Source organism: Lentzea albidocapillata, from assembly GCF_000719115.1.
Classification (GTDB): domain Bacteria; phylum Actinomycetota; class Actinomycetes; order Mycobacteriales; family Pseudonocardiaceae; genus Lentzea; species Lentzea albidocapillata.
The window spans coordinates 168,925-223,763 of sequence record NZ_JOEA01000003.1 but is presented as its reverse complement, the minus strand read 5'-3'; the positions used below and the strand labels follow the sequence as shown (position 1 = coordinate 223,763).

General features: G+C 69.8%; 60 protein-coding genes (2 of these 60 only partly in view). 27 read left to right on the top strand and 33 right to left on the bottom strand.

Annotated features, from left to right (window positions below):
• The 3 genes in view from IG04_RS0104675 to IG04_RS0104665 are tightly spaced (at most 10 nt apart) and all read right to left on the bottom strand, a layout consistent with a single transcriptional unit that may run on beyond the window.
• A protein-coding gene (locus IG04_RS0104675; protein WP_245816006.1) for a VOC family protein crosses the window boundary here: on the bottom strand, window positions 1–20 show its 5' end (the start). It extends 343 nt beyond the left edge of the window; 20 of the gene's 363 nt are visible here — the first part of the coding sequence; its start codon is at window positions 18–20; its stop codon lies beyond the left edge, outside the window.
• Between the two features lie 10 nt (window positions 21–30).
• Window positions 31–780, bottom strand: coding sequence for a ZIP family metal transporter (locus IG04_RS0104670; protein ID WP_030475266.1), 750 nt, complete (start codon window positions 778–780; stop codon window positions 31–33).
• Window positions 781–782: 2 nt separating this feature from the next.
• Window positions 783–1,868, bottom strand: coding sequence for an epoxide hydrolase family protein (locus tag IG04_RS0104665; protein WP_030475265.1), 1,086 nt, complete (start codon window positions 1,866–1,868; stop codon window positions 783–785).
• Window positions 1,869–1,920: 52 nt separating this feature from the next.
• Here IG04_RS0104665 and IG04_RS0104660 point away from each other — a divergent pair, with 52 nt between their 5' ends.
• The 3 genes from IG04_RS0104660 to IG04_RS0104650 all read left to right on the top strand — a co-directional run bounded on the left by IG04_RS0104660 (window position 1,921) and on the right by IG04_RS0104650 (window position 4,161).
• Window positions 1,921–2,865: a helix-turn-helix transcriptional regulator gene (locus IG04_RS0104660; RefSeq protein WP_030475264.1), complete on the top strand. Its 945-nt coding sequence runs from the start codon at window positions 1,921–1,923 to the stop codon at window positions 2,863–2,865.
• A 2-nt stretch (window positions 2,866–2,867) separates the two neighbouring features.
• Window positions 2,868–3,134, top strand: coding sequence for a hypothetical protein (locus tag IG04_RS0104655; protein ID WP_030475263.1), 267 nt, complete (start codon window positions 2,868–2,870; stop codon window positions 3,132–3,134).
• A 466-nt stretch (window positions 3,135–3,600) separates the two neighbouring features.
• The gene (locus IG04_RS0104650; RefSeq protein WP_030475262.1) at window positions 3,601–4,161 is read left to right on the top strand and encodes a TetR/AcrR family transcriptional regulator; all 561 of its coding nucleotides are present in this window, start codon (window positions 3,601–3,603) and stop codon (window positions 4,159–4,161) included.
• Here IG04_RS0104650 and IG04_RS42240 read toward each other — a convergent pair.
• Both IG04_RS42240 and IG04_RS0104640 read right to left on the bottom strand, forming a co-directional pair.
• On the bottom strand, window positions 4,150–4,944 hold the full coding sequence (locus tag IG04_RS42240; protein WP_036013681.1) for an LLM class flavin-dependent oxidoreductase: 795 nt from the start codon (window positions 4,942–4,944) through the stop codon (window positions 4,150–4,152). The two genes, IG04_RS0104650 and IG04_RS42240, sit on opposite strands and share 12 nt — an antisense overlap.
• A gap of 66 nt (window positions 4,945–5,010) precedes the next feature.
• The gene (locus tag IG04_RS0104640; protein WP_084401000.1) at window positions 5,011–5,505 is read right to left on the bottom strand and encodes a DinB family protein; all 495 of its coding nucleotides are present in this window, start codon (window positions 5,503–5,505) and stop codon (window positions 5,011–5,013) included.
• Between the two features lie 585 nt (window positions 5,506–6,090).
• Here IG04_RS0104640 and IG04_RS0104635 point away from each other — a divergent pair.
• The 5 genes from IG04_RS0104635 (at window position 6,091) to IG04_RS47975 (ending at window position 11,407) form a co-directional block, all read left to right on the top strand.
• Complete coding sequence (locus IG04_RS0104635; protein ID WP_036013796.1) at window positions 6,091–7,068, top strand: tyrosine-type recombinase/integrase; 978 nt, start codon at window positions 6,091–6,093, stop codon at window positions 7,066–7,068.
• A 141-nt stretch (window positions 7,069–7,209) separates the two neighbouring features.
• Window positions 7,210–8,031, top strand: coding sequence for a non-homologous end joining protein Ku (gene ku, locus IG04_RS0104630; RefSeq protein WP_030475258.1), 822 nt, complete (start codon window positions 7,210–7,212; stop codon window positions 8,029–8,031).
• Window positions 8,032–9,474: a non-homologous end-joining DNA ligase gene (ligD, locus tag IG04_RS0104625; RefSeq protein ID WP_030475257.1), complete on the top strand. Its 1,443-nt coding sequence runs from the start codon at window positions 8,032–8,034 to the stop codon at window positions 9,472–9,474.
• On the top strand, window positions 9,464–10,336 hold the full coding sequence (gene ligD / locus IG04_RS0104620; protein ID WP_030475256.1) for a non-homologous end-joining DNA ligase: 873 nt from the start codon (window positions 9,464–9,466) through the stop codon (window positions 10,334–10,336). Before ligD (IG04_RS0104625) ends, ligD (IG04_RS0104620) begins: the two co-directional genes overlap by 11 nt.
• Window positions 10,337–10,369: 33 nt before the next feature.
• On the top strand, window positions 10,370–11,407 hold the full coding sequence (locus IG04_RS47975) for a GrpB family protein (protein WP_245816008.1): 1,038 nt from the start codon (window positions 10,370–10,372) through the stop codon (window positions 11,405–11,407).
• On the opposite strand, the gene IG04_RS0104605 is transcribed toward IG04_RS47975, so the two are convergent.
• Complete coding sequence (locus tag IG04_RS0104605) at window positions 11,385–12,356, bottom strand: GlxA family transcriptional regulator (RefSeq protein WP_030475255.1); 972 nt, start codon at window positions 12,354–12,356, stop codon at window positions 11,385–11,387. The genes IG04_RS47975 and IG04_RS0104605 overlap by 23 nt on opposite strands.
• A 53-nt stretch (window positions 12,357–12,409) precedes the next feature.
• Here IG04_RS0104605 and IG04_RS0104600 point away from each other — a divergent pair, with 53 nt between their 5' ends.
• On the top strand, window positions 12,410–12,802 hold the full coding sequence (locus IG04_RS0104600) for a cupin domain-containing protein (protein WP_030475254.1): 393 nt from the start codon (window positions 12,410–12,412) through the stop codon (window positions 12,800–12,802).
• Between the two features lie 199 nt (window positions 12,803–13,001).
• Here the strand turns inward: IG04_RS0104600 and IG04_RS0104595 are convergent, their stop codons facing one another.
• Window positions 13,002–15,125 carry a choice-of-anchor P family protein gene (locus IG04_RS0104595; protein ID WP_030475253.1) on the bottom strand — a complete coding sequence of 708 codons (2,124 nt, stop codon included), beginning with the start codon at window positions 15,123–15,125 and terminating at the stop codon, window positions 13,002–13,004.
• Between the two features lie 160 nt (window positions 15,126–15,285).
• Between IG04_RS0104595 and IG04_RS0104590 the strand changes: the two genes are divergently transcribed.
• Together IG04_RS0104590 and IG04_RS0104585 are read left to right on the top strand one after the other, a co-directional pair.
• Window positions 15,286–18,009, top strand: coding sequence for an AfsR/SARP family transcriptional regulator (locus IG04_RS0104590; protein WP_051768893.1), 2,724 nt, complete (start codon window positions 15,286–15,288; stop codon window positions 18,007–18,009).
• Between the two features lie 34 nt (window positions 18,010–18,043).
• Window positions 18,044–18,733: a hypothetical protein gene (locus IG04_RS0104585; protein WP_030475251.1), complete on the top strand. Its 690-nt coding sequence runs from the start codon at window positions 18,044–18,046 to the stop codon at window positions 18,731–18,733.
• Here IG04_RS0104585 and nikE read toward each other — a convergent pair.
• The 4 genes from nikE to IG04_RS0104565 are packed head-to-tail and all read right to left on the bottom strand — an operon-like array spanning window position 18,694 to window position 23,665.
• The gene (gene nikE / locus IG04_RS0104580) at window positions 18,694–20,217 is read right to left on the bottom strand and encodes a nickel ABC transporter ATP-binding protein NikE (RefSeq protein ID WP_036013787.1); all 1,524 of its coding nucleotides are present in this window, start codon (window positions 20,215–20,217) and stop codon (window positions 18,694–18,696) included. The genes IG04_RS0104585 and nikE overlap by 40 nt on opposite strands.
• 5 nt (window positions 20,218–20,222) lie before the next feature.
• Window positions 20,223–21,041: an ABC transporter permease gene (locus tag IG04_RS0104575; RefSeq protein ID WP_051768891.1), complete on the bottom strand. Its 819-nt coding sequence runs from the start codon at window positions 21,039–21,041 to the stop codon at window positions 20,223–20,225.
• A complete protein-coding gene (locus IG04_RS0104570; RefSeq protein WP_036013679.1) occupies window positions 21,038–21,988 on the bottom strand; it encodes an ABC transporter permease in 951 nt (316 codons plus the stop codon). The genes IG04_RS0104575 and IG04_RS0104570 overlap by 4 nt, the downstream gene beginning before the upstream one ends.
• Window positions 21,989–23,665: an ABC transporter substrate-binding protein gene (locus IG04_RS0104565; RefSeq protein ID WP_248782515.1), complete on the bottom strand. Its 1,677-nt coding sequence runs from the start codon at window positions 23,663–23,665 to the stop codon at window positions 21,989–21,991.
• Between the two features lie 125 nt (window positions 23,666–23,790).
• Between IG04_RS0104565 and IG04_RS0104560 the strand changes: the two genes are divergently transcribed.
• On the top strand, window positions 23,791–24,618 hold the full coding sequence (locus IG04_RS0104560) for a M55 family metallopeptidase (protein ID WP_030475246.1): 828 nt from the start codon (window positions 23,791–23,793) through the stop codon (window positions 24,616–24,618).
• Window positions 24,619–24,684: 66 nt separating this feature from the next.
• On the top strand, window positions 24,685–25,971 hold the full coding sequence (locus tag IG04_RS0104555; RefSeq protein WP_030475245.1) for a M20/M25/M40 family metallo-hydrolase: 1,287 nt from the start codon (window positions 24,685–24,687) through the stop codon (window positions 25,969–25,971).
• On the opposite strand, the gene IG04_RS0104550 is transcribed toward IG04_RS0104555, so the two are convergent.
• From IG04_RS0104550 to IG04_RS44945, 5 genes are all read right to left on the bottom strand, one after another.
• Window positions 25,948–26,448, bottom strand: a complete 501-nt coding sequence (locus IG04_RS0104550) for a pyridoxamine 5'-phosphate oxidase family protein (RefSeq protein WP_030475244.1) — start codon at window positions 26,446–26,448, stop codon at window positions 25,948–25,950. The genes IG04_RS0104555 and IG04_RS0104550 overlap by 24 nt on opposite strands.
• A gap of 63 nt (window positions 26,449–26,511) precedes the next feature.
• Window positions 26,512–27,087, bottom strand: coding sequence for a pyridoxamine 5'-phosphate oxidase family protein (locus IG04_RS0104545; RefSeq protein ID WP_030475243.1), 576 nt, complete (start codon window positions 27,085–27,087; stop codon window positions 26,512–26,514).
• A gap of 76 nt (window positions 27,088–27,163) precedes the next feature.
• Window positions 27,164–27,742 carry a DinB family protein gene (locus IG04_RS0104540; protein WP_030475242.1) on the bottom strand — a complete coding sequence of 193 codons (579 nt, stop codon included), beginning with the start codon at window positions 27,740–27,742 and terminating at the stop codon, window positions 27,164–27,166.
• Between the two features lie 5 nt (window positions 27,743–27,747).
• The gene (locus IG04_RS0104535) at window positions 27,748–28,338 is read right to left on the bottom strand and encodes a DinB family protein (RefSeq protein WP_030475241.1); all 591 of its coding nucleotides are present in this window, start codon (window positions 28,336–28,338) and stop codon (window positions 27,748–27,750) included.
• Window positions 28,339–28,351: 13 nt separating this feature from the next.
• Window positions 28,352–28,564, bottom strand: a complete 213-nt coding sequence (locus tag IG04_RS44945; RefSeq protein ID WP_030475240.1) for a hypothetical protein — start codon at window positions 28,562–28,564, stop codon at window positions 28,352–28,354.
• A 104-nt stretch (window positions 28,565–28,668) separates the two neighbouring features.
• Here IG04_RS44945 and IG04_RS0104525 point away from each other — a divergent pair, with 104 nt between their 5' ends.
• Entirely contained in the window at window positions 28,669–30,330 is a 1,662-nt protein-coding gene (locus tag IG04_RS0104525; RefSeq protein ID WP_030475239.1) for a M14 family metallopeptidase, read from the top strand.
• An 11-nt stretch (window positions 30,331–30,341) separates the two neighbouring features.
• Here IG04_RS0104525 and IG04_RS0104520 read toward each other — a convergent pair whose 3' ends face one another.
• Entirely contained in the window at window positions 30,342–31,547 is a 1,206-nt protein-coding gene (locus IG04_RS0104520; protein WP_030475238.1) for an FAD-dependent monooxygenase, read from the bottom strand.
• 85 nt (window positions 31,548–31,632) lie between these two features.
• Between IG04_RS0104520 and IG04_RS0104515 the strand changes: the two genes are divergently transcribed.
• The gene (locus tag IG04_RS0104515; protein WP_030475237.1) at window positions 31,633–32,166 is read left to right on the top strand and encodes a TetR/AcrR family transcriptional regulator; all 534 of its coding nucleotides are present in this window, start codon (window positions 31,633–31,635) and stop codon (window positions 32,164–32,166) included.
• A 225-nt stretch (window positions 32,167–32,391) separates the two neighbouring features.
• Window positions 32,392–33,156, top strand: a complete 765-nt coding sequence (locus IG04_RS0104510) for an alpha/beta fold hydrolase (protein WP_030475236.1) — start codon at window positions 32,392–32,394, stop codon at window positions 33,154–33,156.
• Here the strand turns inward: IG04_RS0104510 and IG04_RS0104505 are convergent.
• The 4 genes from IG04_RS0104505 to IG04_RS0104490 all read right to left on the bottom strand — a co-directional run bounded on the left by IG04_RS0104505 (window position 33,153) and on the right by IG04_RS0104490 (window position 36,788).
• The gene (locus IG04_RS0104505) at window positions 33,153–33,698 is read right to left on the bottom strand and encodes a TetR/AcrR family transcriptional regulator (RefSeq protein ID WP_030475235.1); all 546 of its coding nucleotides are present in this window, start codon (window positions 33,696–33,698) and stop codon (window positions 33,153–33,155) included. The two genes, IG04_RS0104510 and IG04_RS0104505, sit on opposite strands and share 4 nt — an antisense overlap.
• Window positions 33,699–33,706: 8 nt before the next feature.
• Window positions 33,707–34,753 (bottom strand): agmatine deiminase family protein, encoded by a 1,047-nt coding sequence (locus IG04_RS0104500; protein ID WP_030475234.1) that lies wholly within the window; start codon window positions 34,751–34,753, stop codon window positions 33,707–33,709.
• A gap of 77 nt (window positions 34,754–34,830) precedes the next feature.
• The gene (locus IG04_RS0104495; protein ID WP_030475233.1) at window positions 34,831–35,619 is read right to left on the bottom strand and encodes a pentapeptide repeat-containing protein; all 789 of its coding nucleotides are present in this window, start codon (window positions 35,617–35,619) and stop codon (window positions 34,831–34,833) included.
• Window positions 35,620–35,645: 26 nt separating this feature from the next.
• Window positions 35,646–36,788, bottom strand: a complete 1,143-nt coding sequence (locus IG04_RS0104490) for a coiled-coil domain-containing protein (RefSeq protein ID WP_084401003.1) — start codon at window positions 36,786–36,788, stop codon at window positions 35,646–35,648.
• A gap of 133 nt (window positions 36,789–36,921) precedes the next feature.
• On the opposite strand from IG04_RS0104490, the gene pip reads away from it, so the two are divergent.
• Window positions 36,922–37,881, top strand: coding sequence for a prolyl aminopeptidase (pip, locus tag IG04_RS0104485; RefSeq protein ID WP_030475231.1), 960 nt, complete (start codon window positions 36,922–36,924; stop codon window positions 37,879–37,881).
• On the opposite strand, the gene IG04_RS0104480 is transcribed toward pip, so the two are convergent.
• Entirely contained in the window at window positions 37,866–39,137 is a 1,272-nt protein-coding gene (locus IG04_RS0104480) for an ArgE/DapE family deacylase (RefSeq protein ID WP_051768888.1), read from the bottom strand. The genes pip and IG04_RS0104480 overlap by 16 nt on opposite strands.
• 122 nt (window positions 39,138–39,259) lie before the next feature.
• Between IG04_RS0104480 and IG04_RS0104475 the strand changes: the two genes are divergently transcribed.
• The 3 genes from IG04_RS0104475 (at window position 39,260) to IG04_RS0104465 (ending at window position 42,485) form a co-directional block, all read left to right on the top strand.
• Window positions 39,260–39,724: an Lrp/AsnC family transcriptional regulator gene (locus IG04_RS0104475; protein ID WP_030475229.1), complete on the top strand. Its 465-nt coding sequence runs from the start codon at window positions 39,260–39,262 to the stop codon at window positions 39,722–39,724.
• Between the two features lie 3 nt (window positions 39,725–39,727).
• Window positions 39,728–40,525 carry an epoxide hydrolase N-terminal domain-containing protein gene (locus tag IG04_RS42235; protein ID WP_211257677.1) on the top strand — a complete coding sequence of 266 codons (798 nt, stop codon included), beginning with the start codon at window positions 39,728–39,730 and terminating at the stop codon, window positions 40,523–40,525.
• A gap of 670 nt (window positions 40,526–41,195) precedes the next feature.
• Window positions 41,196–42,485, top strand: coding sequence for a hypothetical protein (locus tag IG04_RS0104465; protein WP_144065257.1), 1,290 nt, complete (start codon window positions 41,196–41,198; stop codon window positions 42,483–42,485).
• Window positions 42,486–42,567: 82 nt separating this feature from the next.
• Here the strand turns inward: IG04_RS0104465 and IG04_RS0104460 are convergent, their stop codons facing one another.
• Window positions 42,568–43,548 carry a helix-turn-helix transcriptional regulator gene (locus tag IG04_RS0104460; RefSeq protein WP_477218348.1) on the bottom strand — a complete coding sequence of 327 codons (981 nt, stop codon included), beginning with the start codon at window positions 43,546–43,548 and terminating at the stop codon, window positions 42,568–42,570.
• 53 nt (window positions 43,549–43,601) lie between these two features.
• On the opposite strand from IG04_RS0104460, the gene IG04_RS0104455 reads away from it, so the two are divergent.
• From IG04_RS0104455 to IG04_RS0104445, 3 genes are all read left to right on the top strand, one after another.
• Window positions 43,602–43,991 (top strand): VOC family protein, encoded by a 390-nt coding sequence (locus IG04_RS0104455; protein ID WP_030475226.1) that lies wholly within the window; start codon window positions 43,602–43,604, stop codon window positions 43,989–43,991.
• A 119-nt stretch (window positions 43,992–44,110) separates the two neighbouring features.
• Window positions 44,111–45,247, top strand: coding sequence for an MBL fold metallo-hydrolase (locus tag IG04_RS0104450; protein WP_030475225.1), 1,137 nt, complete (start codon window positions 44,111–44,113; stop codon window positions 45,245–45,247).
• Window positions 45,244–46,053, top strand: coding sequence for an SDR family oxidoreductase (locus IG04_RS0104445; RefSeq protein ID WP_030475224.1), 810 nt, complete (start codon window positions 45,244–45,246; stop codon window positions 46,051–46,053). Before IG04_RS0104450 ends, IG04_RS0104445 begins: the two co-directional genes overlap by 4 nt.
• Before the next feature lie 4 nt (window positions 46,054–46,057).
• On the opposite strand, the gene IG04_RS0104440 is transcribed toward IG04_RS0104445, so the two are convergent.
• Both IG04_RS0104440 and IG04_RS0104435 read right to left on the bottom strand, forming a co-directional pair.
• Window positions 46,058–47,083, bottom strand: coding sequence for an AraC family transcriptional regulator (locus IG04_RS0104440; RefSeq protein ID WP_036013674.1), 1,026 nt, complete (start codon window positions 47,081–47,083; stop codon window positions 46,058–46,060).
• Between the two features lie 37 nt (window positions 47,084–47,120).
• On the bottom strand, window positions 47,121–47,684 hold the full coding sequence (locus tag IG04_RS0104435; RefSeq protein WP_030475222.1) for a TetR/AcrR family transcriptional regulator: 564 nt from the start codon (window positions 47,682–47,684) through the stop codon (window positions 47,121–47,123).
• A gap of 67 nt (window positions 47,685–47,751) precedes the next feature.
• On the opposite strand from IG04_RS0104435, the gene IG04_RS0104430 reads away from it, so the two are divergent.
• Window positions 47,752–48,243, top strand: coding sequence for an FBP domain-containing protein (locus IG04_RS0104430; protein WP_030475221.1), 492 nt, complete (start codon window positions 47,752–47,754; stop codon window positions 48,241–48,243).
• Between the two features lie 3 nt (window positions 48,244–48,246).
• Here IG04_RS0104430 and IG04_RS0104425 read toward each other — a convergent pair whose 3' ends face one another.
• The 7 genes from IG04_RS0104425 to IG04_RS0104395 all read right to left on the bottom strand — a co-directional run bounded on the left by IG04_RS0104425 (window position 48,247) and on the right by IG04_RS0104395 (window position 51,647).
• Window positions 48,247–48,423, bottom strand: a complete 177-nt coding sequence (locus IG04_RS0104425; protein WP_157512866.1) for a hypothetical protein — start codon at window positions 48,421–48,423, stop codon at window positions 48,247–48,249.
• Between the two features lie 96 nt (window positions 48,424–48,519).
• The gene (locus IG04_RS0104420) at window positions 48,520–49,284 is read right to left on the bottom strand and encodes an isocitrate lyase/PEP mutase family protein (protein ID WP_030475219.1); all 765 of its coding nucleotides are present in this window, start codon (window positions 49,282–49,284) and stop codon (window positions 48,520–48,522) included.
• Entirely contained in the window at window positions 49,281–49,742 is a 462-nt protein-coding gene (locus IG04_RS0104415; protein ID WP_030475218.1) for an SRPBCC family protein, read from the bottom strand. The genes IG04_RS0104420 and IG04_RS0104415 overlap by 4 nt, the downstream gene beginning before the upstream one ends.
• Window positions 49,739–50,101 (bottom strand): ArsR/SmtB family transcription factor, encoded by a 363-nt coding sequence (locus IG04_RS0104410; RefSeq protein WP_030475217.1) that lies wholly within the window; start codon window positions 50,099–50,101, stop codon window positions 49,739–49,741. The genes IG04_RS0104415 and IG04_RS0104410 overlap by 4 nt, the downstream gene beginning before the upstream one ends.
• Entirely contained in the window at window positions 50,098–50,562 is a 465-nt protein-coding gene (locus IG04_RS0104405) for an SRPBCC domain-containing protein (protein WP_030475216.1), read from the bottom strand. Before IG04_RS0104405 ends, IG04_RS0104410 begins: the two co-directional genes overlap by 4 nt.
• Before the next feature lie 73 nt (window positions 50,563–50,635).
• Complete coding sequence (locus IG04_RS44940; protein WP_084401004.1) at window positions 50,636–50,803, bottom strand: DUF397 domain-containing protein; 168 nt, start codon at window positions 50,801–50,803, stop codon at window positions 50,636–50,638.
• Window positions 50,781–51,647 carry a helix-turn-helix domain-containing protein gene (locus IG04_RS0104395; protein ID WP_084401005.1) on the bottom strand — a complete coding sequence of 289 codons (867 nt, stop codon included), beginning with the start codon at window positions 51,645–51,647 and terminating at the stop codon, window positions 50,781–50,783. Before IG04_RS0104395 ends, IG04_RS44940 begins: the two co-directional genes overlap by 23 nt.
• Before the next feature lie 112 nt (window positions 51,648–51,759).
• Here IG04_RS0104395 and IG04_RS0104390 point away from each other — a divergent pair, with 112 nt between their 5' ends.
• On the top strand, window positions 51,760–52,425 hold the full coding sequence (locus IG04_RS0104390; protein WP_030475214.1) for an HAD family hydrolase: 666 nt from the start codon (window positions 51,760–51,762) through the stop codon (window positions 52,423–52,425).
• On the opposite strand, the gene IG04_RS0104385 is transcribed toward IG04_RS0104390, so the two are convergent.
• Window positions 52,400–53,278: a pentapeptide repeat-containing protein gene (locus IG04_RS0104385; protein WP_051768880.1), complete on the bottom strand. Its 879-nt coding sequence runs from the start codon at window positions 53,276–53,278 to the stop codon at window positions 52,400–52,402. The genes IG04_RS0104390 and IG04_RS0104385 overlap by 26 nt on opposite strands.
• Window positions 53,279–53,331: 53 nt before the next feature.
• Between IG04_RS0104385 and IG04_RS0104380 the strand changes: the two genes are divergently transcribed.
• Window positions 53,332–53,898 carry a TetR/AcrR family transcriptional regulator gene (locus IG04_RS0104380; RefSeq protein ID WP_030475212.1) on the top strand — a complete coding sequence of 189 codons (567 nt, stop codon included), beginning with the start codon at window positions 53,332–53,334 and terminating at the stop codon, window positions 53,896–53,898.
• A gap of 71 nt (window positions 53,899–53,969) precedes the next feature.
• Window positions 53,970–54,839 carry the 5' portion of a carboxylesterase/lipase family protein gene (locus IG04_RS0104375; RefSeq protein WP_030475211.1) on the top strand. Its footprint extends 549 nt past the window's final position, so the window shows 870 of its 1,419 coding nt (coding positions 1–870); its start codon is at window positions 53,970–53,972; its stop codon lies off the right edge, out of view.

Genomic DNA, 54,839 nt, shown 5'->3' with positions numbered 1-54,839 from the left:
TAGAACTCACCGATCACCACACCCGGAAATCTAACCCAGCCGCTCCACCACGAACGCCGTGAGGAACCCCGCGGTGGTGCACAGCCCGGTGTAGAGGCGGGCACGTTCGAAGGCCTCGGGAATCATGGTGTCCGCGATCATCGCCAGGATCGCCCCCGCCGCCACCGCGGTGATCACGGCGACGAGCCGCGGTGACGCGCCGTCGAGCAGCAGGTTCCCCAGGGCCGCGGACAGCCCGCTCGCCACGGCGATCGCACCCCACACCCCGAACACGTAACCGGGCCCGCGCCCGGCCCGTTTCATACCGGCGACGCTGGAAAGCCCCTCCGGCACGTTCGAGATGACCACCGCCGCCAGCATCGCCACCCCGACTCCGCCGCCGCTGAGCAGGGACACACCCAGCACGACCGACTCGGGCACACCGTCGAGCAGCGCTCCCACGGCGATCGCCGTGCCGCTGCCCGCCTGGTCGGCCTCGGCCGGCTGGTTGCTGCTGCGCTTGCGATGCCGCGCCCCACGCCGCGCGAGCACCAGGTTCGCCAGCACGTAGCCGACCGCGCCACCGAGGAACCCCGCGGAGGTGGCGAGCAGACCGCCGGTCTTCTCCGCCTCGTCCATCAACTCGAACGCCGCCGCCGCGGTCAGCACCCCGGCGCCGAACGCCATCACGACGGCCACGACGTCACGGGACACGCGCAGGAACCAGGCGACGAGCGCGCCCGCCACGAGCGCGCCGCCACCGGCCAGCCCCCAGATCCCCGCCTCGATCCACTGCGGCATGGCTACATCTTGGCGAAGAACACCTTCAGGTCGCCCGCCAGCAGTCCGGGCGAGTCGTGCCCGGAGTAGTGACCGCCGGTCTCGAACTCCGACCAGTGCACGAGGTTGTGGTGGTCGCGTTCGGCGAAGCGCCGGATGGTCTGGAAGTCGTCGGGGAAGACCGCGACGCCCATCGGCACCGTCGTCGGCTGCGCGGGCTGGTCCTCGCGGTGCGCGTCCTCGTAGTACAGCCGCGCGCTGGACCCCGCGGTGCCGGTGAACCAGTAGATCGCCACGTTCGCGAGCAGGAAGTCCTTCGTCACGGCCGGTTCGCCCATCAGCTGCATCGTCCAGGCCAGCTGGCCGACGGGGGAGTCCGCGAGCGCGAACGCCACGTTCTGCGGCCGCGACTGCTGCAGCTTCGCGTAGCCGGACATGCTCTCCCAGAAGTTCTGCAGCACCCCCAGACGCCGGTAGTCCTCCTCGGTCAGGCCCTCCATCTCGGCCGGCTCACCCGAGGGGAACGAGAAGATCTGCGTGACGTGCACACCCGCGACGTGCTCCGGATCGGCCTGCCCGACCTGCGGCGCGATGATCGCCCCCGCGTCGTTGCCGTGCACCCCGTAACGCCGGTAGCCCAGCCGCGCCATGAGCTCCGCGAACGCCCCGGCGACGCGCCCGGAGTGCCAGCCCGTCTGCGTCGTCGGCCCGGAGAACCCGAAACCGGGGATCGACGGGATCACCAGGTGGTGATCGTCGCGCAGATGCTCCACGACGTCGACGAACTCCATCACCGAGCCCGGCCAGCCGTGGATCAGCAGCAGCGGCAGCGCGTCCGGCTTCGGGCTGGTCACGTGCAGGAAGTGAACGTTCGTGCCGTCGACCTCGGTGACGAACTGCGGGAACGCGTTGAGCCTCGCCTCCACCGCCCGCCAGTCGAACTCCTCGGCCCAGTACCGGGCCAGCTCCTGGACCTCCGCGACGTCGTCGCCGTAGCGCGCACCGGCCCCCACGACCTGGTCGGTCCACCGCGTCCGCGCCAGACGAGCCCGCAACTCGTCGATATCGGCGTCGTCGACCGCGATGTGGAATTCCCTGATCTCCGTCATAACCCGAGGCTAACGACACTTGCGGCCACCCCCTGTCCTAAAGTGTCCGTCCATGCTGGAAACCTCGGCCCGCCTGCTGCGCCTGCTCGCCCTGCTGCAGTCACGCCGCGACTGGCAGGGCAGCGAACTGGCCGACGAACTGCGGATCAGCCCCCGCACCGTCCGCCGCGACGTCGACCGCCTGCGCGAACTCGGCTACCCGGTCAACGCCACCACCGGCTCGTTCGGCGGCTACCGCCTCGGCGCCGGCGCCGAACTCCCACCCCTGCTGCTCGACGACAACGAGGCCGTCGCCGTCGCCGCGGCCCTGCGCACCAACGCCGTCACCGGCCTGGAAGAAGTCTCCCTGCGCGCCCTGCTGAAACTCGAACAGGTCCTCCCATCCCGCCTGCGCCACCGCGTCTCCGCCCTCGAACAGATCGAATCCGTCCCACGCGACTCCCCGGCACCCGCACTGGACCCCGAACTGCTCTCGACCCTGGCCGCCGCCTGCCGCGACAGCGACACCCTGCGCTTCGACTACCAGGCCCACGACGGCACCGCGACCCGCCGCCGCGCCGAACCCCACCGCCTCGTCAACTGGGGCCGCCGCTGGTACCTCGTCGCCTGGGACGCCGACAAACAGGACTGGCGCAGCTTCCGCGTCGACCGCATCACCCCACCCCAGCCCCCGCACGGCCCCCGCTTCACCCCACGCGACCTCGACGCCACCACCTACGTCGCCTCCCGCGTCACCCAAGCCGCCTGGCGCTTCCAGGCCCGAGTCCTCGTCCACGCCCCGGCCGACGCCGTCGCCGCCCGCATCCACGCCGCCATCGGCACCGTCGAAGCCGTCGACGACACCACCTGCGAACTGGTGACCGGCTCCGACTCCGTCGAAACACTCGCCGTGTGGATCGGCATGCTCGGCTACGACTTCGAGGTCACCTCACCACCCGACCTCGTGGCACACGTTCGCACTCTTGCGGCCCGCTACGCCCGCGCCGTACAAGACTGAGCATGGCCATCACCGGACGTGACATCGAGCGCCTGCTCTACACCGACACGCCCGACCCGATCCTGGTCGTGCACAACGGGAACACGGAGATCGTGGCCGCCGCCGAACTCGGCGGGCACACCGGCGCCGTCGTCGTGTGCTCGCGCAGCGAGATCCAGCGCCACGTGGGGGAGCGCGACCTCGGCGAGGAAGAACTGGCGGGAATGGCTGCAGTGCTGACGGCGGCCATCCAGGACCCAGGTCAGCGGCCGCCGCTCTGGCCCGCCTGACCAGCCCGAGCAGTGGTCACCGCGGGAACCGGAGACATCGGACTGGAAACCGCCCTCGGACTGGCCCAAGCCGGTACGCCGTCACCATCGTCGGCCGCAAACCCGAACGAGGCGCCCGAGCCGTCGAGAGGATCAACGCAGGGGGAGGGGAGCCGGCACGCTACCTGCAGGCGGACCTCGCCTCGCTGGACGAGGTACGCACCCTCGCCGCCCGGATCACGGCCGAAAGGGGAACTGGCGGTACATCCGGCTCCGTCACCCGCCTCCGCCGCAGCCAGGCCCTCGATCCTCGCCGTCACCGACGAGACCCTCGCCACCGGCACCGTCATCGGCCGACGCGTCACCCCGGTGACACCGAACCGCACCGCGGCCGACCCACGCGTCCAGCACGCCGTGCGCACACTCAGCGAGAGGCACGCGCCACTCGTCCCCGGTCCGGATGGCGTATCCAATTAGTCTGGAAGACATGACGCCGCAGCGAAAGGACGCCGCCCGCAACTGGGAGCACATCCTCACCGTCGCCCGAGAACTCGTCGACGAAGGCACCCCGCTGCAACTCAACGACGTCGCCCGCCGCGCAGGACTCGGCGTCGGCACGGTCTACCGGCACTTCCCGACCACCGAAGCACTCCTCGAAACCGTCGCCACCCCCTGCCTCGAAGCACTCGCCGGCTGCGGCGAACAAGGCCTCACCCACCACGACCCCTGGACCGCGTTCGCCGACTTCCTCACCAAAGTCGTCGAAAGCCAAGTCACCGACCCCGCACTCGTCAAAGTCGCCGCCAGCGCCCAAGACGTGCTCCCACGCACCACCGAACTCAAAGCACAGATCCTCGACACCGGCGCCAAACTGCTCGCCCGCGCACGCGACACCGGAGCCGTCCGCCCCGACGTCGACGACGCAGACCTCGTCCCACTCATGTGCGGCATCGCCTACGCCACCTACGTCCACAGCGCCAGCCCCGCCGACCGGCTCCCCACCGCACGCCGCTACCTCGACACACTGCTCCGAGGCCTACACGCCTGAACGCGGGGGACCGGCCGCCACGAACGCCCGCAACTCATCAAGCCCCCGAGCGCCACCATCGCTCAGCATCCACGTCACGCCCGCGGCTTCGTACGCGCCCGCCTCGGGTAACGCACTGCCACCCCACAACACGACATCACCGTCAGCCGGACCACCCGACGCCACGAAATCCGCCTTCAGGCGAGCGGCATCCGCAGGGGAGAGCACCACCAGACCCTCGGGACCGAACGTCGCCGGCACCACACCCGCCGCATGCTCCGCCGCACGAAAAGGCGTCGACCGAGGCCAGATCCCACCCACCCAGATCGGCACCTCCACCGGCGCGAACCGCACACCCGACACGTCGAACAGCGCACCGTGATGCTCCACCTCGGCACCCGACAACAACGCCCGCAACAGCTCCACGCCTTCCGACATCGCCTCCGCACGCGACCCGCGCTCGCCGAAGGGGGAGTAGTCCTGCGGCACACCCGCACCCACCCCCAGCACCAGCCGCCCACCAGACAGCCGCTGCAACGTCGACGCCTCCAACGCCACCTTCCACGGACGCCGACGCCCCAGCGACGTCACCAACGGGCCCAGCGAGATCCTCGACGTCCGCGCCGCCACCGCACCTAACGTCACCCAGACGTCAGAGACAACGGACTCACCCGGCACCACCACGTGATCCCACAGGAAGAACCCGTCCCACCCCGACGCCTCGGCCTCGACAGCGAGCGACACCAGCACGGACGGATCACCGAGCTCCGAACCGAACGACGGCACATAGATCGCAAATCGCATGACCCGAGTGTGGCAAGCACCCCCGACAAGATCATCTAGACGCGGGGGAGCAGCGGAAACAGACTCTCAGCGCCCCTCGCCGGTCGCACCGTCGAGCTGCTCCCGCAAGATGTCGGCGTGTCCCGCGTGCCGCGCAGTCTCGGTCACCAGGTGCACCAACACGTTGAACAGCATCACGTTCGGACGCGGCCACCACGGCACATGACCAGGAGCATCCACCGCGAGCGCAGAGATCGTCGCATCCGAATGCGCCCACACGCGCCGATAGCGACCCACGATCTCCTCACGCGACTCCGACTCGTCCGCCCGCATGTCCAGCCCACGCGCCGCCAAGTCGTCCCACCGAGGCAACGGCTCAGGAAACGGCCGCCCGAACACCTCGCCGAAGTACCGCGACTCCGACAACGCCAGATGCTTCATCAGGCCCAGCAGATTCGTCCCCGAAGCCGTCAGCGGACGCCGCACGTCCATATCGGACAGGCCCTCCAGCTTCCACACCATCACCTCGCGCAACTCACGCAGATCCGAGTGCAGGTACTCCTTGGCGAACTCATCGATCATGAGCGCGAACCATGCCAGAGGCAGCGATGGCGGGAGAGTGCCTCCAGACAGCCCAGATCCACGTTACTTGACATAATGTAGATTATCGGCGAAACGGCGACCTGCGAAGATCGCTTCAGAAGGGGCCGAAACGCCCGTGTTGGCGCGTCTGCAAGTCACAGCCAACGGGCAGGCCGGCTGCGCTTGCAGACGCCACAACATCAGATCCACGGCGATGCCGGAGCGCGGTCGACACCGACGTGTCGTCAGAGAGACGTACGTAGCGAGGCGTCATTACGCTCACGATCCCCGACAAGTGACGCCACCTGGTCCAGCGCCGTCCCGAGCCGAATCAGAACCCGGCAAAACGGACATTTCATGCATAATCGCCATTATCCAGCACAGAACAGGTTTTCGAACCCACGCATTCGCGCCGCCCTGCACCAACCTCGACCCGACACGTTCGAGCGCCGCCCCGCCGTCGGATCGACGGCCCACGCCACACGCTGACCTGCGGCTCCGCACTCGTCCAACAACCGCTCGCACGTGAGGCCGAGGAGCGCTCCCCTCCCCTGTGCCGCCGCCGTGTCCGGGATTGTCGGTGGTGTGCGGTACAAGATCCATATGCACGTGCTCGGCGCCCAGGACGCCTTCTTCCTCGCCCGCCGGACTCGCAAGGACTCGCCGCACACAACGGCCGCCTACCAGCGGGATCTCGCCGGTGTGAACACGCTGCTGGCCGAGACCCTCTCCTGCCCCGTCGAGGACCTGGTCATCGCTCAGCTCACCGGTGCGAACCTCCGTGAGGCTTTCGGGGTGTTCGCGGACTCCCATGCCAAGAGCTCGGTGCTGCGGGCGTGGTCGACGTGGAACCAGTTCCTGACGTTCTGCGTGGCCGAGGACCTGATCGCCGGTAATCCGATGGGTGCCGTCGCTCGTCCCAGGACACCTCCGCTGGTCCCGAAGCCGCTGCGGGGTGAGGACACCCCTGAGCAGTTGCTGACGGCCGCGGCGGAGGGGGCGCGCAAGGGGCGTGATCCGTGGCCGGAGCGGGATGTACTGGTGATCGCGTTGGGGCTGGTAGCGGGGTTGCGCAGTGCGGAGATGCGGACGCTCACGCTGGCGAGTGTCGTGGGGCGGGAGGGTGATCAGCGGTTGCATGTGAAGGGCAAGGGGAACCGGGATCGGAGTGTTCCGATCGAGCCGCCGATGGAGCGGATCGTGGAGGCGTATCTGAAGAGTTGCCGGCAGCGGTTTCCTCAGGGGCGGTTTGACCGGGAGTCGGCGTTGCTGAGGGATCGGCATGGTGAGCCGATCGGGCGGGGTGGGCTGGAGTACCTGGTGAAGTCGTGTTTTCGGTGGGCGGGGTTGAACGACAGGGTGCCGACGGGGGCGAATCTGCACGCGTTGCGGCATACGTTCGCGACGCGCCTGGCTGAGGATGGGGCGTCGGCGAGCGAGATCATGGCGTTGCTGGGGCATGCGAGTTTGGCGACGAGTCAGAACTACATCGAGGCGACGGCGCGGGAGCGGCGGGCGGCGGTGGCGAGTAACAGGACGTATCGGGCGCTGAGGGACATCTAGCGGGACATCTAGCGGTGTTCCACTGTTGTGCGGCACTCTCGGTCAGGACGCGTGGGCCGGGGGTTGCTCAGTTGCCGGATCGTTAGGCCGAGTGGGTGATCTGGTGGTGCGAAAACCGCATTTCAGGGGTACCCAATGAGAATGAGATCCGTGTGGCGTGGGGCCATCTCCTTCGGGTTGGTGACGATCGCCGTGCGCCTTTACACGGCTGTCGAGGAGCACGACTTCCGTTTCAACCAGGTGCACCGGGGGGACGGCGGGCGCATCAAGTACAAGCGTGTCTGTTCGGTGTGCGGTGAAGAGGTGGAGTACTCGGAGATCACCAAGGGCTATGAGTTGGACGATGGCCGGATGGTGATCATGGAGAACGAGGACTTCGAGAAGTTGCCGGTGAAGACGGACAAGTCGATCGACGTGCTGGAGTTCGTGCCGGCGGAGGAGATCGATCCGATCTACTTCCAGAAGACGTATTACCTGGAGCCGGACAAGGCGGCGGCTCGGCCGTACGTGTTGTTGCGGGATGCGCTGGTGAAGACGGGTCAGCTGGCGGTTGTGAAGATCACGATCCGGCAGAAGGAGACGCTGGCGACGATCCGGGCGCGGGATGACGTGCTGGTGATGCACACGATGTTGTGGCCGGATGAGATCCGCAAGGCGGAGTTCGACTTCCTGGATCAGGACGTGGAGGTGCGGCCGCAGGAGTTGAAGATGGCGACGTCGCTGGTGGAGTCGATGGCGGGTGACTTCGATCCGGACACGTTCACCGACGACTACCGGGACGCGCTGGAGAAGGTGATCGCGGCGAAGGCGGAGGGTGCGGAGTTGCCCGAGCAGCCGGAGGCCGAGGAGAAGGGCGATGTCATCGATCTGATGACGGCGCTGGAGCGCAGTGTGGAGAAGGCGAAGGCCGGGCGGAAGAGCGAGAAGAAGGCGCCGCCGAAGAAGAAGGCTTCGTCGGCGTAGATGGCCGGGCTCGATGAGTACCGGCGTAAGAGGGATCCGGCCAGGACGCCGGAGCCCGTTCCGAGCGCGGATGTGCTGCCGAGGGGCAACGACGACACGTTCGTGATCCAGGAGCATCACGCGAGCAGCCTGCATTGGGATGTGCGGTTGGAGCGTGGTGGGGTTCTGGTGTCGTGGGCGGTGCCGAAGGGTTTGCCGCCGACGACGGATGTGGTGCGGCTGGCTGTGCACACCGAGGATCATCCGCTGGAGTACGCGGAGTTCTCCGGGGAGATCCCGAAGGGTGAGTACGGCGGCGGTGAGATGTTCCTGTGGGATCGCGGCCGCTATGAGACGGTGAAGTGGTCGGATCGCGAGGTCGATGTGATCTTGCATGGTGGCCGGGTGCAGGGGCAGTTCGTGTTCTTCCGTTCGGGGAAGGACGAGAAGAACTGGATGATGAAGCGCCGGCATGCTCCGGCGCGGCCGGACTGGCAGGTGTTGCCGGATCAGCTGAAGCCGATGCTCGCTGTTCCGGGTCCTCTCCCCCACGATGATGATGATCATTGGGCTTATGAGTTCAAGTGGGATGGTGTCCGGGCGGTTCTGAGGGTCGAGGGCGGGCGTGTTCAGGCGTGGTCGCGGGTGGGCAACGACATCACGGTCGCTTATCCGGAGTTGCAGGGTGTGGGTGAGCAGCTGGGGTCGACGGAGGCTCTGCTGGACGGTGAGATCGTCGCGTTGCAGGATGGCCGGCCGAGTTTCAGCGCGTTGCAGAACCGGATGCATGTGACGAAGTCGGAGGCGGCTCGTCGGGCGGCGCGGCAGTTTCCGGTGACGTTGTTGTTGTTCGATCTGCTGCACCTGGATGGCAGTTCTACTGTGCAGCTTCCTTTCCGGCAGCGTCGTGAGTTGCTGAGGGGTCTTGAGTTGCGGGGTCCGCACTGGCTGACTCCCCCGTCTTATGACGAGGACGGGGCGTCGGTGCTGGCGGCGAGTCGTGAGCAGGGTTTGGAGGGTGTGGTCGCGAAGCGGCTGGATTCGCCTTATCAGCCGGGGTTGCGGTCGCCGGTGTGGCGCAAGATCACGGACCTGCTGGCGCAGGAGGTGGTGATCGGTGGCTGGCGGATGGGTGAAGGCAAGCGGGCCGGGGTGATCGGCGCGTTGTTGCTGGGTATTCCGCAGGATGGCGGGCTGGCGTTCGCGGGGTCGGTGGGCACGGGGTTCAACGACGCGGAGCTGGCGGTGCTGACGCCGCGGTTGAAGGCGTTGGCGCGTAAGGGTTCGCCGTTCGTGACGGAGATGCCGCGGGAGCGGTCGAAGGGCGCGAGGTGGGTGGAGCCGGAACTGGTGGCGGAGGTGGTGTTCCGGCAGTGGACGCCGGACGGGCGGATGCGGTTTCCGGCGTGGCGTGGGTTGCGGCCGGACAAGACGCCGGAGGAGGTGCGTCGGGTTGTCGAGTGACGCGACTGTGCGTGTCGAGGACCGGGTGTTGAAGCTGACGAACCTGGAGAAGGTGTTGTATCCGGGGTTCGGGTTCACCAAGGGTGAGGTGATCGATTACTACACCCGGATCGCGCCGGTGTTGCTGCCGCATCTGAAGGACCGTCCGGTGACGTTGAAGCGCTTTCCGAACGGGGTGGACGGGAAGTGGTTCTTCGAGAAGAACGCGCCGGAGCACCGTCCGGAGTGGGTGCGGACGATGCGGCTGGAGTCGCCGGGGAGCTCGAAGGGCAACGAGACCGTCAACTACGTGATGGTGGACGAGCTGGCGACGTTGGTGTGGCTGGCGAATCTGGCGGCGCTGGAGTTGCATGTGCCGCAGTGGACGGTGGGGCCGCGGGGTGGGAAGCGGGATCCTGATCTGCTGGTGTTCGATCTGGATCCGGGTGTGCCGGCGACGGTGGTGGAGTGTTGCCGGGTGGCGGAGCGGGTGCGGATGGTGCTGGACGACGACGGTGTGGACTCGTGGGCGAAGACGTCGGGCAACAAGGGCATGCAGGTGTATGCGTATGCGCCGGCGAAGGACACCTCGGAGTACGCGAAGGCGGTGGCGCAGCGGTTGGCGCAGGAGCATCCGGCGTTGATCGTGTCGACGATGGCGAAGGCGCAGCGCACGGGGAAGGTGTTCATCGACTGGTCGCAGAACAATCCGGCGAAGACGACGGTGGCGCCGTATTCGTTGCGGGCTCGGGAGCGGCCGGCGGTGTCGGCGCCGGTGACGTGGGACGAGGTCGAGGACTGCGAGGTCGTGGAGGATCTGGTGTTCACGGCGGACGAGGTGCTGGAGCGGGTCGGGAGCGCGGGTGACCTGTTCGGGAGTTGATATTCTGGCCGACTGCCTATGAGGGGGTTTGCCGTGAACATCGAGCTCGCCGAGTACGACGCCGGCTGGCCTGGTCTGTACGAGCGGGAACGGGCGCGGGTGCTGGGCGCGTTGCCGGGTGCGGTGCTGGAGCACGTGGGGTCGACGTCGGTGCCGGGGTTGTGTGCGAAGCCGTTGGTCGACCTGATGCTGGTGGTGGACGCTCCGCTGCGGGAGGCGTCGTACGTGCCCGCGCTGGAGGCGGCCGGGTATCGGGTGGTGGTGCGGGAGGACGACTGGCACGAGCACCGGATCCTCAAGGGCCCGGACACGGACATCAACCTGCACGTGTTCCCGCGCGGGTGTGCTCAGGTGCGGCGGCATCTGTTGTTTCGCGACTGGCTGCGTGACAACGCCTGGGATCGTGAGTTGTATGCGGCGGCCAAGCGGGAGCTGGCGGCGCGGGTGTGGGATCGGGTGCAGGACTACACGGATGCGAAGAACGCCGTGGTGCTGGACATCCTCGAGCGCGCCTATGTGGCGCGGCCCGTCGAGCCGGGTGAGGTGGAGTTCGTGACGGAGGCGCCGCCGCACAACGCCCCGGTGGTGCTGCAGGAGCACGATCCGGTGTGGGCGCGGTGGTATGCCGTTGAGGAGGCGAAGATCCGGGCGGCGCTGGGTGAGCGGGTCGTCCGGTTGGAGCATGTGGGGTCGACGTCGGTGCCGGGGCTGGCGGCGAAGCCGTTGATCGACATTCTGCTGGTCGTGCCGGACTCGGCCGACGAGGGCGCCTATGTGCCGGCGTTGGTGGCGGCGGGTTACTACCTGCTGCTGCGGGAGCGCGCCTGGCACGAGCACCGGGTGCTCAAGGGCGTGGCGCCGAACGTGAACCTGCACGTCTTCTCCCCTGGGTGTGAGGAGCTGGATCGGATGCTGGCCTTCCGTGACCGGCTGCGCGCCTTCCCGCAGGACCGGGAGGAGTACGAACGCACGAAGCGTGAGCTGGCGGGGCGGACGTGGGAGCGGGTGCAGGACTACGCGGATGCGAAGACGCGGGTGGTGGAGCGGATCATTCTGCGGGCGCTGGGCTGAAGCGGCGCCGGTAGTCCGACGGGGTGAGGCCGGTGTCGCGGCGCATCAGGGCGCGGAGGTTGGCGGCGGTGCCCAGGCCGGTGCGGCGGGCGACGACGTCGAAGCGCCGCTCCCCCAGTTCGATGAGCCGGCAGGCGAGGGTGATGCGTTCGCCGGTGAGCCATGCGAGGGGTGTGGTGCCGAGTTGTGCCTGGAAGCGGCGGTGCAGGGTGGCGGGGCTGACGGCGCTGCGTTTGGCCAGGTCGGCGATGGTGAGTGGGGTGTCGAGGTGCTGCTGGGCCCAGGCGAGGACGGGGGCGAGTGACTCGTCGGGCAGGTCGGGTACGGGGCGTTGCACGAACTGGCGCTGGCCGCCGTCGCGGTGGGCGGCGAAGACGAGGCGGCGGCTGACGGAGCTGGCGATCTCGGCGCCGTGGTCGCGGCGGACGAGGTGCAGGCCGAGGTCGAGGGCGGCGGCGCTGCCGGCGGAGGTGAGGATGTCGCCGTCGTCGACGAACAGGACGTCGGGTTCGAGGTGTACGGCGGGGAAGCGGGTGCGGAAGTCGTCGGCCCACTGCCAGTGGGCGGTGGCGCGGCGGCCGTCGAGGACGCCGGCTTCGGCGAGGGTGAAGGCGCCGCTGCAGAATCCGACGAGGCGTGTGCCGCGGGTGTGGGCGCGGCGGATGGCGTCGAGGACGTCGGGTCGGCGGGGTGCGTCGATGTTGGGCCGGTTGGGGACGATGAGGGTGTCGGCGTGCTCGGTGGCGTGCAGGTCGGTGACGCCGGTGAGGGTGAAGAAGCCGTCGCGCATCGCCGTGTGCGGTTCGGGTGAGCAGAGGCGGAAGTCGTAGAGGTGGCCGCCGATCTCGGGGCGGTGCAGGCCGAAGATCTCGGTGGCGCAGCCGAGTTCGAACGGGTTGGAGTTCTCGTCGACGATGACCACGACGCGATGCGAGGATTCTTGCGGCATGTGCGATTCCTAGCACTCACGCCCGTCGCGCGACAACGGCGAGGCTGGTGCCTGTGAACAGCGAACCCATTGCCCTGGACAAAGCCCTGGCCTCGTTCGACGACCTGTGGAGCCCTCGGATCGTCACGCAGGTCAACGACTACGACGTGCGCGTCACGAAGGTCCGGGGTGAGCACCTCTGGCACGTGCACGACGACACCGACGAGTTCTTCCTGGTGCTCGACGGTGAGCTGCGCATCGCGTTGCGTGAACCTGACGGGGAGCGGACGGTCGTGCTCGCGAAGGGGTCGGTGTTCACCGTGCCGCGCGGGACGTTCCACAAGCCGTCGGCTCCTCACGGCGCGGAGATCCTGCTGTTCGAGCCCACCGGGACCTCGACGGTCGGTGATCGTCACGACGACGTCCCGGCTCATGTCGACGCGACGACGGGACACGCACTGCGCTAGCGGCGCGACCCGGAACGTTGGCGAGGTAATCCACGCTCAGCAGGGCGCCTCGCGGCGCCGCCCCCACGCCCCCATACGGTCCAGTATGAGGACGTGGGGGCGACACCACGATGCACCCGTCTGACCCCGAATTCCCCCGGCAACCTTCCGGGCCACACCGCTGGGAGGAGCTCGGGGCTCCTCCCAGCGGTACAGCGGGTCAGCCCAGGCGGCAGGCCGACAGGATGATCTCCTGGCCGAGCAGCGTGCGGACCCGGACGGCGTTCTGGATCAGCCGGCCGTTCGGTCCGGTCGTGGTCTCGTTGAGGTGCACGGTCGCGACACCGGGGATGCCGACGGTGGCGGGGCCGGTGCCGATGGGCTGGCCGTTGAGCGTGCCCACCTTCGACGAGCCGGTGACGCCGTTCGCGTCACTGACGCACTTGGCCTCGATGGCGTTGAGCTTGATCGCCCCACCGAGCAGTGACGCTCCCTCCACCCGTGCGGATGCCACGGTGCGGCCGGTGTTCGCGTCGAGGGTGCAGTCGGCGTGCAGGGCGTTCACCGACGCCAGGCCCAGGACGTTGACCGAGGCGACGGTCTTGTCCTCGTTGGGCGGGCACTGGGCGTGCGGGGTCTTGGCGATGGTGATCAGGCCGGTCGCGCCCAGTGCCCACGCCTCGCCGCGCAGGTAGACGACGACCTTCACGACCGCGGTGGCGGAGGCGCCATCATCGTCGGTCACCCTCACCAGGACGTTGTGCGCGCCCAGCGCGGTGAACGTGCGTGAGCCGGTGCAGGTGCCGCTACCGGCGCCTTGGGCGACGGCGCCGTTCACGACCGGGGAGCCGTCGTCGAAGTCGAACGTGCAGGTGTGCTTGTCGTTGGTGGCGATGTCGGTGAACGGCGCGGTGAAGTTCACCGTCGTGCCGCGGGTGACGAGCGTGTTGTTCGCGCTCAGCGTGGTCTGCGGGGCGAGGTTGGACAGCGTGAGCGTGGTGGTCGCGGTGACCGGCGGGTTGACGCCGTCGTTCGCGGTCAGCTTGAGCTCCCACACGCCGTCATCGGTGCACTTGACCGTCGTGGTCTGCGCGGCGGCGTTGCCGAACGAGCAGGTCGCGCCCGCGTCCACACCGGACTGCGGGGTCGCGGTCCACGCCGTGGTCAGTGACGGGCCGTCGGGGTCGGTCACCAGGCCGGCCAGTCCGACGCCGGTGCCTTCCTGGCCCGCGTACGGGCCACCGGCCTTGACCACGGGCGGGGCGTTGACCTTGACGGTGACGCATTCGGTCACGTCACCGGCTCCGCCGCCATCGGTGCCGCGCGCGGTGACGCACAGCTTGTGCGTGCCCGCGGTCAGCGCCGGGGTGTCGACGGTGTAGTCGACGTTGGCGGGGCCGTCCTGGGGCAGGGCCGGCGCGATGGAGGTGATCGGGAGGTCCGCGCCCTCGTCGACCTTCAGCGTCAGCTGCGTGAGCTTGGAGGCGATCACGCCGGGCACGACGTCGGGCAGCTGGGAGACGTCCGGGACCTCGGTGCAGGTGCCGCCGGTGGTCTCGGCGATCTTGCGCAACGAGTTCGGGGCGCTCGCCAGGCCGCAGGCGACGCCGTTGGACACGGCGAAGGTGAAGATCTTGATGCCGGCGTCGTTGGCCTGCTGCAGCAGAGCGTCGACGGCACCGGAGCCGGCACCGTCGGAGAGGAAGATCATCAGCTTGCGCTGCTGCGGCGCGGCGGTGGCCGAGGCGAGGCCGGCGGTCAGGCCTTCGGTGTAGTTGGTGCCGCCGCCGACACTGCGGGCGGTGAAGAGCTGGGCGCCGCCGAACTGCACGCCGCCGAGCGCTTCGGAGATGTCGGAGGTGCCGTTGCCGTTGGCGTCGGCGGTGGGCGCGACGACCTTCTGGTCGCCTGCGTCCGGGCTGACGTCCAGCGGTGCGCCCAGCGAGCCGAACACGGCGGCGCCGACGCTGCCGACGACGGTGTTGGGCGCGGCGGCCTTGGTGTTGAGGGACCGGGCGGCGGCGATCTCGCAGTCGAGGATCGTGGCGGGCTGGCCGTCGCCGTTCTGGTCACCGCCGCAGCCCGCGGTGACGCCGGCCTGCGTGGAGCCGGACACGTCGAGCACGTAGGTCAGCGCGGTGTCGACCACCGCGACCCCCGTGCCGATCGAGGCCTGGCCGGTGACGGTGACCGGGCCCGGTACGACGACGGTGTTGTTCGCCGGGCCGGTGATGGTGACCCCGATGCTGGTGCCGCCGGGCAGGTTGCCGGTGGCCGCGTGCGCAGGGATGGCGAGTGCCACGGTGGCCGCTAGTGCGGCGCCGACCGTGATGCTGGGTCTCATGCTTCTCCGCTCGATGGGTTTCGTCCCCGACTGAACGGAAGGAGACCGCACGTGGTCACGCTGATACGCCCGGTCACCGGAACGCATCGATAGTCGACCTATTCAGCGCAGTGCCGGTTCCGGTCTCACCGATCTCCGGACTCGGGAACAATCACCTCCTGTGAGGTTCGGGGTGCTCGGTCCGGTGCTGGTCGACGGCGTGGAGGTCGCGGCGCCGCGGCAGCGTGCGCTGCTGGCGATGCTCGTGTTCGACGCTGGGCGGATCGTGGGGCACGACCAGCTGATTGGCGGCTTGTACGCCGACCCTCCCGCGGGGGCGGCCAACGCCCTGCAGTCGCAGGTGTCGCGGTTGCGCCGCGCGGTGCCGGGGCTGGTGATCGAGCACCACCCGGCGGGCTACCGGCTGGTCGCCGGGCCGTCGGAGGTGGATCACCTGCACTGCGCGGAGCTGCTCGCGGCCGGACGGGCCGCGCAGGCGCTCGCGTTGTGGCGCGGGCCGGCGCTGGCGGACGTCGACGCGCCGTTCGTGCAGGTGGCACGGCAGAACCTGACCGAAGTGCTCATCGGCTGCACGTTGTCCGGTGGTACCACGGCGCAGCTGCGGGACCTGCTGGCGCAGCACCCGTTGCGGGAGGACCTGCGGGCGGCGCTGATGCGGTCGCTGCACCGCGACGGCCGCCAGGGCGAGGCGCTGGAGGTGTTCGCGCAGGGCCGGGAGCTGCTGGCCGGCGAACTCGGCGTCGATCCCTCCCCCGCGCTCGCCGCCGCTCACCTGGAGGTGCTGCGGGCGCAGGCACCGCACCGGGGCGTGCCCGCGCAGCTCACCAGCTTTGTGGGCCGCGACGAGGACCTGCGGCGGGTGTCGAAGTGGCTGCGCGACAACCGGCTCGTCACGCTCATCGGCCCCGGCGGCACCGGCAAGACGCGGCTCGCCGTCGAGGTCGCGCACCGCGAACCGGGCGAGGTGGCGTTCGTCGACCTCAGCGCCACCACCGACGTCGCCCGCGCGCTGCTCGACGGCCTCGGGGTGCGCGAGGCCGGGCTGCTGGCGGCGGGAGCGGTCGGCGTCGAGGACCGGCTGCGCGCCGCGCTGGCGGCACGCGACGTCGTGCTGGTCGTGGACAACTGCGAACACGTCATCGACGACGCCGCCCGCGTGCTCGGCGCCGTCCTCGCCTCGTGCCCGGACGTGCGGGTGCTCGCCACGAGCCGGGAACCGCTCGGCATCACCGGCGAGACCCTGAGCCCCGTGGCCGCGCTGGACGACGACGCGGCGACCCGGCTGTTCCTGGACCGCGCGCAGGCCGTGAAGCCGGGGTTCCACGCCGATCTGGGCGTCGTCGCCGAGGTGTGCCGGCGGCTGGACGGGATCGCACTGGCGATCGAGCTCGCCGCCGCCCGCGTCCGGACCCTGCCGCTGGCCGAGATCGCCGCCCGTCTCGACGACAGGTTCCGGTTGCTGTCCAAGGGCAGCCGCACGGCAGCGCCCCGCCACCGCACGCTGCACGCCGTCGTGGAGTGGAGCTGGGAGCTGCTCACCGACGCCGAACGCGACCTCGCCGCCCGCTTCACCGTGTTCTCCGGCGGCGCGCGCCTCGACGCCGTCACCGCCGTGTGCCAGTCCGAGGTCGACACGCTCACCTCGCTGGCGGACAAGTCACTCGTCGAAGTCGTCGACGACCGCTACCGGATGCTCGACACCATCCGCGCGTTCTGCGCCACCCACGCCCCGGACCTGGCAGAACGGCACGCGCGCTGGTTCCTGGAACAGGCGCAGCGGGCCGAACCGCACCTGCGCGCCCACGACCAGATCGCATGGCTCTCCCGGCTCGCCGCCGACCACGACAACCTCGTCGCCGCCGTCACCTGGGCCACCCGCCACAAGGTGCGCCTCGCCCTGGAACTCGTGGCCGCGCTCGCCACCTACTACTGGTTCCGCGGCCTGCGCACCGAGGCCGCCCAGCAGGCCGAGGCCGTGCTGCACGCGTGCGGCGAGACCCCGCCGCACGGCCACGAACAGGAGTACGCGCTGTGCCTGCTGATCGCCTGGCCCGTCGCCACCGGTGACCAGAGCGCCCGCATCCGCCAGGCCGACGCGCTGATGGACAGGCTCGTCGACCCGCCGCGCTACCCGATCATGACCATGTTGTGGGGCATGGCGCTCGGCGCGCCGCAAGGCGACTCCCAGGTGTGGAACCGCCGCGTACGGCTGCTCGGCGACGACCCGTGGAGCGCCGCGCTCGCGCTGGCCGGCCACGGTCTCGTGGCACGCCTGGCAGGCGACCCGGCGGCGGCCGCCGACCTGCTGGCGCACGCCGCGGCGGCGTTCACGCGGATCGGCGACCGCTGGGGCGCGGCGCTGGCGTTCAACCAGCTCGGCGAGATCGCCCTGACGCGAGGCGACGCCGCGGGCGCCCTGGTCCACATCGAACGGGGCCGCGGCCTGCTCGACGAGCTCGGCGCCACCGAGGACACGGCCGAGGCCGTCATCGGCCGTGCGCAGGCCACCCTGCTCGCCGGCGACGTCGACGGGGCGCGCACCGACTTCCGCCTCGCGCTCACCTTGGCGCGGCGCGCCGGAGCGCTCGTGGTGCAGGCCGGTGCCCACCTCGGGCTGGCCGAGCTCGCCCGCGTCACCGGTGACTACGCGACCGCCCGGCAGGAGTGCGACCAGGCGTGGGAGCGGTGCCCGGGCGGCTGGTACGGGCCGGATCAGATGCGCTGCCACATCGCCGTGGAACGGGGCCGCGTCGCGAAGGCGGCGGGCGATCCCGTGCTGGCCCGCCGGCACTTCGAGGACGCCTTGCGCCGGGCCGTGGGGCAGCGCGACCACGTAACCGAGACCGCCGTGCGCGCGGAACTCGCCGCCCTGCTCGCGACCTGATCCGCCGCCACCACAACCACGCCGGCAACCGGCGGTGCGCGATGAACGTCCACAGGTCGTCCTCGGCCACCTCGTCGGGGTGGCGGCGCAGCACCTGCAGGCACTCCCGCGACACCACCCCGTGGATGCGGGCCACGTGCGCCAGCGCCGTCGCGCCCTGGCGGCGGACCTCGAGGCGGTCGTGGTCCAGCGCGCGGGCCACCCGCCGCGACGCCACCAGCGGGTCCGGATGCGACAGGGCCAGGCCGATGACCGCCACGCCGACCATGTCCTCGCCGCGGTCGAACGCCGCGTCGACCTCCTCCGGGCGGGCGACGCCCATCAGCGCCGAGTAGTCGTGCCAGTTCATGCCCTCGCCGCGCATCGCCCGGTCCAGCAGGAACCGCTGCCTGCCGTCGGAGCGTTCGCCGGTGCGGTCGAAGTCGGCGGCCAGATACCGCCACACGGCCGCGGTGTCGGCACGGCAGGTCGAGGCCAGGATCCGGCACAGCTCCAGCACGTGCTCGCGCTCGCTGGCCTGCGCGAGCTCACCCAGGACACCGGGCGGGCGGCCCAGGTCCTGCCACGCCAGCCGCGCCAGCGCCGGCACCTCGTCGACGGCCACCCAGCCGTCGGCGCCGCCCCGCCCGATCTCGGCTGGCGTCAGCGCGGCCCGGCACCGGGCGTGTTCGAGCGGGATCACGCTCAGACCTGCGGCACCGCGCGCAGCAGGGCGCGCGTGTAGTCGTGAGAGGGGGTGAGGAGGACTTGTTCCACTGAGCCTTGTTCCACGATTTTCCCCTGATGCATCACCGCGACCCGGTCGGCGATCTGCCACGCCAGCCCTAGGTCGTGCGTGATGATCAATGAAGCAAGGCCCAGTTCCCGGCGCAACCGGAGCAGCAGCGCCACGATCTCGCCTCGCACCGAGGCGTCCAGGGACGCGACGGGCTCGTCGGCCACCAGCAGACGGGGCTGCAGCACCAGTGCCCCGGCGATCACCACCCGCTGCTGCTGACCCCCCGACAGCTCGTGCGGCAGAGCCTCGAGGTACAGGCTCGCCGGGCGCAGCTCCGCGCGTTCCACAGCGGCCGTGACCAGGGCTTCCTGCTCATCGGCCAGGCCGTGCACACGCAGTCCCTCGGCGACCGCGTCGAACACCGTGTGCCGCGGGTTGAGCGCGCTGGAAGGATCTTGGAGCACCAGCTGTACCTGGCGCCGGAAGGCCTTGAGCGCCTTGCCCGTGCGAGCCACCTCGGCGCCGTCGAAGATCACCCGACCGGAGGACGGCTTCCGCAGCCCCATTATGGTACGGGCCAGTGTCGTTTTGCCGGATCCGGACTGGCCGACCAGCGCCACGATCTCGCCCCGCCCGATCGTCAGGTCCACCCCGTCGACCGCGCGCGTGCGCCCGTAGTCCACCACCAGATCCCGCACCTGCAGCAACGGCTCCGGCGCCGGGGCGGGCTCGGCCCAGCGGTGCGCCGGATCGCCGATCACCGGGAACGCCGCCGTCAACGCCGCCGTGTGCGGATGGCGCGGGTTCGCGATCACCTCACGGGTGCGGCCCCGTTCGACCACCTCGCCGCGATGCATCACCGCCAGTTCGTCACACGTCTCGGCGAGCACCGACAGGTCGTGGCTGATCATCAGCAACCCGAGGTCCTGCTCGGCGACCAGGCGTTTCATCACCGCCAGCACCTGCGCCTGCACCACCACGTCCAGCGCCGTCGTCGGCTCGTCCGCGATCACCAGCCGCGGCCCGCACGCCAGCGCCATCGCGATCATCACCCGCTGCCGCTGCCCGCCCGAGAGCTCGTGCGGATAGGCCCGTGCCTTCTCCCGCGGCAGCTCCACCTGCTCCAGCAGCTCGGCCACGCCGCCGCGCGTGCCGTGCAGCCGCATCGGCTCGGCGATCTGGTCACCGACGCGGCGCACGGGGTTGAGCGAGTGCATCGCGCCCTGGAACACGATCGACGCCGACGCCCACCGCACCGCCCGCAACCGGCCCCACGACATCGTCCGCACGTCGTCGCCATCGAGCAGGATCTCGCCCTGCACCCGCGCGGCCTTGGGCAGCAGCCGCAGCACCGACATCGCCACCGTCGACTTGCCCGACCCCGACTCGCCCGCCAGCCCGAGCGTCTGGCCCGGCGCGAGCGTCAGGTCCACCTCGCTCACGACGCGTTTCGGTCCGTAGTGGACGGAGAGGTTCTTCAACTCCAGCATCGGATTCACCTCTTCGGCGTCACAACGGCTTCAAGCGCCCGCCCGACGAGCGTGAACGCCAGCACCACGACCACGATCGCCAGCCCCGGCGGCAGCAGGTACCACCACGCCTGCTGCGGCACCGCCCCGTGCAGCTGGGCCTGGTGCAGCATCGCGCCCCACGAGATCCGCGTCGGATCACCCAGCCCCAGAAACGCCAGCGTCGACTCCGCCACGATCGCCGACGCCACCGCCAGCGTCGCGTTGACCAGCACCAGCGGCACCACCGACGGCACCACGTGCCGTGCGATGACGTGGCCGTGGCCGCCGCCGAGCGCCCGTGCGCGTTCCACGAACGGACGGGCCTCGATCGTCAGCGTCTGCGCGCGCACCATCCGTGCCGTCGACGGCCAGCTCGTCAGCCCGATCGCCAGCACGATCGTGCCCAGCCCGCGTGGCAGCACCGTCGACAGCGCGATCGCCAGCACCAGCGCCGGCAGCACCAGGAAGAAGTCCGTGACCCGCAGCAACGCCCCCGCCAGCAGACCGCCGAAATGACCGCTCACGATCCCGACGAGCGTGCCGATCCCGACCGAGAGCACCGCCGCCGTCAGCCCGACGAACAACGACGTGCCCGTGCCCTGCGCCATCAGCAACGCCACCGACCGTCCCGTGTGGTCGGTGCCCAGCCAATGCCCGGCGCCGGGCGCCTGCCACGCGCCGGCCGTCACCCGTGTGACGTCCAGCGACTCCGCGTCGATCAGCAGCGGCGCGACCAACGCCACCAGCGCCGCGACCGCGAGGACCCCGGCACCGGCGAGGCCTGTCCTGTCGAACCTGCTCATACGACCTTCACCCGTGGATCCAGGACCCCGTGCAGCAGGTCGGCCAGCAGGTTCATCACCACGACCGCGCCCGCCGTCACCACCAGCAGCCCCTGCAGCAGGAAGTAGTCCGGCCCGGTCAGCGCGTCGTAGAACAACAGCCCCAGACCCGGCCAGGAGAACACCGTCTCCGTCGTGATCGCCCCGGCCACCACCAGCCCGAACCGCAGGAACACCAGCGTGATCGCCGGCAGCACCGCGTTCGGCACCGCGTGGCGGCGCCGCACCAGGTCATCACGCAGGCCCTTGGCGCGCGCCGTCGTCAGGTAGGGGGCGTGCATCTCCTCCAGCAACGACGACCGCATCACCAGCGCGTACTCCGCGCACACCACCGCGACCAGCGTCACCGACGGCAGCACCAGGTGATGGCCCACATCAAGGGCCTGCGAGACGAAGTCCGGCGCCGTGTCGGTGTCGCGCATGCCCCTCGACGGGAACAGGTCCCCCGTCGCCATCATCAGCAGCATGCCCAGCCAGAACGTCGGCACCGCCCACAACGTCAGCGACACCCCCGTCGTGACCTTGTCGAACAACGAGTCCCGCCGCCACGCCGCCCGCATCCCGAGCCACAACCCCAGCAGCACCGCGATCAGCGTCGCCGTGCCCACCAGCAGCAACGTCGGCCCCAGCCGCTCCCCGATCACCTCGGAGACCGGGCGGCGGAACGTGAACGACGTGCCCAGATCACCCTGCAGCAGCGAGGTGAAGTAGCTCCAGAACTGCTCGTGCAGCGGACGGTCCAGGCCGAACTGCGCACGCAGCTCGGCCTGCATCGCCGCCGTGGTCGGACGACCGCGGGTCATCGAGACCACCGGGTCGCCGGGCACCACCCGGAACAGGAAGAAGCCCAGCACCGCCACCATCAGCAAGCTGAGCGCGGCACCACCGAACCGACCGGCCAGACGCACTTACTCGCGCTCCCCTGCCGTCGCCGCGCGCCGCCGCGCCAGCACCACGAACGCCAGCACCAGCGTCGCGACCGCCGCGCCGCCCAGCGCGAACCCGGTCCAGCCCGTGCCGCCGGCCTGCGCGGCGCGCTGCGCGGGTTCGGCGCCGTAGTAACCCCACATGCCGTTCTGCGCCATGATCACGCCGCCCTGCGCGGGCTGCGTGGTGAACCTCGCGAAGTGGTCGGACCGGTAGCCCTCCAGCGCGTTCTCGTAGGCCAGCACGACGGCGGGCACCTGGTCGTAGAAGCGCGCCTGCATCTGCTTCACGATCTCGACGCGCCGGTCCTCGTCGAACTCCGAGAGCTGCTGGGCGTAGAGCCGGTCGTAGGTCTCGTCGCAGAAGTAGGTGTCGGTCGTACCGCCCTTGCCGTCCGCGCCCGGCCGTTGCGCGCAGGTGTGCAGGCTCAGCACGAAGTCCGGGTCGATGTTCGTCGACCAGCCCGAGAACGCCAGGTCGTAGGTCGCCACGGTGGTGGACTCGTTGAGCTGGTTGTCCGACACCAGCCGCACGTCGAGCGGGACGCCGATGTCGCTCATCGACCGCTTGAGGTACTCGCTGGCCTGCTCGTCGTAGGCCCGTCCCGCACGGCCGATCAGCCGCAGCGGGAACCGGGTGCCGTCGGCCTTGCGCGGATACCCGGCGGCGTCGAGCGCCGCGCCGGCCGCGACCGGGTCGAACGTGCGCGCCTCGGCCCCGGACGGCTTCCAGTGGTACTTGCCGAACACGGGCGGCACGAGGCCGGCGCCCTTCTCCGCGTAGCCGAGGTTCACCCGCGCCACCAGGGCGTCGAGGTCGATGGCCTGCGCGATGGCCCGGCGCACCCGCACGTCGCGCAGCACCGGGCTGCCGTCGCCGATCGGCTCACCGGTGCGGCTCTGCGCGCCGGGGTTGATCAGCAGCTCGGTGAAGCGGCGGCCCATCGCCTTGTTGCGGGTGACACCGGCCTTGCCGGCCAGCGAGTCGAACTGGGCCGGCGCCATCCGGTTGACCAGGTCGATCTCGCCCTTGCCCAGCGCCTGCACCGCGGCGTCGGAGTTCTGGAAGTACACGAAGTGCAGCTCGTCGTACTTCGGCGCGCCACGCCAGTAGGTCCTGTTGGCCTTGAGCTTGATGAACTGCCCCGGCACGTGCTCGGACAGCACGAACGGCCCGGAGCCCACCACCGGCATCCGGTCGTTGGCGAAGTCCTTGATGCTGCCGACCTTCGACCACACGTGCTCGGGCACGATCGGCACGTCCAGCGCCAGCATCGTCACCTGCGGCGTCGTGGTCCTGATGACCACCGTCCGGTCGTCCGGGGCGCTGACCTGGGCGAAGTTGGTGACGAAGCTGCCGTTCGCGGTCCTGGCGACCTCGTCGGTCAGCATCAGGTTGTAGGTGAAGGCGACGTCGCGGGCCGTGATCGGCACGCCGTCGGACCACTTCTTGCCCTCGGGGACCGTGAAGGTCCACGTCAGCCGGTCGGGTGAGGGTTCCCATCTGTTCGCCAGGCCCTCGGTCACCGACTGGTCCGCCGCGGCGTAGGCGGTCAGGTAGTCGTACATCAACCGGCCGATCTCGGTGCTCGACTGGAACACCGCGAGGAACGGGTTCATCGAGTCGATCTGCTGCACGATCGCGACCTTCAGGACCACCGGCTGCTGCGCCGATGCCGGAGGTGCCGAAAGCCCCACTGTCGTTGCTATTGCAAGCAACGCGCACAACTTCACCCGCACGAAAACCCCTCTTCCCCAGCAGCCCACCGCTAACTTACCGAGATGTGCGGATCATGATCTCGGCGGACATGGAAGGCGCAACCGGAGTCACCTGGACCGGGGACGTCCTGCCCGGTACCGAACAGTGGCAACGGTTCCGGCGCCTGTTCACGGCGGACGTCAACGCCTGCGTCACGGGCCTCGTCGCGGGCGGAGCGGAGCAGGTGATCGTCAACGAGGCGCATTCCTCGCAACGCAACCTCCTGCTCGAAGACCTCCACGCCTCGGCGCGCCTGCTCACCGGCCGGCACAAACCGTTGTCGATGATGCAAGGTATCGACTCCGATGTGGACGGAGTGGTCTTTCTCGGCTACCACACCGCCGCGGGCACCCGCGGCGTGCTCGCGCACACCTACCTGGAGAACTCGATCACCGGCGTGTGGCTCGACGGCGTGCTCGCCTCCGAAGGCCGCCTCAACGCCGCCCTGGCCGCCGAATACGGCGTTCCCGTGCTGCTCGTGACCGGTGACGACCTCACCTGCTCCGATGCCGCGTCCTATGCGGGCTCCGCCTGGACCGTGGCCGTCAAGGAATGCGTGTCGCGGTACGCGGCCGTGTGCCTGCCACCGGCAGTGACTTCTTCACAGATCACAGATGCGGCCACCTCGGCGATGGCCGGCGCAGGGCGTTCGGGCGGGGTCGTGGCACCGCATCGCATCGAGGTCGAGTTCGACGCCTCGCACCTGGCCGACGCCGCCGCGGTCGTGCCCACCGTGGAGCTGACCGGGGTGCGCCGCGTCGGGTTCGACGCCACGTCGATGACCGAGGCGATGAAGGCGTTCAAGGTCGTCACCCACGTCGCCGCCGGGGCGATCGAGGGCATCTACGGCTGACCACGGCGACGGCTCGGCACAGGGCCGTCACAATTCCACCCGACGGCGCCGGATACGGTGGCATTCATGCCGCTGGACGTCGCGCAGGTGTGCGCGCAGCTCATCCGCTTCGACACCACCAACCGCGGTGGCGGCGACTCCGCCGGCGAGCGGGAGGCCGCCGAGCACGTCGCGGCCCTGCTGCAGGACAACGGCGTGCAGCCGATGCTGCTCGAACCGGCTCCGCGGCGCACCAACGTCCTCGCGCGCATCGCGGGCACCGACCCGTCGCTGCCCGCCCTGCTGGTCCAGTCGCACCTCGACGTCGTGCCCGCCGACCCGGCCGAGTGGAGCTTCGACCCGTTCGCCGGCGAGATCCGCGACGGGTTCGTGCACGGGAGGGGCGCGGTCGACATGAAGGACATGGCCGCGATGACGCTGGCCGTGATCAACCGCTGGCACACCGAGGGCCGCCGCCCACGCCGTGACATCGTGCTGGCGTTCGTGGCCGACGAGGAAGACCAAGGCGCCTACGGGGCACATTGGCTCGTGGAGCACCACGCCGCCTACTTCGCGGGGGTGCAGGCGGCCATCAGCGAGTCCGGCGCGTTCTCCTACGACGTCGACGGCGTACGGCTGTACCCGATCGGCACCGCCGAGCGCGGCACGTCGCACATGAAGCTCACCGCCACCGGCCGCGCCGGGCACGGGTCACGGCGCAACGACCAGAACGCGGTGACGGCACTGGCCACCACCCTGGCGCGGATCGCGGCGCACCAGCACCCCGTCCGGCTCACCCCGACCGTCGAGGCGTTCCTCGTCGGCGCCGGCAAGGCACTGGGCGTGGAGGTCGATCTCGACGACGTCGACGCGACGCTGGCCCGGCTCGGCCCCGCCGCGAAACTGGCCGAGAACACCGTGCGCTGCTCGACGACACCGACGATGCTGCAGGCCGGCTACAAGGTCAACGTCATCCCCGGCACCGCCACCGCGCAGCTCGACGTGCGCACGTTGCCCGGCACCGTCGACGAGCTCGTCGCCACCATCGACTCGCTGCTGCCGCCTGGCGTGACCCGGGAGTTCCTCGAGCACCAGCCGCCCGTCGAGGCCCCCGTCGACACGCCCTGGTTCACCGCGATGGCCGACGCCCTGCGCGACGAGGACCCCGCCGCGGCCGTCGTGCCGTACTGCCTGGGCGGCGGCACCGACGCCAAGGCGTTCAGCCGGCTGGGCATCCACTGCTACGGCTTCTCGCCACTGCGGCTGCCCGTGGACTTCGACTACCGGGCGATGGCGCACGGCGTCGACGAACGCGTACCCGTCGCGGGCCTGGAGTTCGGTGTACGCGTCCTAGACCGCTTCCTGTCGAGCTGACCGCCGCTCGACCAGCTCCTGCACCGCGCTGGGCAGCGTCGTCTCGAAGTCGATCAGCTTCGCCCACGTCGGTGTCACCACGATCCGCACCATGCCGTCGTAGAGCGAACGGACCTCGCGCTCCCACTCGACCCGCTGCTCCGCGGTCATCTCGTAGGTGCCGTTCATCTGCAGGTACTCGTCCGGGATGCCGTCGACCTCGTCCAGCTCGACCGTGCCGCGGATCAGCAGGATCTTCGGCGGGTGCACCTCGGTGTCGATCGTCAGCGCCACCACCGGGTTGGCCCGCAGCGCGTGCAGCTTCGGCGCGTTCTTCGAGGTGCACAGCACGATCTGCGCGCCGTTCCAGGCGTGCGCGATCGGCACCGCACGCGGCGTGCCGTCCTTCGCCACGTACGCCATCCTGAGCATGTCGCGGTGCAGCAGCTCCTTGCTGTACGGACGGTTCAGGACCTCGGTGATCTCGCTCTGCGTCATCGTCGTCATGCCCCAGGGACGGAGCCGTGGCGGCGTTCTCGACATCCCCGCCGACGGAATTTCTCAGCGGGGCGGCAGTGGCAGCTCCATGGCGGGCAGGCCGTCGATGCTCGCGATGTTGTACGGCTTCTTGTTCGTGTACTCGCGGAACTCTTCGTCGCTCTTGCGGCCGAAGTAGTCCGCGTGCAGCTCCCGCTCCGAGCGGTAGTCCATGAACGGCACCGCGAACCCGCACGTGTCGCTGACCAGCTCCGCCGTCACCACGATCACCGCCCGCAACGCCGGCCCGTCCGCCTCCCCGAACCCCGTCACCAGCTCGGCGAAGCGCGGATCGTCGCGGAACACCGGCTCACCGCGGCCGTGCACGCGCACGATGTTCGGCGGGCCCTCGAACGCACACCACATCAGCGTGACGCGCCCGTTCTCCCGCAGATGCGCGATCGTCTCGGCGTGGCTGCCACCGAAGTCCAGGTAGGCCACCGTGCGGTCGTCGAGGATCCGCAGCGTGCCCTGCCGGCCCTTGGGCGAGAGGTTGACGTGCCCGTCACCCGTCAGCGGGGCGGTGGCCACGAAGAACACCTTCTGGTTCGCGATGAACTCCTGCAGCCGCGGCTCGATCCGCTCGTATTCCTTACCCATGCTCAGCAGTATTGATCGTCTCGCGGAACCTGTCAGCCACCTTTCCCAGGTGCTGAACCAGCTCGGACCCGTGCGGTCACGCCTGCCCTGATGCCCTGCGCGCCTCCAGCTCCACCCGGTCCCAGTGCGCCTGCCAGTCCTGCTGCGGCAGGTTCGAGTTGCCCGCCCGCAACCCGGCCATCCCGTCGAGGCCCTCGCGCAGGATGTCCGCGTGCCCGGCGTGCCGGTTCACCTCGGCGATCTCGTGCACCAGCAGCAGCTGCAACGTCACGTACTTGCGCTCCTCCGGCCACCACGGCACCACACCGGGCGCGTCCAGCGGCAGCTCCTCGATGCTGGTGTCGGCGAACGCCGTCGCACGCGCGAACAACCCCAGCACGTCCTCCCGCGACTCGTCCGCGGTCGCGAACATGTCCGAGTTCGGGTCGGCCTCGACGTCGAAGGGCAGCTTCTCGGGGAACGGGCGGCCCAGGCAGTCACCGAAATAGCCCGCCTCCACACCGGCCATGTGCTTGGCCAGGCCCAGCAGGTTCGTGCCCGTCGGTGTCAGCGGGCGGCGCACGTCGTACTCCGAGAGGCCGTCGAGCTTCCACAGGAACGCCTCGCGGGCGACCTTGAGGTAGCGGTGCAGGAAGGTCTTCGGATCTGAGGTCATGCCCCTCACCCTCGCAGAGCCGGGTCCGCCGCGGCGGCGATTTTCTCCAGCCGGGCGTGGTGCGCCATCCACCAGGTTTGATCCACCGAGGGCATGTTCGTGTTGCCGTCCTGCATGCCCACCGCGCCGTCGACGAGCTCCCGCACCACGTCCGCGTGCCCGGCGTGGCGGTGCAGCTCGACGATCACGTCCAGCAGGACCTCCCGCAACGTCACGGCACGGCGGCTCTGCGACCACCACGGCACCACCCCCGGCGCGTCCACCGGCAACGCCGCGATCGTCTCGTCGGCGTAGGTGCGCACCCGCCCGTAGAAGGCGACGACCGACTCACGGGACTCGCCGGGCTCGGCGTACATGTCCGAGGCCGGTAACGCCTCCGCGGTCGACCACAGCGGAGGGCCGGGGAACGGCCGGTCGAACACGCGGCCGAAGTAGTTGAGCTCCACGCCGGCCGCATGCTTCACCAGGCCCAGCAGGTTCGTGCCCGTCGGCGTCAGCGGGCGCCGCACGTCGTAGTCCGACAGGCCGTCGAGCTTCCACAGCAACGCCTCGCGCGCCTCGTTCAGATACCGGTGCAGCAGCGTCTTCTCGTCCACACGAAGAAGCGTCTCAGACGGCACCGACAGTTCTGAGGACCAGCAGATCCAGGTGGTCCACCACCGGCCCCGGCTCCACGGAGGCCGCCGCCAGCAGCCGCTCCCGGCCCGCCGCGAACCCCGACCGCAGCACCACCACACCGCCCGGCCGCAGCACCCTCCGCAGCTCCGCCCCGGCGGCGGCCAGCCGGTACGAGGTGGCCTCCACGACGTCGTAGCGCGTCATCCCGCCAGGTAACCCCATACGGATGGCGGGATGACAGTGAGCCTTCACACGGACTAAACATTGCGGAGCCATGTCCCTGCCGTGGTACGAAAGGGTTTCCCTGCATGCGAAAAAGCCATCTCAGACCTCTGATCGGGGTCACCGTCGCCGCGAGCGTCGTGTTCGCCATGGGAGGCGTGCCCACCGGCGCGGCCCCAGGCGACCAGGAAACGTCGACGAACTACCAGGTCAGCAACGTTCGCACCGCTGAACAGCGCACCAAGCTCGCCAAGTCCGGTGCCGCCATCGACTCGGTCGAGGAGCACGGCATCGTCGTGATCACCGCGACCGCGCGCGAGGCCAAGAACCTGAAGGCACAGGGGTTCGAGGTCACCGAGCTGCCCAGGCGGATGGACGCGAACTCGGCCATCGGCCCGTTCGACTTCCCCGCCGCGGACTCGAACTACCACAACTACGCCGAGATGACGACGGCGATCAACAACGCCGTCGCGGCGTATCCGAATCTGATCAGCAAGCAGGTCATCGGCAAGACCTACGAGAACCGCGACATCCTCGCGCTCAAGATCAGCGACAACGTCGCGGTCGACGAGAACGAGCCCGAGGTGCTGTTCACCGCGCACCAGCACGCGCGTGAGCACCTCACCGTCGAGATGGCGCTGTACCTGGTCAACCAGTTCACGACCCAGTACGCGAGCGACGCGCGGATCAAGGGCCTGCTGGACACCCGCGAGGTCTGGATCATCCCGGACGTCAACCCCGACGGCGGCGAGTACGACATCGCGACCGGCAGCTACCGGTCGTGGCGCAAGAACCGGCAGCCCAACGCCGGTTCGGCCAACGTCGGCACCGACCTCAACCGCAACTGGGCCTACAAGTGGGGCTGCTGCGGCGGTTCCAGCGGCAGCACCGGTTCCGACACCTACCGCGGGCCGAGCGCGGAGTCCGCGCCCGAGGTGAAGGTCGTGGCCGACTTCGTGCGCAGCCGCAACGTCGGTGGCAAGCAGCAGATCACCGCGGCCATCGACTTCCACACCTACAGCGAGCTCATCCTGTGGCCGTGGGGCTGGACCTACGACGACGTCGCGCCGGGCCTGACCCAGGACCAGCGCAACACGTTCGCCACCATCGGCCAGTCCATGGCGTCGACCAACAACTACACGCCCGAGCAGTCCAGCGACCTGTACATCACCGACGGGTCGATCCCTGACTGGCTGTGGGGCGCACAGGGCATCTTCGCCTACACCTTCGAGATGTACCCCGGCAGCGCCGGCGGTGGCGGCTTCTACCCGCCCGACGAGGTGATCCCGGCGCAGACCGCCCGCAACAAGGAGGCCGTGCTGCAACTGCTCGACCGCGCCGACTGCCCGTACGAGGCCATCGGCAAGGAAGCGCAGTACTGCGGCGTCACCCCGCCCGACCCCGGTGGCAAGTTCTTCGAGAACGCCGCGGACTTCCAGGTCAGGGACAACACCACGATCAACTCCCCGATCACGGTGTCCGGTGTGACGGGCAACGCCCCGTCGACGCTCAAGGTCGCCGTCGACATCAAGCACACCTACCAGGGTGACCTGAAGGTGGACCTGGTGGCGCCGGACGGCACCGTCTACGTCCTGCACAACCGCTCCGGCGGCGGCACGGACAACATCAACACCACCTACACCGTCAACGCCTCCAGCGAGGTCGCCAACGGCACCTGGCAGCTGAGGGTCAACGACAACGCCAACCAGGACACCGGGTTCCTCGACAAGTGGAGCCTGCAGTTCTGACCGGCTGAGCGTCAGGGCGTCGCAGTCGCGGCGCCCTGACACTCGTAGTCCTTGACACGCATCGAGTCGTGCATCCGCACGCCCTTCGAGTTGAGCTTGGCCAGCGGCCGGATCAGCCACGACGGCAACGACGTCAGCAGCTGCGCGCCCCTCACCAGCCCCGACACACCCAGCCGGGTGGACGGGATCAACGTCTTGGCCGTGCCGAGCGCGAACGCCCTGCTGGCGTGCACGATGTCGCGCATCTCGTCCTCGTACCGCGCGAACGCCGCCTGGTAGTCCACGCCCGTGGACAACTCGCCCGCCAGCACATACGCGCCCAGCACCGCGAGGCTCGTGCTGCCACCGACCGCCGGACCGGGGCAGTAGCCCGCGTCCCCGACCAGTGCCACCCGTCCGCGTGACCACGTGTCCTCGCGCAACTGGGTGATCGAGTCGAAGTAGAACGCCCCGTCGCCGTCCAGGTACTCCAGCCACCCGTCGACCTCGCGGTGCAACCCCGCGAACGCCTCCCGCAGCAGCTGCTTCTGCCGCGGCACGTCCCGGTGGTGATACGAGAGCTCGGGCGAACGGAACAGGAACACCGCGCGAGCGTCGTCCAGGTGCCGTGCGCCGTACACCGCCGCGGTACGGCCCGGCCCGATGTGCCCGGCCATCTCGCCCGCCACACCCAGATCCCGCGGTACGGACAACACCGCCAGATACGCACCCACGAACGTCTTGCCGACCTCACCGAACACGAGCCGCCGCACGTTCGAATGCAGCCCGTCCGCGCCGATGACCAGGTCGAACCGCCGGGGCGCACCGACCTCGAAGGCCACCTCGTCACCGATGGACGTGATCGAGTCGCCGAACACGTACTCGACGTCCGCGCGCGTGGCGTCGTAGTAGATCTCGCTCAGGTCGTCGCGCATGACCTCGACGTGCCGGTCCGACGCGGCCGCGAACAACTTCGCCACGTCGGCGCTGATCGGCTTGCGCGTGCCCTCACGCAGGTACGTCAGCCGCGTGGTCCCCGTCGCCAGCGCCTCGATGCGCGGCAGCACACCCATGCGTTCGGAGATGTCCATGGCCGGCTTGAACAGGTCGACCGCGTGCCCGCCGGTCTTGCGCAGCACCGGCGACCGCTCCACCACCGTCACCTCGTGCCCGTGCCGCACCAGCCAGTAGGCGAGCACCGGGCCGGCGATGCTGGCCCCGGAAACGAGTATCCGCATGTCAGAACCCCTTACTTAACGGTCGGTAAGTCATCCTGCCGACTGTAGCACTGCGGCTTACCGATCGTTAAGTAAGATTCGGCCCGTGGCACGACAGAGCGACACCAAGCAGCGGATCATGCAGACCGCCCGGGAACTGTTCGCACATCAGGGCGTGCAGCAGACGAGCCTGCAGGAGATCGCCGACCGCCTGGGGATCTCCAAACCCGCGCTCTACTACCACTTCGCCTCACGAGAAGAGCTCGTCCGCAGCATCGTCACCCCGCTGCTCGACGACGGCGAAGGGTTCCTCGCGCGCATGGAGGAACGCCACGACGTGCCACCGGTCGAGCTGATCGAGGGCTTCTTCGACTTCCACCACCGCCACCGCAACGACATGATGCTGCTGCTCACCGAGCTGACCACGCTCGCGGAGCTGGGCCTGATCGACGTCGTGCTGTCCTGGCGCGCCCGCCTGACCCGGCTCGTGTTCGGCCCCGAGGCGACGCTGGAGCAGCAGGCCCGCGCGGTGCTGGCGTTCGGCGGCATGCAGGACTGCACCATGCAGTTCCCCGACACCCCCGTCGAGGAGCTGCGTGCGGCCACCGTGACGGCCGCGCGCGCGGCCCTGGGCCTCTAGACCTTCTCCACGCGCCAAAAGCCGCCGTTCGGTCGCTGTCGATCGGCGCCGCGAAGGACGACCATCACGCGATGCCCCTCCGCCGTGCGCTGGCAGGCGCAGCTGTGCGAGCGAGCGCGATCACGGCCCCTGCACGCCGCTAGATGAGAACGGACTCTCGAAACCGCTCTCGGCCCGTCTGAGCGCGAGGTAGGGTCCGGAAACCGATTAACCGCCGGGAGAGACATGCGCGCCGTCGAGATCAGACCTGGGGTCCGGATCCGCTGGGTCGAAGTGCCGGGTGCCACACCGGCACGCGTCTACCTGCACGGACTGGGCGCCTCCTCGGCTCCCTACTACGCCGAAGCCGTCGCGCACCCGCTGCTGGCCGGGCGCCGCAGCCTCATGATGGACATGCTCGGCTTCGGCATCAGCGACCGCCCCGCCGGCTTCGCCTACTCGCTGGAAGGCCACGCGGACGCCCTCGCCGTCGCGCTCGCGAAGATCGGGCTGCGCCGCTGCGAGATCATCGGCCACAGCATGGGCGGCGCCGTCGCCATCGTGCTCGCCGCACGCCACCCCGAGATGGTGCGCTCGCTCGTGCTCGTCGACCCCAACATCGATCCCGCCACGCCCGCGCTCGGCGCTCCCGGCAGCCGGGGCATCGCCGCCTACGGCGAGGCGGACTTCCTCAGCCACGGCTTCGACCGCGTGCTGCGCGACGTCGGCCCGCACTGGGCCGCCACCATGCGCATGGCCGGCCGCGAAGCCCTCTACCGCAGCGCCGTCGACCTCGTGCGCGGCACGTCACCCACGATGCGCAAGCTGCTGCTGGAACTGGAGATCCCGCGCGTCTTCCTGCACCCCGAGGACGCACCGCCCAGCGGCGGCCGCGAACTCGCCGCGTCCGGCGTGCAGGTCGTCTCCGTGCCGAACACCGGCCACAACATCATGATCGACAACGTCGAGGGCTTCGCGCGCGCCGTCGCCCAGCAGCGACTGTCGGTCTAGCCGAGCTCACGGGCGATCGCGCCGGCGAGCAGCTCGCGCGCGCGTTGCAGGGTCAGCGAGCCGCTGTGCCAGCGCTCACTCAAACCCTCGACGAGCGCGGTGAGCCGTTCGGCGGCCGCCGCCGCGTCGAGCTCCGGATCCGCTTGGCGCACAAGGGTTTCCACGTCGGAGTTCCACGCCTCGGTCGCTGTGCGCAACGTCGCGCGCAGGTCCTCGTCGAACGCCGCGCTGGCCCGCAGCTCACCCCACGCGACGCTCGTCTCCCGCACGAACGCGGTGTCCTGCAGCTCGCCCAGAAGCATCTGCTCGACCCGCGTGCGCGGATCGCCGGACTCCACGTCGCCGGTGTAGGACTGCGCCCGGTGGTTCACGTGCTCCAGCGCGGCACGCAGGATCCCGGCGCGGTCCTTGAAGTGGTAGTAGATCAACGCCGTGGACACCCCGGCCTCGGCCGCGAGCTTCTCGACGCGCAACCCGCGCACGCCGTCCTGCGCGATCACGCGGACCGCGGCCTCGAGCATCTGGGTCCTGCGCTCCGACACGACGCCCCTCACTTGGGTTCTTGTTGAGTGGTGCAGTGGATGCCGCCACCGCCCGACGCGATGCCGTCAATGTTGATCTGCACCACCGTACGGCCGGGGAACAGCCGCTCCATCGTCGCCTTCGCCGCGGCGTCGGCCCGCCGGTCACCGAACTCCGGCCCGACCACCGCACCGTTGCACACATAGAAGTTGATGTACCCGGCCGCGAAGTCCTCGTCACTCACCCGCACCGTCTCCGGCCCCTCCATCACCTCCACCCGCAACGGCCTGCCCGCCACATCGGTGGCCGACCGCAGGATCTCCAGGTGGCGGCGCGTCACGTCGTAGTCGAACGACTCGGGGTCGTTGTCCAGCCCCGCCACCACCACACCGGGCCCGGCGAACCGCGCGTAGAAGTCCGTGTGGCCGTCGGTGATGTCGCGCCCGGCGATGCCCGGCAGCCAGATCACCTTCCTGATCCCGAGCAGGTGCGCGAGCTCCTGCTCGACGTCGCTCTTCTGCCAGCCCCGGTTGCGGTTGCCGTTGAGCACGCAGCTCTCGGTGATGATCGCTGTGCCCTCGCCGTCGACCTCCAGCGCGCCACCCTCCAGCACCAGGTCCGTGCGAATCCGCTCGGCACCGGCCCGACCGGCGACGAACCCGGCGACCTTCGCGTCCCGGCGGTGCTCCTGCTTGCCGCCCCAGCCGTTGAAGTTGAAGTCGACCGCCCCACCACGCACGAACACCGGCCCCGTGTCACGCATCCACAGGTCATCGAGTTCCGCGACCACCAGCTCGACACCCGGCATCAGCGACCGGGCCAGTTCCAGGTCCTCGGCCCGCACCAGCATCGACACCGGCTCGAACCGGGCGATCGTGGTCGCGATCGCCGCCTGGTCCCGCCGAACCCGGGGCAGCAGGTCACGGCCCCAGATCCGCTCGCCGGCGGCGAACGCCATCCACGTCCGCCGATGCGGCCCGCCCTCCTCAGGCATCACCCACGACCTGCCGGCTCCACCTCGGCAACCGGCAAGCAGACCGCTGGCCGCCGACAGCACGAAGTTGCGCCTGTTCATGCCACCAAGGTAATCCTGACTGAAATTTCAGTCAAACCGAAACCGCTGGTAGTGACCTCGGACATGCCGTGGAGAGATCAGCGACGCATGGCGGGCTCCGCCGCCCAGTGCGAGGGACGCGACAGCGCGGCGGGCAGCTTCGTCTTGGCGTTGCCACGCGCGGCGTTGACCTGCGGCTGGGTCAGGAACAGGCACGTGCTCAGGTCCGCGCCCGACAAGTCCGCGCCCCGCAGGTCGGCGCCGATCATGTCCGCCCGCGACAGGTCGGAGTTCGTGAGGTCCGCGCCGATCAGGTACGCACCGCGGAAATCCGCGCTACTCAGGTTCTTGTTGCGCAGCCGCGCGCCGATCAGATCGGCACCCCGGTACGACTTCGCGCTGGTACGCAGCCGTTCACTGGTGCGCAGCAGCAGGACGTTCACCTTCGCCCGGATCTCCGCGACGTCGAGCGCCAGGATGGCGTCCGGCGAGGCGACCGTGTGCCGTTCCACCTCGGCGAAGGCTAGGCCGAGGTCGTCGTGCGGGTCGAGACGGCCCGCCTCGGCGAGGTACCAGAGCAGTTCGTGCAGCTGCCGGACCACCGGGAACACCGCGAACATCTTCTCCCGCTCGGCGGTGCGCCAGTCGACGCCCGCGAACACCGTCTGCGACACCCGCTGACCCGCGCCGAAGCAGTCGTAGACCGTGCAGCCGGCATAGCCCTTCGGCCGCAGCTGGTCGTGGATGCCGCACCGGTGATCTGCCAGCAGATTCCGGCACGGCGTGCCCGCGTCCTTGGTGGCCGCGAAGTCCGCCGATTTCGCGAACGGCAGCGCGACGCAGCACAACCCGAAACAGTTGGCGCAGTCGCCTTTCAGCTCGTCCATCGCGGATCAGCCTACTGGGTCGCCTCTCAGGACGACGTCTTCGCCCGCCGTGCCGCCCGCAGCTCCTCCGCCGCCTCGTCCAGCTGACGCTCGGCGCGCTCGGCCCTGGTCAACGTCTGAGCACGCGCGTCCTCCACGACCGCGAGCGTCTGCCGCACCGCCGCCACCTGCTCCGCGCTCTCCTGCCTGACCTGAGCGAACCGCGTCTCGAACTCCCCACGCGAGCGCTCCAGTTCGGCCCGCGCGTCCGCGGCGGCCTGCTCAGCGCGTTCCGCCCGCACCACCGCCAGGTCACGAGCCTTCGCGGCCCGGCTGACGGTCTCCGCCGCCTCTACCCGCGCCTGCTCCACCTGCGCAGCCGCTTCGCTGCGGACCTGCTCAGCGGCCTGTCGAGCGGCAGCCGCCTGCGCCTCGGCCCGCTCGACCACGGCCTGCGCCTCCGCACGGGCCTGCGCGATCTCCGCCTGAGCCTCGGTGCGCGCCTGTTCGATCTCCTTGGCCGCCTGCCGCCGCGCCTGCTCGGCGTGCTTCACGGCGTCGGCCTTGGCCTGCTCCGCCTCGGCCCGGATCTCCTCGATCACGGCCGCCGCCTGCACCCTGACCTCGGCGATCTCCGCTTCGGCCTTGGCGGTGGCGTCGCGTGCCGCCTGCCGGGCCTCGTCCCGTTCCGTCACGGCCGTGTCGACGGCGTCGTCGGCTTCTTCCGCCGCCCGCACCGCCTGCTCGGTGGTCTCCTCGGCGGCCTTGCGGGCCCGCTCGGCCTCGTGCCGGCGTTGTTCGGCGGAGGCCAGTTCCGCCCGCGCCTCCGCGACCCGTCGCGCCGCCTCGGCTTCGGCGGCCTGGACCAGGCTCTCGGCGACGCTCGGGTCCGCCATCGCGTTCAGCTCCCCGACGGCCCGTCCGAGGGTCTGCGTCATCTGCTCCGACAGCACCCGGAACCGGTCGAGGAGCTCTTCGGCCCTGATCTTGGCGGTACCGGAGACCCTGGGGAGATTCGTCACGGTGACGACCTCCAGGTTTTGCTCGGGGGTTTCCGCCAGCCGCTGCCGTTCCCTCCACGCCCGCCAGCGCGTGTGCTCGGGAAGGTCGCAGTACTCCGAGGGCCTGCCAGGCCCGCCACCTCGGAAAACAGGTCGTTCGCAGCCGGGGAAGTTACAGCTCGTCTCCACCGCTATATCGTAGCAGAATTACGTGTGCACTAACGTTATCCAACGCAACGCTACTCAATTAGGCGCGAAAAGTCTGACCGCCGATAAGTGAACATTATCGGCGGTCAGAAAAGGAGTGGCGGGGTGCGCGATCATGACCCGCATGACGAACGAGCCGTACGAGACAGGCATGCTGGAGGTCGGCGACGGCCATTCGCTGTACTGGGAGGTGCTGGGCAACCCCGACGGCAAGCCGGCCGTCGCACTGCACGGCGGTCCCGGATCGGGAAGCTCGCCGAGAATGCGGACCCTGTTCGACCCGGACCGCTACCGCGTGGTCCTGTTCGACCAGCGCAACGCCGGGCGCAGCACCCCTTCCGCGTCCGACCCGGTCGTCGACCTGTCGGCGAACACCACCCAGCACCTCATCGCCGACATCGAGGCGCTGCGGGTCCACCTGGGAATCGAGCGCTGGCTGGTCGAGGGTGGCTCATGGGGTGTCACGCTCGCTCTCGCCTACGCGCAGGCCCATCCGGAGCGGGTGACCGAACTGGTGCTCGCGGCCGTGACCGACGGCGCCCGCCGCGACACCGACTGGATCACCTGTGACATGGGCCGCGTCTTCCCGCGCGAGTGGGAACGGTTCCGCGACGGTGTGCCCGCCGACGAACGCGACGGCGACCTGGCGGCCGCCTACAGCCGGTTGCTGCACGACCCCGAGCCCGAGGTCCGTGCCACGGCCGCGCACGAGTGGTGCCTGTGGGAGGACACGCACATGTCGCTGGCCCCCGACGCCGAGCCCTTCCTGTCGGTCGCCGAACCGGCGTTCCAGCTGGCCTTCGCCCGCCTCGTGACCCACTACTGGTCCCATGGCTGTTTCCTGGAAGAAGGCCAGGTACTGCGTGACATCAAGCTGCTGCACGGGATTCCGGCCGTGCTGATCCACGGGCGCTACGACGTCAGCGCTCCACTCGGCACGGCCTGGGCACTGCACCGCGCCTGGCCCGGAAGCGAGCTCATGGTCCTCGACGACACCGGTCACGGCGGCGGCAGCATGACCGCGGCGATCATCGCCGCCACCGACCGCTTCGCCCGCGATCAGAGCGGCGTGTAGACCGTCCGCAGCGTGGCGAGCACCAGGGCCTGGGTGACGGTGACGACCTCGCTGACGGAAACCTGCTCCTGCGGACCGTGTGCGAGCCGCACGTCACCGGGCCCGTACTGCAGAGTGGGGATCCCGGCCCCCGCGTACAGGCGCAGATCACTGCCGTACGGCGCGCCTTGCTCGACGGGGCGCGCCCTGCGGGTGACGTCCGCGTGCGCGTCACCGACCAGGTCCGCGAGTGGATGCCCTGCCGGTAACCGGCCGCTGGCGAACTGACCGCCGGGCCACGTCACGACGGCGGGGTGGGCCCGCAGCCACGGGTCCGACGCGCAGGCCTCGGCCACGCACGCCTCGAGTTCGGCACGGGCCTGGGCCGGCTCCTCCCCCAGCGCCACACCCAATCGCCCCTCGGCCACCAGCAGGTCCGGCACGCTGCTCGCCCAGTCGCCGGCCTGCAGCGTGCCGACCGACAGCGGGTACGCGACGGGGTAGGCGGACATCAGCGGATCGGCGCCGGCGTTGCGGCGTGCTTCCAGCCTGGCGAGGGCGGCGTGGATGGGCAGGTAGGCGTCGATGGCGCTGACCCCGGCGTACCGCGTGCTGCCGTGCGTGGCCTGGCCGGGAACCTCGATGCGGAAGGTCAGGGCACCGCCGTTGGCGATTATGAGCGCGCCGCCGGTCGGTTCGGTGATGATGCAGGCGTCACCGGTGTGGCCGCGCTGGAGGGTTCCGAACGCTCCGAGCCCGCCGTCCTCCTCGCTGACGACGAAGTGCACGGACACCTGGCCCCGCGGCGTCGCGCTCGCCGCGCGGATCGCGGCCAGCGCGGCGAGGATCGCCACCACACCGGCCTTCATGTCGCACGCTCCGCGGCCGTGCACGACGTCTCCTTCGACGCGCGGTCGGAACGGATCGCCCTGCCACTGCGTCAAGTCGCCGGGCGGAACGACGTCGACATGTCCCTGCAGGATCAACGTCGGCCCGTCGCCGTGCGAGCGTGTGTTGCCCACCAGGCCCCACGCCTCCGTGCGCGGCGCCTCACCGCCGGGGAAGTCGTCGTGCGCGCGGAGTCCGGGCAGGTCCATCGACCAGAGATCGACGTCCAGGTCCATCCGTTCCAGGTGCCCGGCCAGCACGTGCTGCAGTTCGGACTCCGCGGCGCTGCCCGTCACGCTCGGCACCGCGAGCAGGTCCAGCAGGAGCCGGCCGATCGCGGCCTCGTCCACCGCGGCCAGCGCCGCCGCCTCGACATCGTTGATGGTCACCAGCCGGAGATTAGGTTCGCCGGGCAGTGCAAACAATCGCCGAAACCGGCGCCCAACAGTGGTTTCTTTGCAAAGATCACGGCCGCGTGGCAATTTTTTGTGCCAGGCCAGATCCTCTGGGCATGGACGACATCGACCAGGCGATCATCCGGTGCGTGCTGCGCAACGGCCGCGCCACCTACGCCGAGATCGGCAAGGCGGCCGGGCTGTCGCCGTCCGCCGCGAAGAGACGGCTCGACCGCCTGGTGGCCACCGGAGCGATCCGCGGTTTCAGCGCGCTCGTGGATCCGCAGGCGATGGCCTGGCACACCGAGGCGTTCGTCGAGGTCTACTGCGCGGGCAACCCCACCCCGGCCGAACTGGGCAAGGCGCTGGAGGACATCCCCGAGGTCGTCGAGGCCTGCACCGTCTCCGGTGCCGCCGACGCGATGCTCTACATGCTGGCCAGGGACATCCCGCACCTGGAACAGGCCATCCAGCGCGTCCGCTCGACCGCTCCCGTCGAACGGACCGAGAGCGCGATCGTGCTGTCCAGGCTGCTGACCCGGCCACGCGGGCGGGAAGGCGCCCTGTCGCCGGAGGCGTGATCAATTCTCTCGAACCCCGCCGCCTACCTGCGCGACCTGATCAGCTACTGGCGCGGCGGCTTCGGCTGGCGCAAGGCCGCAGCCGCCATCAACGCCTACGAGCACTACGAGGTGACCGTCGCCGACGTTCCGGTGCACTTCATGCGCAAACCCGGCCGCGGCCCGATCCCGATCCCGTTGATCCTCACCCACGGCCGGCCGTGGACCACTCAGCTTCTTCAACGGCGACCGCGCCTGGGACTTTGCCCGCAACCGTCCCTGCCCGACGAGCAACCCGCCCGCGCCCGCACCATCGAGCTCGACCACCGCTGGGCACCGCACCTCGCCGTGCACATGTTCGACGGAGCCACCCTCGCCCACGGCCTGAGCGACTCACCGGCGGGACTGCCCGCATGGCTGCTGGAGCGCTGGAACTCCTGGAGCGACAACGGCGGCGACGTCGAGTCCGTCTTCACGAAGGACGACCTGCTCACGCACGCGACGATCTACTGGGCGACCAACTCGATCGCCACGTCGATGCGGTACCACGCCAACGCCAACCGCTACCCCTGGACGCCCGCCCACGACCACACACCGGTCGTGCAGGCCCCGGTTGGCCTCACCTTCGTCACCTACGAGAACCCGCCCGGTGTCGGCACCGCCGGCGAGCGCGTCCGGGCGTTCAAGACCGGACCGTTGGCCGGCTGGTTCAACCACATCAACGTGAACGCGCACGAGCGCGGCGGCCACTTCGTCCCGTGGGAGAACCCGGAGGCGTGGGGGAGCAATCTGCGCCGCACCTTCCACGGTCACAGGCCCTGACCGAACCCGCGCGATCGCCAGCCGCGCGAACAGACCGGGTACGGATAGCAGCCCGCGCAGGCAGCCGGGGTTCGCCTGGTCCCGCCGATGCCGGGACTGGACCTGGTGCGGGAGGTCTACACTTCGCACGTTGATTCTCTCCTGATGCGGAATCGGGTCTGGACAACGATTTCGCGGCTCTCCGACTGCCATCGGGGAGCCGCTCTTTTATGTGCCGAGCCGAAGCGTGGGCTGCTCCCACTATCGCAGTGCCGATCAGCCGTTCATGACGTCGCGAAATGACCGTCGATGAACGGCGCGCGGAGAGTGACGGGCGGTCATTCCAGGCCATCAGTGCGACCGATGAACAGGTTGTCCATCCGCGTGGACTTGCTTCACACGTCGATAACCGCTGTTCAGAGCGGCGTGCAAGGCATGATCGGTCGCACTGGTCGCGCGGCGGTTGTCCATCGCGCGGAACTTGATACCGAGGCTGTCCATCGGTCAGGACTATTCACTCGAACAGGTGGCGATACCGGGAACTTGTACCCCGGGCAAGATCGCAACGAGACACTTGGGACAGTTCACGAATGAATCGCCGGAGATCCACCACATAAAGGCACGTCGGCGCGTGCGGCTCTTTCCTTCGTCTCCCCGGTCCCCGGCCGGCACACCAGCAGAGGAACTCATGGTGCGTGGCACTCGTCGCGGTGGACGCCATCTGCCCACCTCGGTCGGCGACTACACCTGCCTCGACCCGTTCGCGGCCGAGCTGGCGTTCGAGCTGATCACGGTCATCAGAACGGGCTATCCGACGTCGAGCGACTTCCTGCGCGCCCACATGGCCGCCCCGGACGCACCGGCGTGCATCGCGGGCGACCCCGAGGACCGCAGCGCGTTCGAGGCCGCCAAGAAGGCCATGAGCAGGCGCATCGGCCGCACCGCGCGGGAGATCGCGGAGTGGGACCTCGTCACGTTCGTCCACGCCCGCTGCGGGCGCGACGACACCACGCACCCGTACCTGGCCGGGCTCTGGCAGGCCTCGCAGCGCTACCTGCCGCCCGGCTACTGCGGGCCTGTGCGAGTGCCCGACGACGCACCGCCGCCGTACGCGGACACCAGCGAGGCGCCCGACGACGGGGTGCGGGCGGCCATGCTGTTCAGGCAGTTGTCCGAGGAGCAGGACAACTCACGGCGCCGATCCGAGGCGGCGGTGCGGGAGTTCCGCGAGGCGCACGAGACGAGCCTGATGTTCTACGAGCGCGAGCTGACGGAGCTGCGCGTCAAGTACGAACACCAGCGCGAATGCGAACGGCTGCTGATCCGCATCATCGCGTGGCAGCGGCGGTGCGACCGCAGCGCCGCCGAGCACGAGACAGTGACCGCCCTGCGCCGTGAACTGGACGAGGTGACGGCCGCGCTGCATCGCGAGAAGGCCGACCACAACCTGACCGCGAACCGGCTCGCGTTCGTCGCCGCGTGCCTGGACGCGGTGAGCGCGGGCGGCGACACCGACCCGGTGCTCTGGCTGCGTGACGCCGACTTCCCGCTCGGCGCGGACCTGTACTGCCTGCTCAACCAGCCCGAGATGCCCCGCACGCGCACCGAACCCGAAGCCGTCGCGCGGTTCCTGACGGTCTACCTGCGCACGTACCTGATCAGCTGGTTCGGCGACGCCCCCGACCGCGACGACACCGTGGGCCCGTACCGCGACATCGTGCGCAACGGCGTGCTGCCGTCCGCAGAGGTGCTTGAGAACGTGCTCCAGCCGCACACCATCGCTTTGCAGGTGGCACACCCGCTGATGCGGGAGCTGGCGGTGGAGGGCCCGGCCGAGGCGCCACAGCTGCCGGACGGCCCGGCCGACGTCCACACCCTGGAGGTGCTCGGCGGCGAACACCGGGCTGGAGTCCTGGAGAAGCCGATCAACGTCGTGGACCTGATCCAGAACCTGACCCGCCGCCCCGGCGACACCGCGTAGGTCAGCGCGCGACCAGGGAAGTCGAAGTACGTGTCCGGAAACGGTCAGGTCGAGCGTGGACCCACAGACTCGATTCTGTCGATCATGACGACGACGCCAGGTCGTCAGCGACTCCACCGGCAACGGACTTCAGAAGTCTCTCGGCGAGCGCCACCACGAGGCCGCGCAGCGCGTCCGGCCTTTCAACGACGAACGGCAGGTCCAGCGACGCGAGCACACCGGGCAGCCAGTCGAGCCGTTCCACCCGCAGTTCGACCCGCGACCAGCCATCGGCGAGAGGCTCCACCACGGCCACGCTCGCGGGCAGCCGGGTACGGATCTGTGCGGTGGTCCCCTGGATCCGCACCGTCACCTCGTACCGGTACGAGGCGGTCGCGAACCCGGTCAGCAGCTGTTGCGCCGCATCGAGATCGCCCGGCGGATCGAACGAGCCGGGCGGCGTCCTGGCCGTGGCGATGCGGTCCAGCCGGAACGTCCGGTCCTCGCCGAGCGCGGGATCGGCGCCGGTCACGTACCACCGGCCGGAGTGGGCGACCAGCCTGTACGGGTGCAGCGTGCGTTCGCTGTGCCGGCCGTCGGCGGCGGTGTACCGGATGGCGACGGGCCGGTGGTGGGTCACCGCGTCGGCGATCGCGAGCAGGACCGGAGCGTCCGGGGCGGCAGGCGTTCCGGGCGGGGTGGTGAAGGCGAGTGAGCCGAGCACGGCGTCGAGCCTGCCGCGGAGCCGTGCGGGCAGCACCCGGCGGATCTTCGCGGCCGCCGTCTCGCTCGCCGTGCCCGTCATCAGGCCTGTGACCAGACCGACCAGCACTGCGAGGGCCTCGTCGTCGCTGAGCATCAGCGGCGGCATCCGGTAGCCGGAAGCGAGCCGGTAACCGCCGTACCGTCCGCGCACCGACTCGACCGGTATGTCGAGGTCGAGCAGGTGATCGACGTACCGGCGCACCGTGCGTTCGTCCACCTCGAGCCGCGAGGCGAGCTCCGCCACCGACCGAACGCCTCCGGATTGGAGGAGCTCCAACAGGGACAGCACACGTGCGATCGGCCGGGGCACAGCCGACATTCTCGCGCACATACCGGGCGGATTCTGTCCGGTATCGCTCCTAGCGTGCAGTCATGGACTTCGCATCTATCCGCGTCATCACCGCCGACGTCGCCCGCCTCGCCGACTTCTACGAACGCGCCACGGGAGTGGACGCGACCTGGGCGAACGAGGACTTCGCCGAAGTCAGGACGCCGACCGCCACCCTCGCGATCGGCAGCACCCGCACCGTGGCGTTGTTCGCCGCCGGATCGGCCGAGCCGGGTGCCAACCGCAGCGTCATCATCGAGTTCGAGGTCGGCGACGTGGAGGGCGTGCACGCGAAGCTGGCCGGCGCCGAGGTCGTCCAGGAACCCACCACGATGCCGTGGGGCAACCGCTCACTGCTGGTCCGCGACCCCGACGGCAACCTGGTCAACTTCTTCAGGCGGGCCAGGCCCGCAGCACCGAGTCCAGCGCTCTGAGCCACGACGCCTCGACCCCGCGCGGGTGGTTGTGGAACGACTTGTCGTGCTGAAACAAGTTTCTCGGTCCTCGTTCGACTGCACTCCGAGACGCATCAGCGACGCAGGAGGAGGCACCCATGGTGCAGTCGGCAGAACGAGCCGGAACAGATCTGGCCGGGATCGGCGCCCGCCCGATCCCCGAGTTCGACGGCGTCCACGACGTGTGGCCGCGCGGTGAGCGACTGGCCGCGGTGCGACGCGCCGCGGCGGCGTACAAGGTGCGCTTCAAGGCACAGGGCCAGGTGCGTGCCGTGAAGTCGGTGGACATCGCGGCAGCGCCCTATCCGGTCAGCTTCGCCTTTCACGGCGCGGTGTCGGTGCCCACGCTGCCGCTGATCTCGATGATCAACCGGATGCTCGTCGTCCAGTACGACGACTGGGACGGACGACCACGCACGCTGGTGTTCGAGCCCACGGTCCCGGACGGCTCCGCCGAGGCGCCGTTCTACCGGAACCTCCAGCGGCTCATGGCCAAGGTGCCCGGCGGACACCTGCTGGAGAAGGTCGTTCTCCGGTACTACAACGAACCCGGCGACGTGCTCGCGAAGGTCGGCCTGACCGCCGGCGACATCGACTTCTGCACCTTCGACCACCTGCACGTGCAGGATCCGCGGATGATCCTCGGCTCCACCGAGGTCATCAAGGGCGAGACCGAGCCGCGCCGGCCGCTGTTCGGTAACGCGCGGATGCTCGTGCACCGCCGCGAGCTCGCCACCCTGCAGTCGCTGCACCCGATGCAGTGGGCGTGGTACGTCGAAGGGGGACTCGGCGGCGTGGACCCGGCGAAGTTCGTGACGTTCGACGGCGACATCGAGCTCGGCCCCGGCGTCGCGCTGCTGTGGACCCCTGGCCACACCGACGGCAACCACTCGCTGGTGATCAACACCCCCGATGGTGTCTGGGTCTCCTCGGAGAACGGGATCTCCCTCGACAACTGGCAGCCGGAGCTGTCGAAGATCCCCGGTGTGCGCAGGTACCACGAGCAGTTCGGCCGCGAGATCTGCCCGAACGCCAACACCCTTGAAGACTCGCTGGACCAGTACGACTCGATGGTCAAGGAGAAGACGCTGGCCGACCCCTGCAAGCGGGACCCGCGGTGGCTCCAGATCCTGCCGTCGACCGAGCTTGCCCCGTGGAAGCGTTTCTGGCCGGTCGTGCCCACCTACGTCCACGGCGGCATCGCCTACGGCGAGATCAAGGCAGGGCTGCGATGACCCGCTCCCCCGCCGGTGCCGTCGTCACCGGCGCCGGCCGCGGTCTGGGCAGGCAGATCGCCCGGCTTCTCGTCGCCCGCGGTCACCACGTCCTCGTCACCGATCTGGACGCGGCCTCCGCCCAGGCGACGGCCGACGAGCTCGGCGCCACCGCCATGGCCGTCGACGTCCGCGACCCCGCCCAGGTCGACGCGGCCCGCGACGCGATCATCGCTCGGGCCGGGCGGCTGGACGTGTGGGTGAACAACGCCGGCGTGCTGGTCACCGGCCCGGCTTGGGAACAGGACCCGGCGACCCGGCGACTGATGATCGAGGTCAACACGCTGGGCACGGTCAACGGCACCGTCGCCGCGATCGGCGCGATGCGCGAGGGCGGCGGCCATGTGGTCAACATCGTCTCCCTCGCCGGCCTCACCGCCGTGGCCGGCGAAGCGGTGTACGCGGCGTCCAAGCACGCCGCGATCGGCTTCAGCCTCAGCACGATGGCCGACCTGTTGGTCGCCGGCATCAGCGGTATCGACATCTCCTGCGTCTGCCCGGACGGCATCTGGACTCCGATGCTGTACGACAAGCTGAACGACCCGGCCTCGGCCCTGTCCTTCTCCGGAAAGCTGCTCCAGCCGGAGGACGTCGTCGAGGCGGTCAGGAAAGTTCTCGACAAGCCTCGCCTGGTCACCACGGTTCCCCGCCGGCGCGGGCTCGTGGCCCGGCTCGCGGACCTGGCGCCCCGGCTGGGGCTTGCAGCCGTGCCTCTCGTGGTCGCCCAGGGCCGCCGCGCCCAGCAGCGGCTGCTGGACCGAGGCTGACGCCCTACGCTCCTGCTCCGCCGGAGCCGAGACGGCGCAGCTCCCGGGGACTCAATCCGAACCAGCGGCGCACGGCATGGCTCAGGGACGACTGCTCGGTGAAGGCCACGAGGGTGGTGACCTGACTGAGCGGCAGGTCCGTGCCGGTGATGAAGCGATGCGCCGCGTCCCGGCGCACGTCGTCCAGAACGGTCTCGAACGACGTCCCTTCCCGCGCCAGCTGCCGCTGCAGTGTCCGGGGATGAGTGGCCAGCAGCCGCGCGACGGCCACGACGGACGGTGCGGACACACCGAGGGTTTCGGCGATGGCGAGCCGGACTCGGGCCGGGATGGCGCCGGTCGAGTCGGGGTACTGGGTCGTCAGGTGACCGAGGGCGATCCCGCGGGTCGTCTCGTTCGCTGTGGCGAACCGCTCGTCGAGCACCTGCCGTTCGACGCACAGCGCCCCGGCCGGGGCCCCGAATCTCACGTCGCAGCCGAAGAAGTCCAGATACCGGCGGACCGGGGACACGGGACCGTGCGGAAACTCCACCGAGCGCAGGCCCGTGAGGCCGCCGAGCAGCGCCACCGAGACGCGGTGGAACAGCCCGAGTCCCAGTTCCATGGCCTGCGGCGAGTACATCGACTCGCGCAGGTCCTTGTAGTACGTCAGCGCGACCACGCCTCGGCGGCCGTGCGGGTCGGGACGGACGTCGACGCTGAGGGCGGTGCTGTGCACGAACATGAACCTCGACGCGCACCGCAGGGCTTCGGCCACCGTCGAGGAGGACTCGACCGCGATCGCGAGCGGCCCCAGGATGCCCAGGTCCTGCCGTTCGGCCAGCCGCAACCCGAAGTCGGGACAGCCCAGCGCGTCGGCCGCGGCGTCGAGCATCCGGTCATGGGCCGTGATCGGGACCAGTTCGTCGTCGGCCTCCAGAGACCCACGGGAGATGCCGAACCGAGCGAGCAGCGCGTCAGGGGCACCGCCCAGCTCCTCGACCAGCGGCACAAACCCGCGCAGGCTTGCCGCTCGGATCATCGGGCCCATGCGCCGCAGGATAGGGGAGCCTGGACCAGGCACCCGGCTAGTGCGGCCAGGCCCGCAGCACCGAGTCCAGCGCGTCCAGGGCTCTGAGCCACGACGCCTCGACCCCGCGCGGGTGGCTGTGGAACGCCCCGGAGCGTTCCAGCGAGACGAACCCGTGCAACGTGCTGTGCAGCAGCCGCGCGGCATCCGTCAGCTCCGGCTCCCAGAGTTCATAGCCCCGCAGGACCGCGCGAGTCATCTCGGCGTGCTTCAGAGCGCTGTCGGCGGCCGTGTCGGGGTCGAGCGCGATCTGCATCGCCGAGTAGCGGCCGGGGCGTTCCTGGGCGTAGGTGCGGTAGGCGGAGGCGAACGCGACCAGGGCGTCCTTGCCCGAACGGCCCGCGATCGACTCCGCCACCCGATCCGCGAACTCCGCGAGCGCCAGCACGGCCAGCCGGACGCGCAGGTCCTGAGCGTTGCGGATGTGCGAGTAGAGCGAGGCGTCCTTCACGCCGAAGTGCCGGGCCAGCGCGGACACCGTCACGTTCTCGAAGCCGACCTCGTCCGCCAGGTCCGCCGCCGCCTGCGTGAGGCGGTCGGCCGTGAGCCCCGCACGTGCCATCCGTCACCCTTCCTAGGGTCCTTAATTATTTGCCTAGGACCTCTAGGTAAGCCTAGCGTCCGGGACCATGAAGCCGCTGACCGAACACGACATCCGCGCGTCCTTCGTCAATTCCACCAAGGGCGAGGCGAAGCGCATGCACGTACCCAGGGATCTGGGCGCGCGGACGTGGGACGACCTGGACTTCCTCGGCTGGACCGACCCGGCCGCGCCCGACCGCTCGTACCTGGTGATCGAGCTGGACGGGCGGCTCACCGGCATCGCGTTGCGCAGGGCGGCGCAGGCCGGACGGGCGCGCAAGACGATGTGCTCGTGGTGCCTGACCACGCATTCCGGGGACGGCGTGTCGCTGATGAGCGCGCGCAAGGCGGGCAAGTCGGGACAACTGGGCAACTCGGTCGGCGTCTACGTCTGCGCCGACCTGGCGTGCTCGCTGTACCTGCGGGGCAGGAAGAGCGCGGGACCGGGCTCGCGGTTCCACGAATCGATCACACTCGACGACCAGGTCGAACGGATGGTGTCCGGGATCAGCGCGTTCCTGGACCGGGTGAACTCGTAGGTCTCAGAGCTCGAGCACCAACTCCGCGGAGCACGCGCGGGCGCAAGGCCACGGTTCGCCGCACTCGGTGCAGCCGGTCGTGGCGGGCAGGTGCGTGTCGAGCACCTGGACCGCCCTGATCCGATAGCGCTCCAGGTCGGTCTCCCAGTCGTGGCGGGAGCCGGCGGTCGCACTCGTCATGGTCATCAGTCCTCGGGTTGAGCTGGTGCACACAGCATGCACCTGTGACGGCGCTCACGGGCGGCAATTTCCCGAATCCCGACCATCGGCGGGTCGTCACGCAGTGGACCCGGCGAGCTCCTTGAGGTCAGCACGCAGGTGGCCCAGCGCGCTGCGGTAGAGCTGCGGACCCACGGACACGCGGGCGACCCCGGCCGCACGAAGCGCCCCCAGCGACCCACCCCGCAACGGCAGACCGGCGTTCACCGGGGCGCCGACCTCGGTGACGACCGCGCGGAGGTCCTCGGGCCCGGCTCCCGGCACGAACACGCAGTCCGCGCCGGCCGCCCAGTACGCCCGAGCCCTGTCGATGGCGTCGGTCAGCCTCCTGTCCCCGGAGAACGGCGAGGCGGGGAAGAAGGAGTCGACCCGCGCGTTGATCACCAACGGCACCCCGATCCGGTTCGCGGCCGCGCGCATCTCCCCGATGTAGGCGGCGCGCACGCCGACGTCCACCAGGCCGCCGTGCGCGTGGTCGGTGTCCTCGATGTTGCAGCCGGCGGCGCCGATCCCGGTCAGCAGCTCGACCAGCTCGCCGGGAGCAAGTCCGTACCCGGCTTCGGCGTCGACCGTGACCGGAACGTCGACCGACGCCACGATGCGCGCGGCGACGAACATCATCTCGTCCCTTGGCGCTCCCTCACCGTCGTCGTAGCCCAGTGCCGCGGCGATCGCGTTGCTCGCCGTCGCGATCACCGGGAAGCCCGCGTCGACGACGGCGCGGGCGCTGCCGACGTCCCAGGCGTTCGGCAGCACGAGCGGGTCGCCCGGGACGTGCAGCGAACGCAGGAGATCGGCCTTGGCGGCCAGCTCGGTCGTCACCACGGATCCGGCAGGCCGTGCCCGGTGGTGACCAGGCTGCGCAGGCTGCCGTTGACGTAGTGCAGCCAGGCCGCGGAACACGCGCCGAAGCACTCGACGTCCGGCACCAGTCCGACGTGGGTGAACCTCAGCTGCGCGCCGCCGCCGGCGGGGACGATGTCGAACACGATCTCGCTGCCGGTCCACTCGGCCGGGTCCGAGACGAAGGACAGGAGGCTGTCCGTGACCTGCCAGACCACGCGGCTGCCCGGCGTCAGCTCGGTCACGCGCTGACGGCTGTAGTGCTGCGGGGGATGCCGGTAGGTGAACTCGGCGCCCACCTCGTCGGTACGTCCCTCGACCTCGCCCGTCCACCAGGCACGAACGTCCAGGACGGCCGCGTAGACCTCGTCCGGCGACTGCTCGACCGTGTACGAGGTGGTGTAGCCGCGTTCGGTGCGCGGCGCCTGCGTCGTCATCGCTGATCCGTTCCTGTCTCTCGATCCGCTGTGCCGCGCTGGATCCGCTCGGCGATCCGCTTGATCCGCTGCAGCCGGGCGTCCCAGGTGGTGCCGACCGCGGTCAGCTGGGCGACCGCGCGGGCGAGTTGCACCTCGTCCACCTCGTAGCGGCGCTCGCGCCCGGCCGGCGTCACGTGCACCAGTCCGACGCGGTCGAGCACGCCGAGGTGCTTGGCGACCGCCTGCCGGGTGACCGGGAGCCGCTCGCTCAGCGTGGTCGCGGTGCCGCCCCCGTCGCTCAGCAGCAGGTCGAGCATCCGGCGGCGGGTCGGGTCGCCGACCGCGGACCAGAGGTCGTCGTCGATCGCGGTGCTCACGGCCGCGCGACCAGGCTGTCGGCGCGCGCGACGAGACGCGGGAGGAAGTGGTCCCAGCCCCGGACGTGATCGGCGTAGGCCTGCTCCAGCACGGCGGCCTCCCAGCCGCGCTCGCGGAACCCGGTCTCCTTGAAGCGCAGCAGCGTGCCGTCGCCGGACGGCACGAGGTCGATCGTGACGAGCAGCGAGTTGCCCGGCGCCGCCGAAGCGCCCTGGTCGTAAACCCAGCGGAACGCGAACCGGCGGGGCGGATCGGCCTCGACGACCGTGAGGTGTTCGACCTTCGCGTCCGGCGAGGCCGGGTCGCCGAAGGTGATCGTGCCGGTGCCGCCGGGCACGGGGTCGAGCTCGGCCTCGTCGGGCCACCACTCGCGCAGGTGCTCGGGAGAGCTGACCACCTCGTAGACCACCTCGGGGGTGGCGTCGATGCGCAGCTCGCGTTCGATGCTTCCGTGTTCCACGCGGTCCTCCTCACTCAAAGTGCAACCATCGGTTGCACTTCAAGCTAACCCGCGGACCCGACTTGCGCAACCTTCAGTTGCACGAGCTGCCGAGGACCAGGCGAAGGAGCGGTGCCCACTGGTGGGCCGTGAGCGGGAGTTCGACGGAGGGAGCCTTGCTGTCGCGGATGCCGACGCCACGACCCACTTCGACACAGTTGGTGTCGCTACCGCTGTAGCTACTCTTCCGCCAGCTGGTCATGACGAGGCTCCTCACCGATGATGTCGGTGATCAGCTTCCTGGTTTGCGCCTCGTCCAACGCCGTCCGTCCGAGTGACTTCAGCACGTCTTCGTAGAGGCCGACCGAAGGCTGATCTTCCAAGAACACGGTAGCCCCCTCGCTCTCGACGTAGACGATCGGCGGGATCTTCTTGAAGGTCAGCATGTCGAACGAACCGGCGAGCCCAGCGTGTGGACCGAGTGACGTCGGAATCACGCGAAGCGTCAGATAGGGCCGGACCGACACACGAAGCAAATGGTGAAGTTGGTCGGCCATTACCTCCGGACTTCCGACGGGCAGCCGAAGAGCCCGCTCGTGAATGTAGATCGTGACGGCCCGATAGCCGTCGAGAACCGCGTTCTGGCGTGCCATCCGACTGCTGACTACCGCAGGACGCTCGTCAGCGGACAGCCGCGTCGATGAGTTGACCATGTAGGTGATGTAGTCGGGTGCTTGTACAAGGCCATGTACAACGTTCATCGACCAACCGGTCACGCCACTCGCGATCTTCTCGTGTTCGCGCAGTGTGCGCGCTCGGTCCGTGACGCCGGACTTGGCGGGCTGCAACCAATCCCGTTGGTGCGTTTCGCGGTGCAGTGCCATCAGGTGGTCGAACTCGTCGGGCGGCGTGCGCAACAGCCCGAGCAGCTTGGCCAGGTCGACGTCGCTGACGCCTTCCTTGCCGTTGACCAGTTCCGAGACTTTGGCTTCCTGCCAGCCCAGCAACTCGGCGGCGGCGCGGTTCGTCAGGTCGGCCGCCCGCAGCAGCGCTCGTATCGCGTCGCCGAACTCGCGGCCGCGCACCGTTGATCTCCGCAAAGGCATGCAGGGACGGTAGAGGCGGCGTTCCGTTTGGCTCCACCCATTCGCCGCAGGTCAACCTGAAAGCATGCTGTTTGGCGGTCTTCCAAACCCCGGGACGTGGTTGGGTGGGCGCATGATCGACGTTCTCGGAGACGGATCCACGCCGCGGCTCGTCGTGTTCGACCTCGACGGGACCCTGTACCCGAAGGAGGCGTACGCGGAGCAGGTGCTCGCGGTGATCGGCCGGATGTTCGTGGAGCTGCGGGGCGCCTCCGTGGCGCACGCGAACGCGAAGGTGGCCGAGCTGCGGGAGGCCATGCGGACGAACTGGGCCGGTACGTCGACGACGTCGTTCGTGCGGGCCAACGGGTTCGACGTCGCGCAGTGGCTGGAGTACCGCGAGACGCATCTGTCCATCGCGGACGGTCTGGCGCGCGACGAGGGCGTGGTCCGGGAGCTCGGCAGGCTGCGCGAGGTGGTGCCGATCGTGTTGCTCACCAACAACACGAGGGGCTCCATGACAGCGATCCTCGACAAGGTCGGCCTCGGGGTCGCCGACTTCACGGAGGTGTTCACCTCCGAGGACTCGCGTGACACGCCCAAGCCCGATCCGGGCGCGTTCCGGGTGGTGCTGGAGCGGTGCGGGGTGCCGGCGGCGGGGACGTGGAGCGTCGGGGACCGGGTGGACATCGACATCGAACCGCTGCGCCGGCTCGGAGGCTTCGGCATCGCCGTCGACGGGCCCGCTGATCTGGGCGCGGCCGTCGACCACCTCATCGGGCTGGTGCGTCGGGGGTGATGGTGCCGTCCGGCTCGACGCGGAAGCCGGGGATGTCGAGCACTGCCTTGTGGTTCGTGAGCTTGGCGCCGAGGAACCAGCGCGTGTCGCGGGAGCGGACTCCGCCGAAGAGGACGTCGTCCTCGAAGGTCACGCCGGTGAACCGGCTCGTGCCGCGGAAGTCGGCGTCGACGAACCTGGCGACACCGGCGAAGCGGGCGTCGGTGAAGCGGGCGGTGCCGATGAAGACGGCCTTCTCGCAGTTGAGGCCGCCGGTGAACACGCAGCCGCGGGCGTTGAAGTCGACCAGTACCGCGCGGCTGAGGTCCAGCGTGACGCCCCAGAACTCCGGTTCGCGCAGGTGTGTGGTGAGGATCGTGCCCGCGGAACGGCGGACGTGCAGTTCCTGCTGTGTCTCGAGGTCCTCGTCGCCCTCCGCGAACGGCATGCGCAGGTAGGCGCTGATCACGTCCGTCACGACCTGGCGCTGGTGCGGGTTCTCCTGGGCGAGGCGTTCCAGCGCGTAGAGGCCGGCGATGCGGACCTGGGCCAGTGGTGAGCCCAGGTGCTCGGTGCCCTTGACGTAGAGGTCGGTCAGGCGGCGTTCGTCGGCGTCGCGGGCGGTGACGGCGGCGACGACCTCCTGGTGCCACTGCCGTCGCACCGCCAGGAACAGCACGATGCTGCCGCCGCCGGCCAGTCCGACGGTGAACCCGGTCTTGATCGCCTCCAGCCGGCGTCCGGGGTCGCTGCCCGCCTCGAAGAGCAGCCAGGCCAGCACGCCCGAGGTCAGCACGACGACCACCGCCGCGCACACCACGATCACCCATCGGCGGAGCGGTCGTAACGCCAGCTGGTGCTGCCTGATGCTCATGGAACCTGATTTTGGCCCGCCGCCGGTTTGCTCAGTCGTGCTAAGTTTTGCTCATGCGAGCAAAGTCCGTGACCGAGCAGGCCCGGCGGGCGCAGATCGTGGCGGCGGCGATCGCCACGATCGCGGAGCTGGACTACGCGGAGACGTCGTTCAAGGCCATCGCGGCGCGTGCCGGGCTGAGCAGCACGGGGCTGATCTCGTACCACTTCAAGAACAAGCAGGAGCTCGTCGACGTGGTGTTCGCGGACATCTTGGAGCGCTTCCAAGAGTTCGTGCACGCGCGGATGGGCCAGGGCGGCGCTCGCGAGGAGCTGCGGGCGTTCCTGGTCGCCAACATCGCTTTTCTGCGCGAGCACCGCGCGGACATGGTGGCGTTCCTGCGGATCAGGGCCCACGCGGCGGTGACGGACGGGGGCATCGCCGACTCCGATCACGCTGGGCTCGCCGACCTCCTCAGACAGGGGCAGCAGGCCGGCGAGTTCCGCGTGTTCGACCCGGACGTGATGGCCGTGTTCATCCTCGCGATGCGCAACGGCGTCGTGTTGCGGTCCGGGTCACTCGATCTCGACGTCTGCGAACGGGAGTTGGTCGCGGCCGTCGACCTAGCCACAGGGGGTTGATCATCGTGCGTCGGGGCACGTTGTTGGTCGCCGCATTGCTGCTGGTCAGCGCATGCGGGAAGGGGGAAGCCATGCCGTCGGACGTTGTCACGACCGACACCGGGCAGGTCAAGGGGGAACAGCGCGACGGGCACCTGCGGTTCCAGGGCGTCCCGTACGCCGGCGCGGAGCGGTGGAAGCCACCGGTGCGCGCCGCGGCGTGGAGCGGGGTGCGGGAGGCTTTCGAGCCCGGCAGCCCGTGCCCGCAGGTGGGGTCCGGTTACTCGGAGACGAAGAGCACGAACGAGGACTGCCTGTTCGCCAACGTCACGACACCGTCGGTCACCGGTCGCAAGCCGGTGCTGGTGTGGGTGCACGGCGACGGCGCGATCGGGGCCGGGCACTACTTCGACGCGGAACGCCTTGCGCGGCAAGGGGATGTCGTCGTGGTGACGTTCAACTACCGGATGGGGGTGTTCGGCGGGTTCGGGTTGCCGGGACTCGAGCACTCCGGTGAGTTCGGGCTGCTGGACCAGCGCGCGGCGTTGGAGTGGGTCCAACGCAACATCTCCGCTTTCGGCGGAGATCCGGGCAACGTGACGTTGTTCGGGGTGTCGTTCGGCGCGACCGCTGTCGGCGCGCACCTGATCGGGCAACGGCCGCTGTTCCACAAGGCGATCATGCACAGCTCGTTCACGCTGGTCGACGTGCCTCGCGGTGCCTGGTACCCGGACCTGGAGGCGTTGCCGTCGCTCGCGTGGCGGCCGGTGCCGGAGATCCAGGAGATCGGCTCGATGATCAGCACCGAACTGGGCTGCGCGGACGTCGAGTGCCTGCGAAAGCTGCCCGCGGAGAAGCTGCTCGGCTACCCGCAGATCATGAACATCTTCCAGCCCGTCGGCTACGGCGGCTCGGTGCTGCCACGCCTGCCGGGCGACTCGCTGGAGGCGGGCGAGTTCGCG

Coding starts and splice junctions, on each gene's coding strand:
- IG04_RS0104670 (WP_030475266.1), bottom strand. CDS start 780: ATGCCGCAGTGGATCGAGGCGGGGATCTGGGGGCTGGCCGGTGGCGGC.
- IG04_RS0104665 (WP_030475265.1), bottom strand. CDS start 1,868: ATGACGGAGATCAGGGAATTCCACATCGCGGTCGACGACGCCGATATC.
- IG04_RS0104660 (WP_030475264.1), top strand. CDS start 1,921: ATGCTGGAAACCTCGGCCCGCCTGCTGCGCCTGCTCGCCCTGCTGCAG.
- IG04_RS0104655 (WP_030475263.1), top strand. CDS start 2,868: ATGGCCATCACCGGACGTGACATCGAGCGCCTGCTCTACACCGACACG.
- IG04_RS0104650 (WP_030475262.1), top strand. CDS start 3,601: ATGACGCCGCAGCGAAAGGACGCCGCCCGCAACTGGGAGCACATCCTC.
- IG04_RS42240 (WP_036013681.1), bottom strand. CDS start 4,944: ATGCGATTTGCGATCTATGTGCCGTCGTTCGGTTCGGAGCTCGGTGAT.
- IG04_RS0104640 (WP_084401000.1), bottom strand. CDS start 5,505: ATGATCGATGAGTTCGCCAAGGAGTACCTGCACTCGGATCTGCGTGAG.
- ku (WP_030475258.1), top strand. CDS start 7,210: ATGAGATCCGTGTGGCGTGGGGCCATCTCCTTCGGGTTGGTGACGATC.
- ligD (WP_030475257.1), top strand. CDS start 8,032: ATGGCCGGGCTCGATGAGTACCGGCGTAAGAGGGATCCGGCCAGGACG.
- IG04_RS0104605 (WP_030475255.1), bottom strand. CDS start 12,356: ATGCCGCAAGAATCCTCGCATCGCGTCGTGGTCATCGTCGACGAGAAC.
- IG04_RS0104595 (WP_030475253.1), bottom strand. CDS start 15,125: ATGAGACCCAGCATCACGGTCGGCGCCGCACTAGCGGCCACCGTGGCA.
- nikE (WP_036013787.1), bottom strand. CDS start 20,217: ATGCTGGAGTTGAAGAACCTCTCCGTCCACTACGGACCGAAACGCGTC.
- IG04_RS0104575 (WP_051768891.1), bottom strand. CDS start 21,041: ATGAGCAGGTTCGACAGGACAGGCCTCGCCGGTGCCGGGGTCCTCGCG.
- IG04_RS0104555 (WP_030475245.1), top strand. CDS start 24,685: ATGCCGCTGGACGTCGCGCAGGTGTGCGCGCAGCTCATCCGCTTCGAC.
- IG04_RS0104550 (WP_030475244.1), bottom strand. CDS start 26,448: ATGACGCAGAGCGAGATCACCGAGGTCCTGAACCGTCCGTACAGCAAG.
- IG04_RS0104545 (WP_030475243.1), bottom strand. CDS start 27,087: ATGGGTAAGGAATACGAGCGGATCGAGCCGCGGCTGCAGGAGTTCATC.
- IG04_RS0104540 (WP_030475242.1), bottom strand. CDS start 27,742: ATGACCTCAGATCCGAAGACCTTCCTGCACCGCTACCTCAAGGTCGCC.
- IG04_RS44945 (WP_030475240.1), bottom strand. CDS start 28,564: ATGACGCGCTACGACGTCGTGGAGGCCACCTCGTACCGGCTGGCCGCC.
- IG04_RS0104525 (WP_030475239.1), top strand. CDS start 28,669: ATGCGAAAAAGCCATCTCAGACCTCTGATCGGGGTCACCGTCGCCGCG.
- IG04_RS0104520 (WP_030475238.1), bottom strand. CDS start 31,547: ATGCGGATACTCGTTTCCGGGGCCAGCATCGCCGGCCCGGTGCTCGCC.
- IG04_RS0104510 (WP_030475236.1), top strand. CDS start 32,392: ATGCGCGCCGTCGAGATCAGACCTGGGGTCCGGATCCGCTGGGTCGAA.
- IG04_RS0104500 (WP_030475234.1), bottom strand. CDS start 34,753: ATGAACAGGCGCAACTTCGTGCTGTCGGCGGCCAGCGGTCTGCTTGCC.
- IG04_RS0104495 (WP_030475233.1), bottom strand. CDS start 35,619: ATGGACGAGCTGAAAGGCGACTGCGCCAACTGTTTCGGGTTGTGCTGC.
- pip (WP_030475231.1), top strand. CDS start 36,922: ATGACCCGCATGACGAACGAGCCGTACGAGACAGGCATGCTGGAGGTC.
- IG04_RS0104475 (WP_030475229.1), top strand. CDS start 39,260: ATGGACGACATCGACCAGGCGATCATCCGGTGCGTGCTGCGCAACGGC.
- IG04_RS0104460 (WP_477218348.1), bottom strand. CDS start 43,548: ATGTCGGCTGTGCCCCGGCCGATCGCACGTGTGCTGTCCCTGTTGGAG.
- IG04_RS0104455 (WP_030475226.1), top strand. CDS start 43,602: ATGGACTTCGCATCTATCCGCGTCATCACCGCCGACGTCGCCCGCCTC.
- IG04_RS0104450 (WP_030475225.1), top strand. CDS start 44,111: ATGGTGCAGTCGGCAGAACGAGCCGGAACAGATCTGGCCGGGATCGGC.
- IG04_RS0104445 (WP_030475224.1), top strand. CDS start 45,244: ATGACCCGCTCCCCCGCCGGTGCCGTCGTCACCGGCGCCGGCCGCGGT.
- IG04_RS0104440 (WP_036013674.1), bottom strand. CDS start 47,083: ATGGGCCCGATGATCCGAGCGGCAAGCCTGCGCGGGTTTGTGCCGCTG.
- IG04_RS0104435 (WP_030475222.1), bottom strand. CDS start 47,684: ATGGCACGTGCGGGGCTCACGGCCGACCGCCTCACGCAGGCGGCGGCG.
- IG04_RS0104430 (WP_030475221.1), top strand. CDS start 47,752: ATGAAGCCGCTGACCGAACACGACATCCGCGCGTCCTTCGTCAATTCC.
- IG04_RS0104425 (WP_157512866.1), bottom strand. CDS start 48,423: ATGACGAGTGCGACCGCCGGCTCCCGCCACGACTGGGAGACCGACCTG.
- IG04_RS0104415 (WP_030475218.1), bottom strand. CDS start 49,742: ATGACGACGCAGGCGCCGCGCACCGAACGCGGCTACACCACCTCGTAC.
- IG04_RS44940 (WP_084401004.1), bottom strand. CDS start 50,803: ATGACCAGCTGGCGGAAGAGTAGCTACAGCGGTAGCGACACCAACTGT.
- IG04_RS0104395 (WP_084401005.1), bottom strand. CDS start 51,647: ATGCCTTTGCGGAGATCAACGGTGCGCGGCCGCGAGTTCGGCGACGCG.
- IG04_RS0104390 (WP_030475214.1), top strand. CDS start 51,760: ATGATCGACGTTCTCGGAGACGGATCCACGCCGCGGCTCGTCGTGTTC.
- IG04_RS0104385 (WP_051768880.1), bottom strand. CDS start 53,278: ATGAGCATCAGGCAGCACCAGCTGGCGTTACGACCGCTCCGCCGATGG.
- IG04_RS0104380 (WP_030475212.1), top strand. CDS start 53,332: ATGCGAGCAAAGTCCGTGACCGAGCAGGCCCGGCGGGCGCAGATCGTG.